Origin of the sequence: Dolichospermum sp. UHCC 0406 (genome assembly GCF_009712025.1) — a bacterium.
Classification (GTDB): domain Bacteria; phylum Cyanobacteriota; class Cyanobacteriia; order Cyanobacteriales; family Nostocaceae; genus Dolichospermum; species Dolichospermum lemmermannii.
This window is the reverse complement of sequence record NZ_VILA01000032.1, coordinates 1-57,671: the sequence shown is the minus strand read 5'-3', so window position 1 is coordinate 57,671 and position 57,671 is coordinate 1. Positions and strand designations below refer to the sequence as shown.

General features: G+C 37.4%; 56 protein-coding genes (1 of these 56 running past the window's edge). 23 read left to right on the top strand and 33 right to left on the bottom strand.

What is annotated here, in order from left to right; all coding sequences use genetic code 11:
* From FJR09_RS23450 to FJR09_RS23435, 4 genes are all read left to right on the top strand, one after another.
* Nucleotides 1–936, top strand: the 3' portion of a protein-coding gene (locus FJR09_RS23450; RefSeq protein WP_168653565.1) for an ArsJ-associated glyceraldehyde-3-phosphate dehydrogenase. It extends 81 nt beyond the left edge of the window; only the last 936 of its 1,017 coding nucleotides appear in the window; its start codon lies off the left edge, out of view; it ends in the stop codon at nt 934–936.
* Between the two features lie 102 nt (nt 937–1,038).
* On the top strand, nt 1,039–2,301 hold the full coding sequence (gene arsJ, locus FJR09_RS23445) for an organoarsenical effux MFS transporter ArsJ (protein ID WP_168653564.1): 1,263 nt from the start codon (nt 1,039–1,041) through the stop codon (nt 2,299–2,301).
* A 225-nt stretch (nt 2,302–2,526) separates the two neighbouring features.
* Nucleotides 2,527–3,603, top strand: a complete 1,077-nt coding sequence (arsB, locus tag FJR09_RS23440) for an ACR3 family arsenite efflux transporter (protein WP_371416431.1) — start codon at nt 2,527–2,529, stop codon at nt 3,601–3,603.
* A 39-nt stretch (nt 3,604–3,642) separates the two neighbouring features.
* The gene (locus FJR09_RS23435; RefSeq protein ID WP_168653563.1) at nt 3,643–4,431 is read left to right on the top strand and encodes a Nif3-like dinuclear metal center hexameric protein; all 789 of its coding nucleotides are present in this window, start codon (nt 3,643–3,645) and stop codon (nt 4,429–4,431) included.
* 475 nt (nt 4,432–4,906) lie between these two features.
* On the opposite strand, the gene FJR09_RS23430 is transcribed toward FJR09_RS23435, so the two are convergent.
* The 11 genes from FJR09_RS23430 to FJR09_RS23375 form a co-directional block, all read right to left on the bottom strand.
* Entirely contained in the window at nt 4,907–6,451 is a 1,545-nt protein-coding gene (locus FJR09_RS23430; protein ID WP_254433202.1) for an MBL fold metallo-hydrolase, read from the bottom strand.
* 351 nt (nt 6,452–6,802) lie between these two features.
* Nucleotides 6,803–7,366 carry a sporulation/spore germination protein gene (locus FJR09_RS23425; protein ID WP_168654206.1) on the bottom strand — a complete coding sequence of 188 codons (564 nt, stop codon included), beginning with the start codon at nt 7,364–7,366 and terminating at the stop codon, nt 6,803–6,805.
* Nucleotides 7,367–7,553: 187 nt separating this feature from the next.
* Nucleotides 7,554–7,760: a hypothetical protein gene (locus FJR09_RS23420; protein WP_254433201.1), complete on the bottom strand. Its 207-nt coding sequence runs from the start codon at nt 7,758–7,760 to the stop codon at nt 7,554–7,556.
* Between the two features lie 53 nt (nt 7,761–7,813).
* On the bottom strand, nt 7,814–8,764 hold the full coding sequence (locus FJR09_RS26310; protein ID WP_168654205.1) for a PIN domain-containing protein: 951 nt from the start codon (nt 8,762–8,764) through the stop codon (nt 7,814–7,816).
* Nucleotides 8,765–8,781: 17 nt separating this feature from the next.
* Complete coding sequence (locus tag FJR09_RS25615) at nt 8,782–9,036, bottom strand: hypothetical protein (protein WP_235081860.1); 255 nt, start codon at nt 9,034–9,036, stop codon at nt 8,782–8,784.
* Nucleotides 9,029–9,610 carry a hypothetical protein gene (locus FJR09_RS23405; RefSeq protein ID WP_168632602.1) on the bottom strand — a complete coding sequence of 194 codons (582 nt, stop codon included), beginning with the start codon at nt 9,608–9,610 and terminating at the stop codon, nt 9,029–9,031. Before FJR09_RS23405 ends, FJR09_RS25615 begins: the two co-directional genes overlap by 8 nt.
* Nucleotides 9,611–9,818: 208 nt before the next feature.
* The gene (ureG, locus tag FJR09_RS23400; protein ID WP_168654204.1) at nt 9,819–10,415 is read right to left on the bottom strand and encodes an urease accessory protein UreG; all 597 of its coding nucleotides are present in this window, start codon (nt 10,413–10,415) and stop codon (nt 9,819–9,821) included.
* A gap of 5 nt (nt 10,416–10,420) precedes the next feature.
* Nucleotides 10,421–11,107 carry an urease accessory protein UreF gene (locus tag FJR09_RS23395; RefSeq protein WP_168652723.1) on the bottom strand — a complete coding sequence of 229 codons (687 nt, stop codon included), beginning with the start codon at nt 11,105–11,107 and terminating at the stop codon, nt 10,421–10,423.
* Nucleotides 11,085–11,525, bottom strand: coding sequence for an urease accessory protein UreE (gene ureE / locus FJR09_RS23390; protein WP_015080950.1), 441 nt, complete (start codon nt 11,523–11,525; stop codon nt 11,085–11,087). Before ureE ends, FJR09_RS23395 begins: the two co-directional genes overlap by 23 nt.
* Nucleotides 11,526–11,639: 114 nt before the next feature.
* Nucleotides 11,640–11,867 (bottom strand): hypothetical protein, encoded by a 228-nt coding sequence (locus FJR09_RS23385; RefSeq protein ID WP_015080949.1) that lies wholly within the window; start codon nt 11,865–11,867, stop codon nt 11,640–11,642.
* A gap of 350 nt (nt 11,868–12,217) precedes the next feature.
* Nucleotides 12,218–14,065: a S8 family peptidase gene (locus tag FJR09_RS23375; protein WP_015080948.1), complete on the bottom strand. Its 1,848-nt coding sequence runs from the start codon at nt 14,063–14,065 to the stop codon at nt 12,218–12,220.
* Nucleotides 14,066–14,525: 460 nt separating this feature from the next.
* On the opposite strand from FJR09_RS23375, the gene FJR09_RS23370 reads away from it, so the two are divergent.
* The 3 genes from FJR09_RS23370 (at nt 14,526) to FJR09_RS23360 (ending at nt 16,138) form a co-directional block, all read left to right on the top strand.
* The gene (locus tag FJR09_RS23370) at nt 14,526–14,954 is read left to right on the top strand and encodes a hypothetical protein (protein WP_015080947.1); all 429 of its coding nucleotides are present in this window, start codon (nt 14,526–14,528) and stop codon (nt 14,952–14,954) included.
* A 46-nt stretch (nt 14,955–15,000) separates the two neighbouring features.
* Nucleotides 15,001–15,297: a hypothetical protein gene (locus FJR09_RS23365; protein ID WP_015080946.1), complete on the top strand. Its 297-nt coding sequence runs from the start codon at nt 15,001–15,003 to the stop codon at nt 15,295–15,297.
* 91 nt (nt 15,298–15,388) lie between these two features.
* On the top strand, nt 15,389–16,138 hold the full coding sequence (locus tag FJR09_RS23360) for a M50 family metallopeptidase (RefSeq protein WP_015080945.1): 750 nt from the start codon (nt 15,389–15,391) through the stop codon (nt 16,136–16,138).
* 12 nt (nt 16,139–16,150) lie between these two features.
* Here the strand turns inward: FJR09_RS23360 and FJR09_RS23355 are convergent, their stop codons facing one another.
* On the bottom strand, nt 16,151–16,948 hold the full coding sequence (locus FJR09_RS23355; protein WP_015080944.1) for a hypothetical protein: 798 nt from the start codon (nt 16,946–16,948) through the stop codon (nt 16,151–16,153).
* Between the two features lie 167 nt (nt 16,949–17,115).
* Between FJR09_RS23355 and FJR09_RS23350 the strand changes: the two genes are divergently transcribed.
* From FJR09_RS23350 to FJR09_RS23315, 8 genes are all read left to right on the top strand, one after another.
* A complete protein-coding gene (locus FJR09_RS23350; protein WP_015080943.1) occupies nt 17,116–18,093 on the top strand; it encodes a DUF362 domain-containing protein in 978 nt (325 codons plus the stop codon).
* 96 nt (nt 18,094–18,189) lie between these two features.
* Nucleotides 18,190–19,548, top strand: coding sequence for a GUN4 domain-containing protein (locus tag FJR09_RS23345; RefSeq protein WP_051155196.1), 1,359 nt, complete (start codon nt 18,190–18,192; stop codon nt 19,546–19,548).
* Nucleotides 19,549–19,909: 361 nt separating this feature from the next.
* On the top strand, nt 19,910–20,512 hold the full coding sequence (locus FJR09_RS23340) for a hypothetical protein (protein ID WP_051155195.1): 603 nt from the start codon (nt 19,910–19,912) through the stop codon (nt 20,510–20,512).
* Between the two features lie 345 nt (nt 20,513–20,857).
* Entirely contained in the window at nt 20,858–21,910 is a 1,053-nt protein-coding gene (locus FJR09_RS23335; protein WP_015080940.1) for a permease, read from the top strand.
* A gap of 210 nt (nt 21,911–22,120) precedes the next feature.
* Nucleotides 22,121–22,885 (top strand): TIGR03943 family protein, encoded by a 765-nt coding sequence (locus FJR09_RS23330; protein WP_015080939.1) that lies wholly within the window; start codon nt 22,121–22,123, stop codon nt 22,883–22,885.
* 71 nt (nt 22,886–22,956) lie between these two features.
* Nucleotides 22,957–24,456 carry an Ig-like domain-containing protein gene (locus FJR09_RS23325; RefSeq protein ID WP_015080938.1) on the top strand — a complete coding sequence of 500 codons (1,500 nt, stop codon included), beginning with the start codon at nt 22,957–22,959 and terminating at the stop codon, nt 24,454–24,456.
* Nucleotides 24,457–24,671: 215 nt separating this feature from the next.
* A complete protein-coding gene (locus FJR09_RS23320) occupies nt 24,672–25,970 on the top strand; it encodes an RNA-guided endonuclease TnpB family protein (protein WP_015080937.1) in 1,299 nt (432 codons plus the stop codon).
* A 39-nt stretch (nt 25,971–26,009) separates the two neighbouring features.
* Nucleotides 26,010–27,431 carry a hypothetical protein gene (locus tag FJR09_RS23315; protein ID WP_168654203.1) on the top strand — a complete coding sequence of 474 codons (1,422 nt, stop codon included), beginning with the start codon at nt 26,010–26,012 and terminating at the stop codon, nt 27,429–27,431.
* Between the two features lie 224 nt (nt 27,432–27,655).
* On the opposite strand, the gene FJR09_RS23310 is transcribed toward FJR09_RS23315, so the two are convergent.
* From FJR09_RS23310 to FJR09_RS23280, 7 genes are all read right to left on the bottom strand, one after another.
* Complete coding sequence (locus tag FJR09_RS23310) at nt 27,656–27,868, bottom strand: hypothetical protein (RefSeq protein ID WP_168653623.1); 213 nt, start codon at nt 27,866–27,868, stop codon at nt 27,656–27,658.
* Nucleotides 27,869–28,177: 309 nt separating this feature from the next.
* A complete protein-coding gene (locus FJR09_RS23305; RefSeq protein WP_168653622.1) occupies nt 28,178–31,813 on the bottom strand; it encodes a serine protease in 3,636 nt (1,211 codons plus the stop codon).
* A 506-nt stretch (nt 31,814–32,319) separates the two neighbouring features.
* Nucleotides 32,320–32,856: a COP23 domain-containing protein gene (locus FJR09_RS23300; protein WP_168653621.1), complete on the bottom strand. Its 537-nt coding sequence runs from the start codon at nt 32,854–32,856 to the stop codon at nt 32,320–32,322.
* A 117-nt stretch (nt 32,857–32,973) separates the two neighbouring features.
* Nucleotides 32,974–33,699, bottom strand: coding sequence for a S1C family serine protease (locus tag FJR09_RS23295; protein ID WP_168653620.1), 726 nt, complete (start codon nt 33,697–33,699; stop codon nt 32,974–32,976).
* 719 nt (nt 33,700–34,418) lie between these two features.
* On the bottom strand, nt 34,419–36,146 hold the full coding sequence (locus tag FJR09_RS23290; RefSeq protein WP_015080933.1) for a succinate dehydrogenase/fumarate reductase flavoprotein subunit: 1,728 nt from the start codon (nt 36,144–36,146) through the stop codon (nt 34,419–34,421).
* 71 nt (nt 36,147–36,217) lie between these two features.
* Complete coding sequence (locus FJR09_RS23285; protein ID WP_015080932.1) at nt 36,218–36,535, bottom strand: hypothetical protein; 318 nt, start codon at nt 36,533–36,535, stop codon at nt 36,218–36,220.
* 318 nt (nt 36,536–36,853) lie between these two features.
* On the bottom strand, nt 36,854–37,129 hold the full coding sequence (locus FJR09_RS23280) for a LuxR C-terminal-related transcriptional regulator (protein ID WP_168654202.1): 276 nt from the start codon (nt 37,127–37,129) through the stop codon (nt 36,854–36,856).
* Nucleotides 37,130–37,444: 315 nt separating this feature from the next.
* On the opposite strand from FJR09_RS23280, the gene FJR09_RS23275 reads away from it, so the two are divergent.
* Together FJR09_RS23275 and FJR09_RS23270 are read left to right on the top strand one after the other, a co-directional pair.
* On the top strand, nt 37,445–38,422 hold the full coding sequence (locus FJR09_RS23275; RefSeq protein ID WP_168654201.1) for a carbohydrate kinase: 978 nt from the start codon (nt 37,445–37,447) through the stop codon (nt 38,420–38,422).
* A 245-nt stretch (nt 38,423–38,667) separates the two neighbouring features.
* Nucleotides 38,668–38,817, top strand: a complete 150-nt coding sequence (locus FJR09_RS23270; RefSeq protein WP_168654200.1) for a nicotinate phosphoribosyltransferase — start codon at nt 38,668–38,670, stop codon at nt 38,815–38,817.
* A 150-nt stretch (nt 38,818–38,967) separates the two neighbouring features.
* Here the strand turns inward: FJR09_RS23270 and FJR09_RS23265 are convergent, their stop codons facing one another.
* Nucleotides 38,968–39,648 carry a tetratricopeptide repeat protein gene (locus FJR09_RS23265; RefSeq protein WP_015080928.1) on the bottom strand — a complete coding sequence of 227 codons (681 nt, stop codon included), beginning with the start codon at nt 39,646–39,648 and terminating at the stop codon, nt 38,968–38,970.
* Nucleotides 39,649–39,906: 258 nt separating this feature from the next.
* Here FJR09_RS23265 and FJR09_RS23260 point away from each other — a divergent pair, with 258 nt between their 5' ends.
* On the top strand, nt 39,907–40,233 hold the full coding sequence (locus FJR09_RS23260) for a YbjQ family protein (protein ID WP_027402424.1): 327 nt from the start codon (nt 39,907–39,909) through the stop codon (nt 40,231–40,233).
* A 236-nt stretch (nt 40,234–40,469) separates the two neighbouring features.
* Nucleotides 40,470–41,105: a hypothetical protein gene (locus tag FJR09_RS23255; RefSeq protein ID WP_015080926.1), complete on the top strand. Its 636-nt coding sequence runs from the start codon at nt 40,470–40,472 to the stop codon at nt 41,103–41,105.
* An 8-nt stretch (nt 41,106–41,113) separates the two neighbouring features.
* On the opposite strand, the gene FJR09_RS23250 is transcribed toward FJR09_RS23255, so the two are convergent.
* From FJR09_RS23250 to sufR, 13 genes are all read right to left on the bottom strand, one after another.
* A complete protein-coding gene (locus FJR09_RS23250) occupies nt 41,114–41,662 on the bottom strand; it encodes a carbonic anhydrase (protein ID WP_168651102.1) in 549 nt (182 codons plus the stop codon).
* Nucleotides 41,663–41,668: 6 nt separating this feature from the next.
* Entirely contained in the window at nt 41,669–43,357 is a 1,689-nt protein-coding gene (locus FJR09_RS23245; protein WP_168632146.1) for a SulP family inorganic anion transporter, read from the bottom strand.
* A 243-nt stretch (nt 43,358–43,600) separates the two neighbouring features.
* Complete coding sequence (locus tag FJR09_RS23240; protein ID WP_053538242.1) at nt 43,601–43,861, bottom strand: hypothetical protein; 261 nt, start codon at nt 43,859–43,861, stop codon at nt 43,601–43,603.
* Between the two features lie 563 nt (nt 43,862–44,424).
* A complete protein-coding gene (locus tag FJR09_RS23235; RefSeq protein WP_168651104.1) occupies nt 44,425–45,072 on the bottom strand; it encodes a Uma2 family endonuclease in 648 nt (215 codons plus the stop codon).
* Nucleotides 45,073–45,143: 71 nt separating this feature from the next.
* Entirely contained in the window at nt 45,144–45,371 is a 228-nt protein-coding gene (locus FJR09_RS23230) for a type II toxin-antitoxin system HicA family toxin (RefSeq protein WP_015080921.1), read from the bottom strand.
* Nucleotides 45,368–45,580, bottom strand: coding sequence for a type II toxin-antitoxin system HicB family antitoxin (locus FJR09_RS23225; protein WP_028082499.1), 213 nt, complete (start codon nt 45,578–45,580; stop codon nt 45,368–45,370). Before FJR09_RS23225 ends, FJR09_RS23230 begins: the two co-directional genes overlap by 4 nt.
* A gap of 148 nt (nt 45,581–45,728) precedes the next feature.
* Nucleotides 45,729–46,127: a type II toxin-antitoxin system PemK/MazF family toxin gene (locus tag FJR09_RS23220; protein WP_015080919.1), complete on the bottom strand. Its 399-nt coding sequence runs from the start codon at nt 46,125–46,127 to the stop codon at nt 45,729–45,731.
* Nucleotides 46,112–46,393 (bottom strand): hypothetical protein, encoded by a 282-nt coding sequence (locus FJR09_RS23215; protein ID WP_015080918.1) that lies wholly within the window; start codon nt 46,391–46,393, stop codon nt 46,112–46,114. Before FJR09_RS23215 ends, FJR09_RS23220 begins: the two co-directional genes overlap by 16 nt.
* A 15-nt stretch (nt 46,394–46,408) precedes the next feature.
* Entirely contained in the window at nt 46,409–47,056 is a 648-nt protein-coding gene (locus FJR09_RS23210; protein WP_015080917.1) for a Uma2 family endonuclease, read from the bottom strand.
* Nucleotides 47,057–47,172: 116 nt separating this feature from the next.
* On the bottom strand, nt 47,173–49,881 hold the full coding sequence (locus tag FJR09_RS23205; RefSeq protein ID WP_015080916.1) for a CHAT domain-containing protein: 2,709 nt from the start codon (nt 49,879–49,881) through the stop codon (nt 47,173–47,175).
* Nucleotides 49,882–49,908: 27 nt separating this feature from the next.
* Nucleotides 49,909–50,376 carry a hypothetical protein gene (locus FJR09_RS23200; protein WP_168651105.1) on the bottom strand — a complete coding sequence of 156 codons (468 nt, stop codon included), beginning with the start codon at nt 50,374–50,376 and terminating at the stop codon, nt 49,909–49,911.
* A gap of 46 nt (nt 50,377–50,422) precedes the next feature.
* A complete protein-coding gene (locus tag FJR09_RS23195; protein ID WP_168651106.1) occupies nt 50,423–51,118 on the bottom strand; it encodes a hypothetical protein in 696 nt (231 codons plus the stop codon).
* Nucleotides 51,119–51,285: 167 nt separating this feature from the next.
* Nucleotides 51,286–51,957 carry an iron-sulfur cluster biosynthesis transcriptional regulator SufR gene (sufR, locus tag FJR09_RS23190; RefSeq protein WP_053538250.1) on the bottom strand — a complete coding sequence of 224 codons (672 nt, stop codon included), beginning with the start codon at nt 51,955–51,957 and terminating at the stop codon, nt 51,286–51,288.
* A 239-nt stretch (nt 51,958–52,196) separates the two neighbouring features.
* Here sufR and sufB point away from each other — a divergent pair, with 239 nt between their 5' ends.
* The 4 genes from sufB (at nt 52,197) to FJR09_RS23170 (ending at nt 57,208) form a co-directional block, all read left to right on the top strand.
* The gene (gene sufB / locus FJR09_RS23185; protein ID WP_015080912.1) at nt 52,197–53,636 is read left to right on the top strand and encodes a Fe-S cluster assembly protein SufB; all 1,440 of its coding nucleotides are present in this window, start codon (nt 52,197–52,199) and stop codon (nt 53,634–53,636) included.
* 51 nt (nt 53,637–53,687) lie between these two features.
* The gene (sufC, locus tag FJR09_RS23180; RefSeq protein WP_015080911.1) at nt 53,688–54,473 is read left to right on the top strand and encodes a Fe-S cluster assembly ATPase SufC; all 786 of its coding nucleotides are present in this window, start codon (nt 53,688–53,690) and stop codon (nt 54,471–54,473) included.
* Complete coding sequence (sufD, locus tag FJR09_RS23175; protein WP_015080910.1) at nt 54,473–55,789, top strand: Fe-S cluster assembly protein SufD; 1,317 nt, start codon at nt 54,473–54,475, stop codon at nt 55,787–55,789. The genes sufC and sufD overlap by 1 nt, the downstream gene beginning before the upstream one ends.
* A 153-nt stretch (nt 55,790–55,942) precedes the next feature.
* Nucleotides 55,943–57,208: a cysteine desulfurase gene (locus FJR09_RS23170; protein WP_015080909.1), complete on the top strand. Its 1,266-nt coding sequence runs from the start codon at nt 55,943–55,945 to the stop codon at nt 57,206–57,208.
* The last annotated feature ends 463 nt before the right edge of the window (nt 57,209–57,671 follow it).

The window sequence follows — 57,671 nt, the reverse complement described above, 5'->3', positions numbered from 1 at the left end:
CAATTTGTCCACATTAATGAAACCAAAGGTGGAACAGAAGCCGCAGCACATTTACTCAAATTTGATTCTGTACATGGGCGTTGGACACCAGAAGTAGAAGCGGTCAAAAACCAAGTTGTTATTGATGGTAAATCTCTCAGTTTTACTGAATATTCTCAACCGGGTGAAGTTCCTTGGGAAGATTTTGGGGTTGATATAGTTTTGGAATGTTCTGGTAAGTTTAGAACCCCCGCTACCCTTGATCCATATTTTAAAAGAGGTGTGCAGAAGGTAATTGTTGCTGCACCTGTTAAACAAGAGGCTTTAAATATTGTCATGGGGGTAAATGATCACCTCTATCAAGCTGATAAACATCATTTATTAACAGCAGCTTCTTGTACTACTAATTGTTTAGCCCCAGTCGTAAAAGTAATTCATGAAGGTTTAGGAATTAAACATGGAGTAATTACCACAATTCACGACAATACTAATACTCAAACTATTGTAGATGCACCTCATAAAGATTTGCGTCGGGCTAGGGCTACAAGTATGTCATTAATTCCCACTAGCACAGGTTCAGCCACAGCTATTGGGTTAATTTATCCAGAATTGAATGGTAAATTAAATGGTTTAGCCGTGCGTGTACCTTTGTTAAATGCTTCTCTCACAGATTGTGTATTTGAAGTTGAACGTTCGACCACAATAGCCGAAGTTAATGATCTATTAAAAACTGCATCTGCACAAAAACCGTTAATAGGAATTTTGGGTTATGAAGAACGTCCTTTAGTTTCTATTGATTATAAAGATGATCCTCGTTCTGCAATTATTGATGCCCTTTCGACAATGGTTATCAACGAAACTCAGGTGAAAATATTGGCTTGGTATGACAATGAATGGGGTTATGTTAACCGCATGACTGAATTAGCACGAAAGGTGGCGTTAAGTTTGCAGAAATAATGGTTTTCTAGGGGTGGGTTTTCAGTCCTACCCCATAAAGATTTTTGCACGCAGAGAGAATGAGGGTTTTTAGTTTGTATTTACAATTTTGAATTTTTAATCATGGCTTCTACTACTGCTTCTAATTCTAATTTCAAGAATTATATTCTGGTGACACTGGCATACTGGGGCTTCACTTTGACTGATGGGGCTTTGCGAATGTTGGTTTTGCTCTATTTTAATAAAATTGGTTATACACCTATTCAAATTGCCTCTCTGTTCCTGTTTTACGAGGTATTTGGAATTGTTACAAACTTTCTCGGCGGTTGGATTGGTTCTCAGTTTGGGTTAAAAGTAACTCTTTATACTGGGATTGGATTACAGGTGTTTTCTTTAATTATGCTGTCTTTTCTGAATCCAGGGTGGGCGCAGTGGCTTTCAGTCCTTTATGTGATGGTTGCACAGGCATTTTCGGGAATTGCTAAGGACTTAACGAAGATGAGTTCTAAAAGCGCCATTCGCTTGGTTGTGCCTCAAGATGCCCAATCTTCTTTGTTTAAGTGGGTAGCTGTACTCACAGGTTCTAAGAATGCTTTGAAAGGTGTTGGTTTCTTTCTTGGTAGCGCCCTTCTCAGTTCTGTGGGTTTTATTCATTCCCTGTGGATTATGGCTGGGGGACTGGCTTTAATTATGTTTTCTGGGTTAATGCTGCCCAAAGCCATGGGTAAAATCAAGAAAAAGGTCAAATTTAGCCAACTTTTCTCTAAAAGCGCAGAAATAAATATTCTCTCGGCGGCGCGATTCTTTTTATTTGGATCTAGAGATGTATGGTTTGTTGTGGCTTTACCAGTGTTTTTACGTGGGACTTTGGGCTGGTCTTTTTATCAAGTGGGGGGATTTTTAGCTTGTTGGGTGATTGGTTATGGGATTATTCAATTTTTAGCACCAACACTCATGCAGCGATTTGGTTCTGGTCGTCCACCTCAATCTCAAACTATTCGATTCTGGACATTTACATTAACGGCTGTTCCCGGTGCGATCGCTCTGGCATTACAATTAGGTTTACCCGCTAATATCGTAATTATTGCTGGACTTCTCGTTTTTGGTGTCGTATTTGCTTTCAATTCCGCTGTCCATTCCTATTTGGTTTTAGCATTTACTGATGATGATAAGGTCGCTTTAAATGTGGGTTTTTACTATATGGCAAACTCCGGTGGTCGTCTTGTGGGTACAGTTTTATCCGGTTTGGTTTATCAAATATTTGGCTTAGTTGGTTGTCTGTGGACATCAATGTTTTTCGTATTCGCAGCAGGTTTAGTTTCTCTGAAGTTACCTAATCCTCAACCTAGTAAATCTATAGCTTGGAAAACTGGAGACGGAGAATAATATTTCCCAGTCTAAAGATATGCTATGTAAACAGGTATATCCTACTGTAGTGAGATGACTCCAGAATTTATTTGAGTTTAAATATGGTAGTGGGCAATTGGTGACAGTTTTTGCCTCTTGCCTAAATACTAATTTGTAATAAATACAGATTTTATAATGACAACAAGATCCCCGACTTCTCTAAGAAGTCGGGGATCTGAAACTAAATTTATAGAGGTTAATTAAGTGGAATATGTAACTAAACAACCAACTATAAAACGCCTTTCTTTTCTGGATCGCTTTTTGACATTGTGGATATTTCTGGCAATGGCAACTGGAGTGGGTTTAGGCTATTTTTTCCCCACTATAGAAGTTTTTATTAATCATTTTCAAGTAGGAACTACTAACATTCCCATTGCTATTGGTTTAATTTTGATGATGTACCCACCCTTAGCAAAGGTAAAATATGAAGAATTAGGAGATGTATTTCGTAATAAAAAAATTCTTGGACTATCGTTATCACTAACTTGGATAATTGCCCCAATAGTTATGTTTACGCTTGCCATGCTTTTCTTACGTGATAAACCTGAATATATGACTGGGTTAATCATGGTGGGAATAGCCCCTTGTATTGCTATGGTAATTGTCTGGAGTGAATTAGCTAAGGGAGATACTGAATATACAGCCGGACTGGTTGCTTTTAATAGTATTTTTCAAATTCTCTTTTACAGCGTTTATGCTTGGTTTTTTCTGGCGATTTTACCGCCTTTATTTGGCTTACAAGGAACTATTGTCAATATCAGTATTGGGGAAATTGCCAACAGCGTTTTTATCTATTTAGGTATTCCTTTTCTGGCTGGATTTATGACTCGCTTTATTTTAGTAAAAGCTAAAGGTAAGCAGTGGTATCATCAGCAGTTCATTCCCAAAATCAGTCCGATTACTTTAATTGCTCTTTTATTTACAATCATGGTAATGTTTAGTTTAAAGGGCAATTTGATTGTGCAGATTCCTCTCGATGTTGTCCGCATTGCCATTCCCCTAATTATCTATTTCCTATTCATGTTTTTGAGTAGTTTTTACCTAGCATGGAAAATTAAAGCTGACTATGCCAAAGCTGCTAGTGTGGCATTTACCGCTGCTGGTAATAATTTTGAATTAGCAATAGCTGTAGCTATTTCTGTATTTGGGATTAAATCTGGTGTGGCTTTTGCTGCTGTGATTGGACCATTGGTAGAAGTGCCAGTCTTAATTAGTTTAGTCAGTGTATCTTTCTGGATCAAGAAACATTTTTTTCGCGCATCTCCACCAATAGGATTATAATTAAATACGTTTGATCTACTATTGATTTATTTAAATTTAATGAAAGTTGCTGATTTAATTACCTGGTTTGAAGAATGGGCAAATCCCGCTTGGTGCGAAAGTTGGGATAATTGCGGTTGGCAGGTTGAACCCGGTGTTTTGTCTACAGAAGCGCGGGTTTTAGTGTGTTTAACTCCGACTTTAGCCGTAATGCAGGAAGCGATCGCTCTCCATGCTAACCTAATATTTGCCCATCATCCCCTCATTTTTCACCCTCCCAAATCTTTCCGCACCGGGGAAGCCTTAACAGAAATGGTGCGGTTAGCTTTTACCCATAATATTGGAATTTATACCGCCCATACTAATTTTGACCAAGTGGCAGATGGAACTGCTGACGTTTTAGCGCAACTTCTGGAACTTCAAGAAGTATCACCTATTGTTCCTACCCAAGCAGGTTTAGGTTATGGGCGTGTAGGAATGCTAAAACCCACTTTGACATTACAAGAGGTAATTAATAATATTCAAACTCAATTAAATCCGCCCCATTTAATTTTCTCCCCAATGGCTGATTTACAACAGCAAATTTCACGGGTAGCTGTTTTAGGTGGTTCTGGTGCAGGTTATATTTCAGCCGTAGTTAAAACTAATGCCCAAGTTTACTTAACGTCTGACTGTAAATTTCATCAATTTCAAGAAAGCCGTGATCGTGGTATTATATTAATTGATGCTGGACATTATGCCACAGAACGCCCAGCGTGCGATCGCTTAGTCCAGAAATTTCAAGCCCTTAACTTAGATTGGGTCAAATTGAGCCAGCAAGATGAAGATTTCCGCCAGTTTTTATCCTAGTTAGATCACCGTAAACTATCCAGACCAATTGACACTCTCAGATCTAAAGACACTGAGATTCTTTAATCAATGAGCCAACTTACAATTGCTGGATTACTCCAACAAAAACAGAGGTCGATTCTCCTAAAGCGTTAATTCCGGTATGCCCTACCGTACTCGATTTTTGTATTTCATTTTTCACCAAATTTAGCTTTCCTAAACTGCAATACTGTTAGGTATGACTACGCACTCAACCAAATTAGTTAAGTTTTTACGTTGTTTAGTTATACTTAAATTGTGGAACTTTTAAAAGTATATCACACCTACTGTTACTAGTCAAGAGCTTGAGCGAATAAATTCGCCCGTGTCGCTTATATCTCAGCACTAAAGTGACTGAGCTTTACGCTTACCGAGTAATCTTGTAATACTTACATCTTGCTTCCGTAACGCCCTGGGGATATTATTCAAAAATTTATACAAAAAAAATTATTCACGGTTAAGAAATTAGAAACAATGTTATCATTTTCATTAATACAGATTTTAACCCTGGCGAAAATCTTTTAGAGATCAGCCACTGGTTTGTCTGTACTTGGCTAGATAGTCTAGTTAAAAGGCAAAAAGCTATGTTATATCGCCACCGGGGATCTGCTGTCACCGTATCGGGAAGAGTGATGGTAATAACAGTTCCCAACTCCGTCACCTCCCCCTCATAATTAATTTCTGGGGCAGCAGGTTGTAAAAATGTTTCCCCAATCGGTAATTCTACTAGAGTCCCTGGGGCTGGTGAATGGACATGATAGCGATTTTGTAACTCTTCTAAACAAGTTAAGTCAGCCAGATAACTTGGAGAACCATGCACAAAAATCACGTGTTGCGGGCGTAAATTATGAATTAGCTGGGTTGTTCCTGGTCCATCACTATGTTGCGCTAACAGATAACTTTCAAATTTTGTCGGTGCTAAATATTCTGGATTAACTGGAATATCAATTTTTTCAGGTAAAAGAATTAACCAATTGCCTGTGTTTGGTTGACAATATTTACGTAAATCTGCGGAAGAATCTGTAAGAACAATACAAGGTGATGTCCCTAAAGTTGCTAGATTTTCTGGCTTTAATCTTCTTACACGGGGTTTTACTCGTTCATCCCAAAATAAAGGTTGGTGACGGGCGAAATTTTGAACTGCGGCGGGAAGATGTGGTAAAAGTTCTAAATAGGCATCACAACCAGCAGCTACAGCACCATCAACCCAAATGTCTACATCTCTACCTGTAAAGTGGTGATGGGAACGTAACAGCATGAGTAATTCTTGACCTAAACCTAAAGCCGGAGTTGGTAAAATTACTGAATAACTCTCATCTGTTCTACCGGCACTAATGGCGCGATGAATCCTTTCTGCTAGTTGATTTTCTTGATTGCGGCGATGGGTATGGCGAGATGTCCCATAACTACCTTCAATTAATAGCACGTCTAAATTTAAACCCCGGAGTTCATCTAGTCGCAACCCTTCGACTAAACGGGAGTTGGATAGGAAAAAATCACCTGTGTAAAGTAATTTATAATCACGGTTGGGGGTGTGGTAAGTGAGGAGAATCGCCACAGCACCGGGTAAATGACCTGCGGGAAATAATTCTACTATGAGATCTTCTCTGATTTCTATGGGCGATCGCAATGGTAATGCCTGACAAAATGAGAGAATTCCTGGTAGTTCTTCATCTGGCCAATTTAGCGGTAATAACTTCGTTGTCACCTCACTAGCATAAATAGGTAATAGGGGAAAAGCTTGATGCAGTGTTAATAAGCCTCTAGCATGATCTGGATGGGCATGACTAACCAGAACTAAATCAGCTAACATACCATGCTGTGCCGATTTAGTCAATTCCTGCGATATAGGAGAAATATTTGTCAAGCCGAAATCTAACATGATCCGATGTGGACCCATTCTGACCAGTAGACACACCCCTTCATCTTGATGCTGAACACTATAGGGAAAGCATTCTAACTCATTAGTGGTTTCGACCGCATCAATTGATATATTATTCATCCTTTGCTCCTCCCCTCCATCAAACTATTGGCTGAGAAAGTTGGCTTTTAGCAATATTCCTCTGCAAAGTTCAAAGAAGTGGGAATCCTAAGTTGTCACTCTTGTTAATGTGCAGAACCATTACCATGATAATTATCGGAATCATAAAAGCCATTTTTCGTACCAAAAAATAAGCACGAAACCGTAAATATAACCGTTAAACCCACTAAAATTAGTTTGATATCCATTGATTTTATCCCCTTAACTTCGGACTTTTTGATCTTAATATCGTGTTTTTGCATTTGGGCAAAATCACTAGAAAATCTTTACCATGCTTGGGTTATTGTAAATATAGCACATTCAACCCCAGCATTACAGGGCAATCTCTTCTCCACGCTCAGTAAAGCGGACATCTTTAATTTTCCACTGAGAATTACTAATTAATGTTTTGCGGACACTACTAAACAATGCAAACTGTTCACAACTAGAAAGAGAAGATACTTGTCTTTTTGAATCTGGTGCGACTCGTAAGTCAACAATCGCAACACCATTTTTTACATTAACGCGATAACCAGATACGCTGAAATCTGCTGTATTTTGTTCTTTGAATATTTTACCTATGGCCTCATTCATGGGTTCTGCTGCGGAAACGTCAGCTTTTTGAGGAATTAGCTCTTGACATTGGGCATCACTTGTGTATACGGTGACGTTTGTAGTTTTACCAGAGATTGCTTTAGTATTGGAATTACTGGTATATGGTTCAACTACGGGGGTTGGAGACTTTTGTACTTTTCTTTGGGGACTGGGGTTAATTTTGCTGGTTGGTGTTGTTTCTGGAGTTGGGTTATTAGCGGTATTGTTAGAATCACAACTGCTAATAACAGTGCAGGATACAACTAAAAATAATGATAAAATAGCTTGTTTGTAATTATACATATAGTAATTCCGTTGGATTTTTACAAGAAAGAGTGGAGGGGGAAGGAAAGAAAAAACCTAAATATCAATGATAACTACTTTTCCTACCATCCTATTTTATGTCACAGTATTTAATTTCTTGACTGATTAAATCAATAACTTCTAAAATATTCATACAAACACTTGAATGAACATTTCCAATTTAACATTACTTCAATGTTAAACGCTTTTGTAAATTCAACCACATTTGATAACAAGCACTCCATTCAACAAAGTCTACGTCATCTCCTAATTGTCCGGTTTTAAATTGGTGATGAAAATCTTCAGATGATAATTGATAATGTTGCTCAAATGCTTGTAAATCTGTCTCTAATTCTTGAATTTGTACTTGAATATTATTTTTTTCCTCAATCATACCTAATGAATCTGTTAATTTAACATCTTTTTCTGATTTAGGTTTAAATTTATTTAAAGTATTTCCGACGTAAGTGTAATTATAAATTGATCAAAATATCTAGTTAATCCATTAACTAAAATATTATAATTTACAGCAGGAAATCCAATATGTTCATTAACAAATTTACTGGTAATTTGAAGAGTTAATTCTTTTGTTTGTTGTAAACCAATAATTAAAGCTTGACGGCATATAGAAAGAGAATTACATTCTTTAAGACACCTATTGATATACTCATTATCTAAAACTAACTTTTCCAGTAAAATTGCATATAAAATATAACGAAGAATAGTGTACATATCTAGTTTTAGGGCAGCAATTTTATTTTCAGAGTTTATCTGATTTTGAATTTCAATCAATTGAATAGGAATAGACTCTAAGAGATAGTTTAACGAACTATTAACTAAGATATCTTTTTTATTAGTAATATACAGAATAATTTCTAGGCGTTTTGTATTTTCTTGAAGACGAAGCAGATAAAATTCAATAGAATTGAAAAAATCATGATTTGCATGATTAGGAAAGAAACTTAACAAAAATGAACTAGGGTTGACTACAGAAAAAAATTCTTTATAAGAATCTGGTAATTTTTGAAGAGAAGATTGAGCATATTCAAATTTCCTAGTAATAATGTAGTCTAATTGAAGAGATTTTGCACAAGCTAACTGTATGGATATTTCAAAATCTTTAAGTTGATAGGAATTAGCTATTGCTAGAATTTTATCATCAACAATACAGACTTTTAGTATAGTTCTAATCTCGGCTATTGCTTGCCAAGCAATTTCAACTCCTCCGTTTTGTTTACCAACATTGAAGATTTTATTAAGGGTTATTGGTGTTACATAACCCTCTATTTTTTTAGATTCGATTAAATTACAAATTTCTACGGAAACTTGTACAAATGGATCTCTATCTAGCAAAATATCTAGAATAATATCATCGTCTAATAAAACTGTTCTAATCACTGGTGCTGCTCTAACTCCTAATTTCCATGTTTAGCAACTTCTGTATCTTTAGAATAAAGTTGTTGATTTTTTTGTTCCCCAGGTTTAAATAGTCCACGCATTCGTTTTACGTGTGGTAAATTTTTCGAGATTTCTTCTTTTACTTCTTCAACTTCAGGAAGTAAATGTGCAACTCCCAGTAGCTTACCTAGACGAGATGTTTTCAAAAAAGCCTGTCTTTGAGCATGAGTCATTATCTCTTTTGATCCTGCCATTATTTCATTACTATTCATATAACTTTGGGTTTCCCCATCTGGTTTCATGTCGTTGACAAAATTCTGCTGCTGCGGTTCGTGAAAATCTGAACACATATAAGTCTTCTCCACTAGGAGTGCTACCTAAAAAACCAAGATATTCCATCTGTACCTTATCCCTATAGTATGCCACAGCTTCATCCAAAGCTTCCAGCGAAACGAATGATTCTACTGATGTTACTGGACAAAACTCGAAAGCAACCTTTATTGCATACCAAATTAACCATTTACCAATAGGTTCAATTAACCTTGAAGTAACATCTCCACGATTGGTAGGGTGTGCTTCTATATTGTTTATTTCCATAAATATGGGAGGAGCGGGTTCAGGATAAAAATATGGATAAAGACTATATTTAACCAATCCCCAAACTTTACCCTTATAAACAAGCTTAACTATGTTTTGGCAGTAAAAACTGGTATTATTCCATATATTCAACCAGTCACAAGTCCAGTCAGTGGGTAGATCATTAATACTTGCTGGAGAAATAAAAGCAATTTCTTCAGTGTTAGATTCAATTAAAACTTTTACCTGATAACTTCCGATAGTAGTCAATTTGTTTTTATTACCTGTTGAAAATTTGAGTATCATAAATTATACATTAAGATAGACAATTATTCAAACATGGTTTGTAAGATAACTTGTGATTACTATATATTAGTTACATCGTATCATTATAATATCAATCACAAGCTAACATCCTGAAAATCCTTTAATCCTGTAAATCCTGATAGCGAAGCGTGGCGTTAGCCATTTCTGACAATTAACAAATAGCTGCATTCACAAACTGAATCACATCTCCTAAACCAGTTTGAGTTTTCAGATTTGTAAAAATAAAAGGCTTATCACCGCGCATTTTTTTTGCGTCTCTTTCCATGACATTCAAATCAGCACCCACATAGGGAGCAAGATCAGTTTTATTAATCACTAATAAATCGGATTTAGTAATACCCGGTCCACCTTTACGGGGAATTTTATCACCAGCAGCCACATCAATGACATAAATGGTTAAATCTACTAATTCAGGACTAAAAGTAGCAGCTAAATTATCTCCACCACTCTCTAAAAAGACTAAATCTAAATTGGTAAATTTTTCTTCTAATTGTTCAATTGCGGCTAAATTCATAGAAGCATCTTCACGGATAGCAGTATGGGGACAACCACCTGTTTCTACACCCAAAATGCGATCGCTTGACAAAGCCTGAGAACGGACTAAAAACTGAGCATCTTCTTGAGTATATATATCATTTGTCACCACAGCTAACTGATATTTTTCCCGTAAATTCTTACATAAAGCATCTACCAAAGCCGTTTTCCCCGAACCTACAGGACCCGCAACCCCTACTCTTAAAGCCGTCATAATTTTTAACTCCTAAACAATCTAGTATATTGGGTTTCGTGCTGCATACTCGCTAAAGACAAACCCCAACTACAACATCCTAAATCATCATCTGCCATTGTCAAAATCTCCCCCACAGTAGTAATTAATAAAGGTTGTAAACCCAGTAATAACTCCTGTCCCGCAGTTTGTCCCAGCGGAATAAGTTTGATACCAGCGGTAATTAAATTATTAGCCCAACTGTGTAAATAAGCTAATAAAGCAGCTTGAATATTTATATCCCAATGAGCGCAAGCTATAGCAAATGCGATCGCATAATTAGCAGGATAACCCACAGCATTCACCACAGGCAAAATTTCCGGTTCTAACTTCCCTAATAATTGCATTAGAGAACGTCCCATTTGCCAACTAGCAGCCCGTAATTCTTCCGTATCTCTCGCAGCAGATAACCATAAATTCCACCGCTTTAAAGCCGACCTATCACCTGATTTAACAGCATGAAAACCCCTCATCATTATCGCCGCATCTAGGCGAATTGAGCCATAAATTAATTCAGATTTTAGCCAATCTTTGAGATTTTCTATATTCGTAATAGTACCATTTTCTATTAACATCTCCAACCCTTCCGAATAGCCATAAGCACCAACGGGTAAAGCTGGACTTGCTAATTGTAAAATTGTCAAAAAATGGCTATGCGTGAGAGTGATTTCCATAAGCCCCTAATTCTGGTTGAAAAGGTAAGATTTCTTCTTTAATTTCTAACCCTAATTGGATTAACATAGCAGCTAAAACTGCATCTGGAGATAAGCGTAAATAAGTCGAAGTTATTTCTACAGGAACATGACGATTTCCTAAATGATATGCAGCCCTTAATAATAAAGGAATTTCTGCTAATACAGTTAAAACAGGTTCAGGTTTAGCAATAATTCTCATATAAATACTTTCGGTTTCATTTGTGAGAATATCGCTATCATGTAATACTGTACCTCTAGCTAACCGCAAAAAAACCTCCTGACCATCTGCTAATATAAATTTATGACGGCTACGAGTTCGTTCTTCCGCAGTTAGTGAAAGAGTGATATTCACTATAGCATCAGCATTAGGTGGTTGACGTTGGGTAAAAGTCAGCATAATTCCCGAAATTAACTTTAATTTGTGAATATTGCAAGAGTTATATCCCCGACTTCTCTAAGAAGTCGGGGATATAATTGTTCATAACTGATTTAGGATAGCTATAGGCGTAAATTATGTCATCACTTCAAAAGAATGAACTTCTAGAATAGAACCAATCATCGCTGCTGTCATTAAATCTTCTCGAACTTTTCCGGTTATTTTGGCTTTTTGTCCTGATTTAAGTAAGTTTTTATCAGCACTTTTTGAGATTTCGTATGTAACACCATCTTCTGTCACAAAAGCCCAAGCACCAAGCCCAATATTCCGACGTTCAATAGTACCTGTAGCTGTAATAGTCATTTGTCAGTTGTTAGTTGTTAGTAGGGGCGAAGCATTTGGAAGATAAATTATCGGTCATTGCCAAAAATAGTTCTGCAAATGCTTCGCCCGTACAGTTGTTAGTTGTTAGTAGGGGCGAAGCATTTGGAAGATAAATTATCGGTCATTGCCAAAAATAGTTCTGCAAATGCTTCGCCCGTACAGTTGTTAGTTGTTAGTAGGGGCGAAGCATTTGGAAGATAAATTATCGGTCATTGCCAAAAATAGTTCTCCAAATGCTTCGCCCGTACAGTTGTCAGTTGTCAGTTGTTAGCAATGGATAATAGGAAAAAATCTTACCCATTACCAATTACCAATTACCAATTACCTAATTAAGCAGTTTGTCCGTCTTTTTTCAATGCTAACCGGGCTAGTCCATAACAAAGTACAGCATTAACAAGAAGGAAAATTCGAGCTAGGTTACTATTTCCTAAACCCCAAACGGCAGGATCATAAACAGCACTAACGGTCAGAAAAGCTGTTATTCCTAAAGTTGCACCAATAGCAAACCATTTCCAACTAGGATGTCCTAAAAATAAGGCTATTAAAACAAAAGGAATTAAAACACTGGCAAAAAGAGGATTTAATGCGTCTGTTCCCTGTAAAGTGTTACCTAGTTCGGGAATGGAACTACCTAAAACCCGGAAAGGCCATTGAGGAAGATCAAAGATATAAAATCCTTTGAGGAAGAATAAGCCAGAACTGCCGAAAGTTAAGCCGCTGAATAAAGACCAACTCCAAGTGAAGGGGAAGTAAACCCGTAAGAACCAAGCTAGAAGATAAGAACCTATTACCATGAATATTTTAGGCACTAAAGCGATCGCTCCGCCATCTATCCAAAAGCCGGGATTAAGATAACCCTGTTCTCGCAACCACCGGAAAAAGTCAGGAACACTAATTATACCGTCGCTGGCTAATTTAACTGCGGCTTCGGCGTTGAGTTGTCCAGCCCCATAATAGTTCAAACCGTCGTCTTGAATGACTCTGGCTGACTGTTGGAGAACTTGCAAAATTTCATCGGGTTCTTTGATTCCCAAGGCTTTGATTAATGCCGCTACACCCGCAACGTGGGGAGAAGCCATACTTGTGCCTTGAAGTCCGAGAAATACGCCTTCACCTTGTTCATTAATAGTTTCTTGGAGAATTGTCCCAGTTTCACTCCCTCCAGGGGCAGAAATATCCACACCCGCACCATAGTTAGAATAGGATGCTCTTTCACCGTCAGGTCTAAAAGCGGAAACGCCAATAACATGATCATAACGGGCAGGGTAGCTTACGCCGTTGGTGTTTTCATTACCTGCGGCAGCAATGATAGTTACACCTTTGTTATGGGCATATTTAACCGCATCTTCCATGAGTTGGCTTTCTCCACCACCACCTAAGCTCATGTTAATGATGTCTGCGCCGTTATCAGCCGCAAATTTGATGGCTTCGGCAATGTCGGCTACTGTTCCTGCACCGTCAGCATTTAATACCTTTAAGGGCATGAGGCTGGCTTCATAGGCAACTCCAGCGACACCATAGGCGTTATTGGTGGCTTGGGCAACTGTACCAGCGACATGAGTTCCGTGTCCGTTGTCGTCTTTGGCTGCCTCTGTGTCGTTGACGAAATCATAGCCTTTGACAAATTTGGTTTCATATAAATCGCGGACTTTGGTAATGCCAGTATCAATTACGGCAACAGTGATACCACTACCTTTACTCCGAGTCCATGCCGCTTCTACGCCGATTTTGTGTAAGTTCCATTGTTTGCTATAATACTGGTCATTTGGACCAATTAAAGACGAACTTGGTTCTTCATTTTGCTGCGGTGCTAACAGTTCTCCTAACCAAGTGGCTTGTCCTTGGGGGACGATTTTGTAAATGTAATTTGGCTCGATAAATTCTGTAACTTTGGCAAAGGAAGATTTTCTTAAATCGTTGAGTCTTTGGCGATCGCCTTTGATAATATACACATGATCCGCTGCTGAATATTTATTATCCAATTGGGGGGTAACATGATATTCTTGAGCGATCGCTTGTAGATCCTTCTCAATCACATTTTCTGCCACATCTTCCCGAAAATCTAGCAAAATTGTCTCAAACTCACCTTTAGCTGCCAGTCCCTGAAAATTCAGAAACCCAAACACAGCAGCAGTCAGTCCAATGAGAAACAAGCACAACAATAGCAGTTTTTTCATTTTTTTCTCTTATATCCCCGTCTTCAAAGAAAGACAGCACGGAGAGGGAATTTTCTTACTACCATAGCTCATATAAGTAGGTTGGCGTTGAAAATTGTCGTCATAGCACTAGGCTTGAGGCAATACTTCGACTTCGCTCAGTAACCAGAGGCAAGAGTAAAGAAGTTTTCAGCGATTTTACATCTCTTTACACAGTTTGGTTTTATTGTGTTCACCTACTTAGTAGGTACATTCAATCAATTCCGGGGTATGATGGCGTGAGTTAAGGGAAATCTGATGATAAATTAGTCAATCTACTAATATTAGATAATACATTAAATTTTGTATCTTTGCTTATGACCTATATTTATATTGGATATTGTAAAATGGTATTTGGGAGATTTTAGAGAAAATTCTATCTTCTTACCTGTTTTCTAATTAAATTAACGACGCTCCTCTCAAAGAGGAATTACGAATTATTATGGAACGTGGTCTTTTATGGTTGCCTCTGTTAGTAGCATTTTTCTGGTTAGCGTGGCAAGGTTCACAGGAATTTAAGAAACTTCAAGCTTATCAAATTTGGGCAGAACAATTTGAACGGGCTAAATATGATATTTATGCAGTGTTAGCTCAAAAAGGTGATGATATCACTTGGGGAAAACCCACAACTAAAGGACCAATTGAATTAGAAACTTTTTCTTTGTTGGATGTTCAAGAAATTCGTTTTTTAGTAAATGGTAATGCCGTAGATATAGAAAATCCCCCCCCCAAAGGTCGAAAAATTGAATTAGAGTTTTTATTAACTACTCCTAAATCAATTTGTGTTCCATTTACAGAAGTTCCCCTCGCAGCAGAATGGGCTAAGTTTTTACAGAGGACATTAAAGAATTTGCAGATGCAAACACCGTAAAGAATTATGAGGGTATATAGCCCCTTTCAGTTATCAGCACATAATTATGAGATCCAGAATTGAAAATAACATTTTATTTATTCACCATGAAGACGTACCAGAATTTAAAAAAGGCGGTTCTGTAGTTAGAAATTCCTACTTTTGGGCTTTACGTTCCATTGCTGGACGTGCTAGACGTTATCATGATTGGGAATACGAATCAGAAGTTTGGTTAGCACTAGAACGAATGCTTTTATCATTTACTGAATCTGGGTATTTAGGTTATAAAGAAACAATGTTAGAGTTTCCCTTATCACAAGGTGAAATTCCTACTGTGTTACGGAATGCAGCCACTTGGGAATAAATTACCATTTCCTCTTATTTGCTATTCCTACTTTCTCAGAGAAGTAAGAATATTCAGCTAATTAGTGTAATTATGGACAGGAGAGTCACTAATGAGAGAACCCAGTAAAAATTTCAAACCTTTATTTACTCAAGAAACACCAACAGAAGTAGAACAAATGGGGCTAACCTGGTTAGTAGCAGCGGCTATAGTCACAGCAATTATGTGGCAGATACCCATAGGTAATTATATTTTGTACCCATTTTCTATCTTAGCAACTTGGTTTCATGAAATGGGTCACGGTTTAATGGCCTTGATGTTGGGGGGACAATTTCAAAAATTAGAAATTTTTGGTAACGGTTCTGGCGTAGCTCATTATACTTTAAGTAACACCTGGGGATACCTGGGGATTGGCTTAGTAGCGGCTGCCGGTCCAATGGGTCCACCTATTGCCGGTGCCAGCTTAATTCTTGCTTCTCGAAGTTTGAAAACAACTTCCTTGAGTTTAAAAATTTTAGGGGGATTTTTACTGCTGTCCACATTAATTTGGGTGCGTTCTTGGTTTGGCTTTGTGGCCATTCCCCTGTTAGGTTTGATGATATTGGGAATTGCCTTAAAAACACCTCTTTGGGTACAAGGGTTTGCAATTCAATTTTTAGGTGTGCAGGCTTGTGTAAGTACCTATCACCAACTTGATTATTTATTTAGTTATACTGCGGGTCCATTAGGACTATCAGATACAGGACAAATGCAGCGATATTTGTTTTTACCTTATTGGTTTTGGGGGCTATTAATGGCGATTGCATCTTTGGTCATCTTAGTCCAAAGTTTGCGCGTTGTCTATTCAACAAATCAGCAATAAATACTATTGATATTATTCAATCTGTTCACAACAAATTAACAGTTTTTCCATAGCTTCAGCTAAAGAAATTAACTCTTGCCAAGAAGAACCACTAACTAAGTTTTGAGCGTGTGCTAAACGGTTGCGTAAACGTTCAGCAGACTTGAGAAACTTTTCCCCAGAGCGTTTTGAATTCAATCCTAATTGCGGAAGTAGTTCTGATTGATTTAATATCAATTCTCGCTTATCGCAAAATTGTAAATAGTCTAATAAATCTGTAGCTTCGTTTCTTTCTCGACTCTCACGCCATAATTTTTGAGCCGCCTCCAGTCTATCAGGTTTAAGAAATTGTTGCCAAGAATCTTGAGGATAATAAAGCCTAACCAATCGTAACAAATTCATTTCTAAAAGGGTGATAAAGCTAAACAGTAGCATTCGCACAGGGGCTTTTTGTAAATCACCGTAAGTAATAATACCACTAACTTGGTTAGAATCTAAGACAAATAATCTGGGTTTTTGTGCTAAGATAGGCAATAATTTCATCAAAGGTGTGGAAATAGCAATTAATTCTTGGGGATGAAATATCTGTTGGTAGTCGCTACATTTTCCAGCCTGACATTGTATTAAATGAGAACGTTCCACATAACCACTAATAATATTTTCTGTCTCTACCCCTACCACATCAAAATCTTGTAACTGCATCCAATGTAATACTTCTTTGACATCAGCATCAACCGACACAGCCTTGAGAGGTTCGGCTACATATTCTATAGTGATACTTTTCTCAAATAGGCCGCGTAAATCTTGCGAGCGTGATTTTAGCTGTTTCATCTACCCTGAGAAATAAAATAAATATTAGCAAAATTAGTATTTCATAAAACTCCCTACCATAACTGTTCTTTAGATTCATCTTTGTCAAAGTAGCAAGAACTTTTCCACTATAGTTTAATTTTTGATACAGTATTAATGCTGAATGTAATATAACGCAATTATTTTCCATGTCAACACAAAAACCATCTGTTAGTCTCATTCGGGCTAAATCCTACGAACAGGAAGCTTTAAAAGAATCCTTAGAAACACTGCTAGAACCTTTAGGGGGCATGGCTGCTTTTGTCAAACCAGGCAACCGCGTTTTACTCAAACCCAACCTGCTCACAGGTTCTCGTCCTACTAAAGAATGTACCACCAGACCAGAATTAGTGCGTGCTGTTGCCGAAATGGTAATTGCTGTGGGTGGAAATCCATTTTTAGGAGATAGTCCCGCTTTTGGTAGTGCTAAAGGTGTGGCCATAGCGAATGGTTTATTACCAATTTTAGAAGAACTAAAATTACCACTTGTGGAATTTCACGGGAAACGTTATCAAACCGTCAACGACAATTTTAATCACTTGCTTTTATCGAAAGAAGCAATGGAAGCAGACGTGATTATTAATCTGCCTAAAGTTAAATCTCATATGCAATTAACTTTAACTTTAGGGGTTAAAAATCTCTTTGGTTGTGTTCCTGGGAAAATGAAAGCTTGGTGGCACATGGAAGCAGGTAAAGATGCTAACAAATTTGGAGAAATGTTAGTAGAAACTGCCAGAGCAATTAATCCAACTTTAACAATTTTAGATGGAATTATTGGTCATGAAGGTAATGGACCAAGTGGGGGAGAACCTCGGAAATTAGAAATTCTAGCAGCTGGGAGTAATGTATTTGCTTTAGATAGAGCAATGCTAGAAATTCTCCAAGTTGCACCCGCACAAGTTCCCACAGTTGCAGCTTCCCAAAGATTGGGAATATGTCCAGAATTAAGTGATATTCACTTTCCGAATTTATCACCCGATTTATTACAAATTACAGATTGGCAATTACCCGAAAAGTTAATGCCCATAGATTTTGCCATGCCCCGTGTGATTAAGTCTACTTTTAGGCATCTTTACATCAGGTTTATCAAAGAACCTATGAGCGCTTATACTGGAGGACGCTTGTAAGGTAAAGTATGGGCAGGGAGTAAATTCCCTGTCTAAACCCATTGATTCTACCAAGTAGGTGTGATACCATCTCACTTAAGTCATTTGTATGTAAATATGAATCTATCTAACCAAATACTGAAAAATAATTCTGCTATTTTCTCGGTTACGGTGTCAATATTTGTATTTTTTGTAGCCTTGATTCCCGTGCAAGCGGGAAAACTTGAGGACACTGCCCAACAAACTACAGTCCAAATTAATAGTGAGGGTAATAACTCTCCCGGAGGTTCAGGTGTAATTATTAATAAAAAAGGAAAAATTTACACCGTTCTAACGGCTAATCATGTTGTCTGTGATGCCATAAAGGGACGCAAAAAAATTACTTGTACTACAGACGTTAGTTACACAATTCGTACTTACACTGGTAAAGATTATCCGATTAAAGATCGTCGGGCATTACAGCAAAATGAGAATGACCCAGATTTGGCTGTGGTTACTTTTGAAGCCCAGGAAAATTATCCTGTCGCTACTTTAGGAAATTCTCAAGAGGTAGAAAGGGAGGCAGATATTAAAGTTACTGGCTTTCCTACTATTTTTGGTAAAGGGGGGACGGAGAGAGAATATTCAGTTACACGAGGAAAGGTGACTACTTTACTTCGCAAAGAGAAGAACGGTTATACCCTAGTATATGATGCCACTACTAAAACTGGTAATAGTGGCGGACCAGTGTTTGATATTTCTGGTAGAGTTATCGGTATTCACGGACAAGGTGATTATGGTGGAGAAGATGGCAGTGATCCGAGCGAGTTACAAACCACCAGAATACAGAAACCAGTCATACCTGTGAAAAAACTAGTACCTGGAAAAAAGGAAACAGGAACATCCCCAGAGGGAAAAACAGGATTTAATGGGGCAATTCCTATTAATACCTATTTTGCTCTCATTGGTGAGAAACCTCCTACTCCTAATCCTAGTAGGGGTGTAATTCCGCCAAAGACAGAACAAGAACCAATAGCCACAATAGGCAATACTGGAAACTTTCCCGCTAGTATGGACAAATTATCACAATTATTATCTCAAGGTGATTGGAAAGGGGCTGACGAGGAAACAAAGTCTCTAATGCTGGAGATTAGCCAAGCTTCTGGATCACTCAATGATAAGGCAATTTCTCGATTGTCCTGCGGAAAATTAAGCTTTATTAATCAAATTTGGCAAACTAAAAGCCAAGGTCGCTTTGGTTTTTCTGCACAAGCACAAAAATGGAAGAGTTTATTTGGTAATAAATTTGAACCAACTAACGAGCATTTTGAAGATTTTGCTACTGATTTAGGTTGGCGTTATCGAGGTAGATATTTATCTAATAATCAGCTTAAATACTCTTTAGATGCGCCTAAAGGATATCTCCCTAGAGCATTTTTAGATGGACCTGTTTGGGGAAATTTCATTGCGTATTTTGATGGTTGTAAGATAAAGTAATTTCATACCTAGATGAATCTGCATACAATTTGAAAAGCATAAAACTATTGCTTATTAATTGCTGCGGGTATATATAGCTATAAATTGAGCCAAGCTTACTAACCTCATAGTTCAATCCGGTTCAATATCAAGAATTGAACTCAACAATCCAAGTTAATATCCTTCGTTAACTGAAGCTTATTGACTAAATACAGCGGTTTCCGCTCTTATGAGGTACAAAGTTGAATCATGAAACTCTTGTAGTGCGGGCATCTTGCCCGCTAGATATGTACCTTATAACACCGGGAAGTGCTGTAACCTACAAATTCTTTACTTTATGGTGAGAAAAATGTCAAAGAGAACTCGCTGCATATCCTATTTGATGAAGATTGTTGTATTGTCCACTCCATTAGTATTCATGCAATCCTTGCCGAGTTGGGGACAATCTGCTCCTGCTGCACCTGAGATTGGGTTTGAAGTTGAGGGACAATCAGAACTTAATCAGATAGTTTTGCCTTTGTTTAAATATGTGGGTGAATGTCCTAGTGCTACAACTTATATAAGTGACACTAAAGCTTGGTTTACATCCTCAAGTGAACCACCAAAAAATGGCAGGAGAGTAATTATCAGAAACATTTCTCGGGGAATGTCTCCTGACAATTTCCCATACACTGATCGAGATTATAGTAAAGGGAGAGGCTCAGAGTCCACCAAAATAAGTATCGGGACTCGGCATAGTGGTAGTGCATTTGTTGTGAAGAGAGATGCCAATGAATTTGAATACGAGATTAGACAAGATAATTCAGTAGTTGAGAGGGGACAATTTTCTTCATTTGTCCGTGGAAGTTCTACTGTGTCAGAAATTCCTAGAGAACAAGTAGAGGTTGATAAAGGATACTGTGCAGAAAAAGGTAGCGGCTTTTTGGGTTTCTTATCTTGTAAAAATTGGGTAGAAAACAAAGTTAAAGAGTGTCCGAAAGACTAATATCTTATTGAACTAATTAGAGATTACGGAATCAACCTAAAACTTGCTTGTAGAGACGTTCCATGGAACGTCTCTATATTTTTGTGCCGATATGTCTAATAACTTATCTAGCCAGTTTAAGTTGTAAATTTAGCAATGGTAGGCAAAAGACAAGCAATTTTTTCATAAATTATTGAGGACTGCTATAATTTCCTCACTATAATGGGATTTAATTTTAGCTGCTTAATCAATGATCCCCGTATCGCTTTAGTATAGGTTGGTGTTAGCCATATTTCTCGCTACCCTATTAAATGAAATGACAACACAAAACTCTAAAACTCAGAACTGCTGTTGAATACAACGCCCATGAATCAACTGAACAATGGTTTTACAATATTTCTCAGTCTACTAGTGGAGGCGATGCCATTTTTACTGCTGGGTGTATTTTTATCCAGTCTATTACTATTATTTGTCGATGAAAGTAAATTGGTGGAGAAAATGCCCAGAAATCCCCTATTGGGGGCTTTATTTGGCAGTATGATCGGCTTTTTGTTTCCAGTTTGTGAGTGCGGTAATGTGCCTGTGGCCAGACGGCTATTGATGCAGGGAGTACCCACACCAGTAGCGATTGGCTTTTTATTAGCAGCGCCAACAATTAACCCCATTGTGATTTGGTCAACTTGGACTGCATTCCGCGATCAACCAGAAATAGTAGTGTTAAGAGTGGTATTTTCCCTAGCCATTGCCACTATTATTGGTTTTATCTTCAGCTTTCAACCGGATTTAGTTCCCTTTCTGCAACCATCAATCGCCCGTTATCTTAAATTTAACCCCCCAGCACCACCGAAAACAAACCGCAGGGGACGACAATCTCAAGTACAACCCCAAACTAATACACCGAGTTTATTGCAATCAGGAACATATATTCTTGGTGGCACAACGGGAGCGTCGAAACGCATAGATGATAGTTACAGTGAAGTCGCTGCAATTTCTAACTTCAGTAAACCCTTATCAGAGAAACTCCGCTCCCTATTAGATAATATTATCCAAGAACTCCGGGAATTGGGCGGAGTCATGGTATTAGGCAGTGCGATCGCCGCCGCTACCCAAGTTTTAGCCCCCCGTGACCTGATTATTAGTCTTGGGGCTGGGCCAATTAGCTCGATTTTAGCCATGCTAGTATTAGCAGCAGTTGTATCAATATGCTCCACAGTTGATGCCTTTTTTGCCCTGTCTTTTGCTTCCACCTTTACTAGCGGGTCATTGTTAGCATTTCTAGTCTTTGGACCGATGATTGATATTAAAGGTATTGGTTTAATGCTCTCAATTTTTAAGCCAAAAGCCTTGATATATCTGTTTTTATTAGCTGGACAATTGACACTTTTATTCACCCTATTTCTGAATCTGCACGTGATCTGAATCAAGATTGGGTCTCTTTTGAGCAAAATTTTCTTTTTTCCCCCTCAAATGTGGGGTGTGAGGTATGGGGTTTAAATCCTGGGAAGGTGGGAATATAGTAATTGGAGATTGAAAAAAAGGTAGTCGGTAATTTTCTAAAATAATTTCTGTTCCCCCTTCCCTCCTCCCTATTCCCTCTTACCTATTCCTTATGATACCTAAATAACTTTAATGCTAAATTCCCAAACTAAAGCCCCAAATAAACTCATCCCTTGGCTAGATGTATTAGCCATTACAGCTTGGGGTATTCTGATGTTGAAATATTGGCTAACGGGCAAACTCTACTTATTGATTCACCCGGATTTCTTTTGGTTAGTAGTTGTCGCCGGCATAGCCTTATTAATCATTGGTTTCTCTAAGGGATTGCAACTGTGGAAACACCGTCACATTCCCCAAATACCTAGTGCTGGGCATATTAATTTGTTTCCCCCTGGTTGGGGCAGTTTCCTGTTACTAACAACGGCAATTTTAGGATTAATGATTACACCTCGTGTCTTTGCGAGTCAAACAGCCCTAGATCGGGGTGTGACTGAATCAACAGGTGCTAGTCGCACTCAACCCCAGGCATTTCGGGCTACAGTTCGCCCAGAAGAGCGATCGCTTGTAGATTGGGTCCGCACATTGAATGTCTATCCCGAACCGGACGCATACACAGGGCAAAAGGCAAAAGTCCAGGGATTTGTGATTCATCAACCTAACGTCAGTGAAGAATATATATTTTTAGCCAGATTTGTTCTCAGTTGTTGTGCCGCAGACGCTTATCCCGTGGGATTACCAGTCCAAATATCTGGATCACGTCAACAGTACCCCCCTGATACATGGTTAGAAATAGAAGGACAAATGACAACACAAACTGTCGGAGAGAAACGCCAACTCACTATCAAAGCCAACTCCCTGAAAAAAATTCCCCAACCTCAAAATCCTTACAGTTATTAGTCAGTGGTCAGTTGTTAGTTGTTAGTTGTCAGTTGTTCCCTAATCTAAAATCCAAAATCTAAAATTGTTAGATGAACAAATCCTATAAACTTATTCAACCCTTAGACGGAATTGCGATCGCCGTCATGCTCCTACTGAGTGTGTTGATTGGGTTAATCATCTGGAAAGGTGATGTAGTCAAACCTATGGTTCGCACCTTTACCTGGGAAAATCAACAAATTGGCGCTGAGGATCTCTCCTTCTCCCTCACCTTTAGTCGGCCAATGGACTCCAAAAGCATCGAGGAGAATTTAAAAATAGATCCACCTCTAGCCGGTAAAACCAGTTGGGCTGGCAGAAGAATGGTGTACACACTCCTTACCCCAGCCCCCTACGGCACAAACTACCAAGTCAAACTAGAAAAAGGTCAAGATAAATATTCCCAAGCGGAAGGAAAAAACCGCGTCATGCAGCCCTTTACAGGTAGCTTTTCTACCCGCAATCGCGTCATCCTTTATATTGGCTCGGCACCAGAAGTCCAAGGGCAGTTGGTACTTTATAATTTAACCCAAGAACAAAAAAAAGTTCTTACCCCCAAAGACTTAATTGTGATGGATTTTGAACCATTCCCCAATGGTGAAAAAATCCTCTTCTCGGCTCGTTCTGCTAAAAATCCTGATTTACTTTCCGCCCAACTTTATACAGTCAGCACAGGTATTTCTAGTCAAATTGGGACAGAAATAGCCGCCGCAGGGAAAGTTGACCTAATTTTAGATAACAAAGAATATCAAAATCTCAAATTTGACCTTTCAGCCGATGGCAAAATTATTGTTATTCAAAGAGGTAAACGAGATAATCCCGGTGATTTTGCTCTCTGGTACTTATCAACCAGCAATGATAATTCCGCCGAAAAACCCACGCCAAAACGGTTACAAGGGCAGCCTGGTGGAGATTTTCTGATTACACCCGATAGCAAAGCCGTAGCAGTTTCCCAAGGACAGGGGACAGCAATTGTATCTTTAGACGGTGATAGCAACAAACCTCTCGATTTTCTGCCTCAATTTGGCTTAGTCCAAGCTTTCTCTAAGGACGGTTCCCAGGCAGCGATGGTCAAATTTAATACTGATTATACGCGAGATTTGTTTTTAGTCACCAACCAAGGTGTACAAAAACAATTATTAAAAACTACAGGCTCAATTCTTAGCTGTCAGTTTGATCCGGCTTCCCCTAGTCTTTACTGTTTAGTTACCCAACTTATTTCTAAAGAACAATACATAGAACAACCTTACTTGGTATCCATTGACTTGAAAACAGGCAAGCAAAAACCATTGTTAATCTTGCCTCCGGCTCAACGTAATGTGCAAACCAGTTTAGCACCTGACGGTTTAGGCTTCTTATTTGACCAAGTAGTTCCCATTGCCAATAACACCACACCATTACCCGCAAACACCTTAAAAACTGATGATGGTGAACCCATTGCTAGTAGTAGTCTCTGGTTAATGCCCATGCTACCTATAGCTGATAATACCAATATTGACATTAAACCAGAACAACTACCTCTCATGGGCTTTCATCCCCATTGGCTACCCTAATTAATTGACAATTGACAATTGACAATTGACAATTATTAATTATAAGGAGAATGCCGAAAACCCTTGAAGGCGTGTCCGACTCAGGAGGACACACCTGTGCTTCAGCCAAGGGATGAAGGCTAGTTGCAGGATTTATCCTGCACTGACATTTTGTATATATTGTATAATAAACGCAGGTCGAAACCAAATCAAGTTGATTGTTCAAGGTTAAATCAATGTTAGTCCTAGAATACAAAGTTAAAGGTAAACAAGATCAATACAACGCCATAGACGATGCAATTCGTACCACCCAATTCATTCGTAACAAAGCGATAAGATATTGGATGGATGCCCCGCAGGAACTCAAAATTGACAAGTTTGCTCTTAACAAGTATTCAACAGAACTACGCTCAGACTTTACCTTTGCTGCTGAATTAAACTCAATGGCAGTACAATCAGCCGCAGAAAGAGGATGGTCTGCTATATCAAGGTTTTACGACAATTGTAAATGTAAAAAGTCTGGAAAGAAAGGATATCCACGTTTTCAAAAAGATTGCCGTTCTGTTGAATATAAAACATCAGGATGGAAATTACACAAAACTAAGCGACGGATTACTTTTACTGATAAAAAAGGGATTGGTGAACTCAAATTATTAGGTAAATGGGATATTCAATCCTACGAACTTAAAGATATTAAACGAGTACGTTTAATCCGTCGTGCAGATGGATATTATGCTCAGTTTTGTATCGGCATTGATGTTGTAGATATTCAACCGAAAACAGGTAATGAAATCGGGTTGGATGTTGGTATTGAGTCGTTTTACACCGATTCTAATGGACATCATGAGCCTAACCTTCAGTTTTTGAGGAAAGCTGAAAAATCTATCAAACATTCTCAAAAACGGATTTACAAAAAAGTCAAAGGTTCTAGCGGTAGGAAAAAAGCTAGAAAACTTTACGCTAAAAAACACTTAAAAGGTAGGGGCGAAGCATTCGCTTATAAAAATTATGCGACCAACCGACAACTCAACAGCGCGAATGCTTCGCCCGTACGGCAACGGAATGAACACGCTAAAAGAATAGCGCGTAACGTATGCAAGTCTAACGACTTAGTGGCCTATGAAGATTTACGTGTTTCAAACATAGTAAAAAATCATTGTTTAGCAAAATCAATTAGTGATGCTAGTTGGTATTTGTTCCGACAATGGATTGAATATTTTGCGGTTAAATTTGACAAGATTGCTATAGCCGTAGCACCTCATTACACTTCTCAAAAGTGTTCTAGCTGTGGCGTAATTGTCAAAAAATCTCTATCAACTCGTACCCATAATTGTAGTTGTGGATCATATCTTCATAGAGATACAAACGCCGCAATTAACATTCTTAATCTTGCAAAAAATAGGGGAGGGCATCCCCAAATTAACGCTACAGGAGTTGAAGCCACTACTCTGCTTGGTGTAAACCTGGAAAAGCCAAGTTTTGACGGTGAATGTAGAATCCCCGTGTCTTTAGACCGGGGAGTGTCAATTGTGTAAATAACTGATAACGGCTACGTATTTGTGGATAATAATAATATGACCGTGACAAATTTACCTATTATAAAGCTAACGCCACGCTATCGGCCAACTATAGATTGTCAATGTGAAACCGTAGTTATGGAAAAATTGGAAGACAGTAACCAACAAGACTGGATTGCAGAACCTAATATTGATCAACAAGCACAGATCAACTTAGAATTTCAGCAATTACTCAAGTTAAATACAGAATTAACTACAGCTAATAATCATCTCTATGCTCAGGTAGAGCAGTTAAAAACCGAATTAGCTGAAGCCGAAAAGATTTTGCAATGGCACAAAACCCGGTCTACTGTGACGGAATCTATGTTTAACCAACAAAATCAAGAACTTTCCGCTGGTCAAGAACAAATTCATTCCCTGTATCAGCAGTTAGAAACTGCTGTCCAAACAGTTCAACAACAAGAAATTTGTATTGAAAATTATCAAGCTAATTTGCAAGTTAGCCAACAGCGGTTAGCGCATTTGGAAAGAGAATGTTCTCTTTTGCAAGCTAACTACAGTCAAGAGTCTCAACAGTTATTACACTCGGAAAATACTTGTCGTGAATTGCGGTCTCGGCTAATGCGTCAACAACGACAGACTATGCAATTTAAATCGGCTTTGGAAAAATGTCTAGATACTCCCATTCCTAGCCATGAAAATTTAGAAGATCATATCCATCATCCCCATGATGTGATTCACAAACAAACGCGATTCTCCAGAAAAGCCCGGTCTTTGTTTCCCAATGCTCAACCTATTCGACCTTGGACAGGGGAGACAGATTCTGTGAATGAGTCTGTAAATAATTCCTGGGTTAAGCCGACAGCAACAACTTCGGAAAATTATCCCCATCATCCAGAACCAGTAATCTCTCAGCCTACACAAGTTGATGAATCAACAACTCCATCAACAACTGAAGATGATTCTGGAGTATTATCCCTAGACCAGCAATTAGAAGGGATAATTCATCGGTTTTTTATTACACCATCATCTGAAGCAACGGAGGAGGGGACCCAGGCAAAAGTAAATATTCATCAAGGTGATATATCTGTTTTAGAAACTTTAGTATCTACTTCGGAAAATTATGCACAACCAGAAATAATAATTAAACAGGATTTGCCGATAGAAATTGATCCTTATGGTACTACTGAAAATTCTGGAAAGGAAGATTTTTCACTATCACTAATAGAGGAATTTCCAATCATTTCCACCGCTCTTAGCCATCAGATCAATACTGTGGAAATGGAAGATTATTGGTTGGATATTTCCCCGACAACGGAATCAAATTTACCCACTAATGATGTTTTGCCAAAGTTATTGGATGAAAATACATCTGACCATAAATCGCCTTCACCATTGATTTATCCCCAACGACCACCCAAGGGACGCAAATCTTTAGCATCTGTAGAACTACCGAATTTTCAACCTAAGCACAAGTAGATGATTAAGACTTTATTTCTGGTCACGCATTTTATAAAATTGTTAATAGGCTGAAATAAATATCAAAATGATATTGTTGACTCTTGGCAGGCTAGAAGCCCACCCCACAATAAGTATAATATTATTGTGGGCTGGGCATCCTGCCTGCCCGTATTATGTTTAATTGTAACTATCAAACTCGTTTTGGCTGGGGTTATTTGTTGAATATTTGAACCGCATAAATCTTAATCACTAAAGGTTGATTGATTTAATGTTTCCATCAAAATTTCTCCAGCCCCGAAGTTATCATAAGGCGTTGCTAGGTGATATGTTTTGAAGGGTTCTAGTGGAGAAATATTTTCAGATGAATCTAAATCTTCTGCAAGAATGCGAATTAATTTGAGTTTTTCTGGTGCTGAGAGTTGTTGAATTGATGGGAGTAAATCGGTTAGTGTCATATTTTTCTCTTGATATATCTGAGGGATAGAGTCAAAATTACTTTATTCTATTTTATCTCAAAGCGATTTCTAGGTTGTGGTTTGTGATCACTCATTTTATCATGGTGGGATTAAAAAAATCTACAACTGTTTCTGTAGATTTACCTTCTCGCGGAATCAATAGACATCTCCGAAAATGAATGTAGAGACGTTCTATAGAACGTCTCTACAAGGGTTTCAAACCACGCACATTTAATTACCGGAGATGCCTAATGCAGAAAACGCCACAATATTCAGTCATATTGATACTAAGGGTGCGGAAGGTGGGTTCTAAATCAAACCTTTTATCCGAGGATTATTCAAAAACTCCTGACTATCTTTTATCAACTTATCACCCCAACCATTTTCTTTCAGAAACTCAATTTTTCCATAACGTTTATCTAATTTTAAAGCCGTTTCTGCCGATTTCAAACCGGCTTCTTGATCACCTTTTCCATACAACGCTACACCTAAAGCTAGATGTGCTTCTGCAACATTGCTATTGATTTTTATCGCAGTTCGCCAATTCTTAATTGCTGTTTCTACTTCTCCCATTTCGTAGTGAACTATGCCTAAATTCGTGTATGCTTCAGGATATTCAGGTTTGAGTTTAATGGCTTGATTCCAATCATTTATTGCTTGTTTGTAGTCTTTTAAGAAATAGTGAGCAATACCCCGAACATAGTAGGCTTCGGTAAAGTCGGATTTTAATTTAATGGCTTGAGTGTAATCATTAATTGCTTGTTTGTAGTCTTTCAATTGAAAGTAAGCATCACCCCTAGCACTATAGTATGTTGCATTTTTAGGGTCAATTTTAATGACTTGATTCCAATCATTAATTGCTTGTTTGTAGTCTTTTAATTGAAAGTAAGCAAAACCCCTACCACCATAGTATGTTGCATTTTTAGGATCAAGTTGAATGGCTTGAGTATAATCAGCTATGGCTTGTTTGTAGTCTTTTAATTGTAAATAAGCAAGACCCCTAAAATCATAGTATATTGCCTTTTTATGGTCAATTTTAATGGCTTGAGTGTAATCATCAATCGCCTGTTTGTATTCTTTCAGGAAAGAGTAAATACCACCACGAATAGCATAATACTCGGCATTTTGAGGGTTAAGTTGAATGGCTTGAGTGTAATCATTAATCGCCAGTTTGTATTCTTTTAATGTCACGTAAGCACCACCTCTATCTGCGTAAGTCGTAGACATTATGGTAGTGTAAGAGATAAGGATGTCTTTATTATCTTTAAATTCAGAGTATCTGAAACCTCCTACAGTGTATGGTGCATTTTTAGGGTCACGACGAATAGTTTCTGTTAAATCAGATATAGCTTGTTTATAGTCTTTTAATTTTGAGTAAAGACCACCCCGCAAGGAGTAGTAGATTGCATCTTTAGGGTCAAGTTGAATGGCTTGAGTTAAATCAGCTATGGCTTGTTTATAGTCTTTTAATATTGAGTAAACACTACCCCGCAAGGAGTAGGATCTTGCATCTTTAGGGTCAAGTTGAATGGCTTGAGTGTAATCATCAATCGCTTGTTTGTAGTCTTTTAATTGAAAGTAAGCAAAACCCCTCACTAAATAGTATGTTGCATCTTTACGGTCAAGTTGAATGGCTTGAGTATAATCAGCTATGGCTTGTTTGTATTCTTTCAATCCTCTGTAAGCACTACCCCTGCTATAGTAGTAGAAAGCATCCTTAGGGTCAAGTTGAATGGCTTGAGTTGAATCAGCTATGCTTTGTTTGTATTCTTCTAATTGTCCGTAATACAAACCCCTTAGATTGTAATAGCCAGCGTCTTTAGGGTCAAGTTGAATGAACTGAGTAAAATCAGCTATGCCTTGTCGATATTTTTTTAACTCTCCATAGGACAAACCACGCCCAGAATAAGCCGATTTAAACAGAGGATCAATTTTAATAGCTTGATTATAAGCCTCAATTGCTTCAGGAAACCGCTTTAAGTAACGAAGCGTTAAACCTCGCAGGTAGTAAAGAGCAAATTGATTAGGACTTAGAGCAATGGCTTTGTCAAAAGATGTCAAGGCTTCGGAATATTTATCTAATCTAAACAGCACTCTACCCCGCTGTTTCCAAGCTTGAGCAAAGTTGGGATTAATTTCCAAAGCTTTATCAAAAGCAGCAATTGATTCTGGGTATTTTTTCTCACTACGAAATATCATCCCCTTGAAATACCAAGCTTGATAAAAATCCGGTTTTTTCGCAATCGCTTTATCAACAGCTTTGATTGCTTCTGCATATTTTTGAGAACGCCATAGTTGATTGGCATAATTTAGCCATGATATTTCATCATCGCTATTTTTAGGAACTTGATTCAATGGTAATAAATATTCACTAATTACATCCTCTTCCGATTTTTTTAGTGTAGCTGGTGCAGTAGTTTCGACTTTTAAATCTGAATCTATTCCTACCTGTTGAACCAAATTTAAAAATGTCCTAATGGGAATACCAGAACTACTACCTAAATTGATTTCACCATCAAAATCGAGTGATGTTTCACCTTCCACTCTGCCATGAATACCAATTAATCTTCCTTGGGTATCTAAAACCGCACCGCCACTCATTCCTCCCTTAGTAATATTACTATAAAGTAGATCATAACCATCACTTAAAACAGTTTGTATTCGCACAGGTATCAGAGAACTTTGATTATTAAAACTTAGATAAGTAGTCAACTTGATTAATTCTTGTTCACTCAAAACTCCCGCTGTTAAAATCCGGTGAGGTTTGTTTTTATTTTGTTGTTTATTACCAGGAAAACCAGAAACAAACACTTTTTGATCTTTAGTATTTAAACTATAATTTGCTAAAGTTGCAACTTGATATTTTTGATTACTGGTAAATTGAACAACGGCTAAATCAACTCCAGGCATTCTTTTCGCATTGCTGACATTTAGAGCATATCTTTGATTATCTGGTGCGACTATTTCTAACTTATCTTTTAATTTTTTTTCATCACGATTCCAGATAACATGATCCGCAGTCAACACATAATAAATATTACCTTTCTGGGCAATAATTACCCCAGAACCGATATCTGTGGGGTTAGCATTAGGAATTAACACCGTAATTTCTTGGGCAATTTGGTCAATATTTTGGATTAAACCTTTTTTCGCTATCAAACCAGAATCATCAACCTTTTTAGGAGATTTAGCAATAACTTCATTGACTACTTTAGCAACACTATAAATCGGTAAACCCCAACTATATTGACGCATTTGCTGACGTTCGGCTGCACTGGGTTTACTATTGTCAATATAAGTATATATTTTATCAGAAATAGGATAGGCATGAACGGCATTAATACCAATAACTTCACCTTGATAATTTAATATGGGTCCGCCACTCATTCCTGGTTGAACTTTATTGCTGTAACCTATGCGATAACCTCTTTGAAAACTCTTATCTGGTAATAGAGAAATTTGTCCTTCTGTGAAAACCAATTTAGCACTATCATTGACAAATCCAGCCGCGACAATTTTTTGTTCTACTGCTATAGGTGCAGAAATTCCTAAAGTAGCTATAGTATATTCTACTGTTGATTGAAACTGGAATAAAGCTGCATCTTGATTTTTTAAAGATGGGGGTTTTTCTTTAATCACAGTAGCAGGATATATTTTTCCATCTGGTGTTTGAATGCGATAAGATGCACCTGGATTCATCACATGATCATTAGTTAAAATAGTGTAATTATTACCATTTTTGGCAATTAAAGTTCCTGAAGCACTGCCATTTTTAGTTAATATTTTCACCGTGATTGATTTGGCTAAAGCTTGTAATTGTGCTGAGGTTAATAGTTTTTTTGTAGGTTCTTGTGCGGTAACTGGTTGAGGAGAAATCAATAACAATTGCTGAGGAATAGTTAATAAAGCAGTTGTGCAGATGAGGGTAAAAAATAGGTGTTTCATGATCTTTTTTTGTTTGAGTAAATTAGGGGATGAATATAAGTAGGTTGGGTTGAGGAACGAAACCCAACACTTCTTGACCACTTCTTTAAGTAGGTTGGGTTGAGGAACGAAACCCAACACTTCTTGACAAATTCCTTAAATTAGTTGGGTTTCACTTCGTTCTACCCAATCTACAATTTTTGAGAATCTGGTGCTTCAATGCGATAAGATTCACCTGGATTGATTACATGATCATTAGTTAAATAAGTAGGTTGGGTTGAGGAACGAAACCTAACACTTCTTGACAACTTCTTTAAATTAGTTGGGTTTCACTTCGTTCTACCCAATCTACAATTTTTGAGAATCTGGTGCTTGAATGCGATAAGATTCACCTGGATTGATTACATGATCATTAGTTAAATAAGTAGGTTGGGTTGAGGAACGAAACCCAACACTTCTTGACAACTTCTTTAAATTAGTTGGGTTTCACTTCGTTCTACCCAACCTACAATTTTTGAGGATCTTCTTTATTGCATTTTATTCGCTGGTGGTGTATTCAGAAATTGGCGAATATCAATGTAATATTTCTCTTCTCCAGAACTTTGTTGAATAGGTCCTGTAGTAGCAGTACCAAACCAGAGTTTGTTTAAGTGTCTGAGAACATTCTGAGACTTGTCTTGAGGTCGTAATGTAAATAATACAGTATCACAACCACCATCACCATCTATTGAACTCACAGAACAAATTACTTTATTACCGTTTTGAAAAGCATTGGTAACGTAATTAAGACTGCCATTATTAAAAGCTGTTTGGAAGTTCTGAGAAACTATTTTACAACGTTGTTGTGGTTTAACTCCTCCTAAAACAGATGTCCAAGTCACCATTGCTTTTTGGAAATTTGGTGTCCAAAGAAAAGTAGTAGGAACAGACTTTCCATTTTCGGAGTAACGACTTGTAGAACAGATAAAGCGAATTTGATTATTAGCGTCTTCTTGAGCAAAAACAGGAGTAGATGCTAATGTGGTGGTTAAGAACAGTGTGGTTAATAATGTTAATTTCATCATTTCTTAAATCTCCTAATTTGGGAAAGGGACATTTAATTTCTGTGGGGTGGGCATCCTGCCTGTTCAGATAGACAAACTAGCTAGAAGCCTATACCAATCTAAATTCTCAACAGACTATTAGCGCCGTAAACGGGAAATATTTCCCTGACGAATTGCCGTTAAGAAAGGTTGTATTTTATTTACCAGGATGGCAATACTAATACCACTATTGCTGCCATTTCTATCAAGTTGAATAGCAGTATTTACGCCAATAACTTGGGCTTGGGAATTGAGAAGTGGACCACCAGAATTACCGGGATTAATTCTAGCATCATGTTTAATTATACCATCTTGCTCGTCAATATTGCTCAAAACACCGGCAGTAAAATTATTTAGATTGCCATAGCCAAAGGGACTACCAATAGCATATACAGACTGTCCCACTTGGGCTGATTTTGCTAAAGATAATGTGGGTAAGTTCTTCTGGTTACGAATTTTAATGGCTGCTAAATCTATTCCATTTTTAGCAAAGCCAATCACGTTAGCAGGAAGTCGTTTCCCGTCTTCTAAAACTACAGTAACGGTTGCGGGTGCATCTTGCAAAACGTGAGCATTAGTAATAATTAACCCGTCAGAACTAACAATAAAGCCACTGCCGCTTGATTTACCTGTGTTGATATAAACTACGGCTGGACTGGCTTTTTGATTCACTCGAATGCGTGTTTGTTCTTCCGAGTTTTGGGCTATGACAGGGTTGGAATGATGATTTGGTTGGGGAAATGCCAAGCCATTTGGTGATGCTAGAGCCTGTACGGATAAAACAGCAAGCCCTGTAACTGCTATCAGATATGGTTTTCTGTTCATTGGTGAACTTGGTATAGACTAAGGTAGCTATGACATTGTATTTAGAAGATTATCCAGGATAAATGACAAAATTCAACTGTTGTTACCATTTTTGTAACAGCCTCTTTGATGATGATTGAGAATTGATTATAACAAAACCCTTGCGGGACAAGGGTTCTGAACAATTATCTCTATATTTTCAATGAAATGCCCACACAATAAGAGGTTGTTTGAAAAGTATTAGATGAAACCAACAATCTCCGAAACCTAACCCCCCTTCCCCCCTTCCCTACAAGGGAATGGGGGTTTCAAAGCCTCTCCCCGCGTCGGGGAGAGGTTTGGAGAGGGGTTTATTGATACATTAAAAACTTTTCAAACATCCTCTAAGAGGTTGTTTGAAAAGTTTTAGGTTGTGATTTTAGGCACTTACAGATCCCCCCTAACCCCCCTTAGCAAGGGGGGAACTAGAGTCAAAGTCCCCCTTTTTAAGGGGGATTTAGGGGGATCTGAAAATATTTGATACACCATGAGGGACTTTTCAAACATCCTCTAAGGCCGCCATTGATTTTGAACCAGGTTTTCCATAAAAAGAACCGAATAACCGCATATTTTAGAAAATTAAATATTACAGCGGTTTCCGCTCTTATGAGGTACAAAGTTGAATCATGAAACTCTTGTAGTGCGGGCATCTTGCCCGCTGGATATGTACCTCATAACACCGGAAAGTGCTGTATCTTTAATTAATATTTTCGCTCTTTTGGTGCAAACATTGTGATTGTCACGGGACGATATTGAATGTCAATTCCTGTGGGTGAATAATAAGCCATTGTGTGTTGTAAAAACTTATTATCGTCCCTTTCGGCAAAGTCTTCTCTAAAGTGTGCGCCGCGACTTTCTTGACGGTTGAGGGCAGAAGTTAAAATTGTTTGTCCAACTACCATTAAACTTTGCAATTCTAAGGCTTCAACTAATTCTGTATTCCAGCTTTTTCCTTTGTCATCTAAATATATTTGTGAATATTTTTGTTGTAGTTGGGCGATTTTTTCCAATCCCTGACGCATGACTTCGTCGGTGCGGAAAACGCCACAATTTTCAGTCATATTATCTTGAAAAGCTTGACGGATTTGATTAATTCTGTACTGTCCTGGTTGGTCTATTAAGAGTTGTATTTGTTGTTTGGCTTCGTTGATGTAGCGTGTTTCATCTATGGATGGTAATTGCCGATTTTGGACATAATTAGCGATCGCTGCTCCAGTCCTTTTACCATAAACTACACATTCTAATAAGGAGTTACTACCGAGACGATTTGCACCGTGAACCGACACGCAAGCAGTTTCCCCAGCCGCAAAAAAGCCTTCGACAAAACTATCATTATTACTTCTAACTTGTCCGTCAGTGTTGACAGGAATACCACCCATACAATAATGATTGGTAGGACGCACGGGCATCGGTTGAGTGACAGCATCTACACCAAGCAAACGATGGGCTTCTTCCCAGCAAAAGGGAACACGACTCATGATTTTTTCCTTACCTAAATGGCGTAAATCCAGATAGACAAAGGGACCACCCGCGCTACCATCAGTATTTACACCACGACCAGCCCGGATTTCATAGGTAATTGCCCGTGAGGTAATATCACGAGGGGCTAATTCCATGCGACTGGGGGCATAATTGGACATAAAGCGATCGCCATCGGCATTAATTAAATATGCCCCTTCACCGCGCACAGCCTCGGAAATCAGCACGCCCACAGGATACAAACCGGTAGGATGAAATTGGACAAACTCCATATCTGCCAAAGGCAAACCAGCCAAAGCGGTCATTGCCAAACCGTCACCAGTGGAAGCATAATCATTAGAAGTCGTGTTATAAACGCGACCATAGCCCCCGGTGGCAAACATCACAGCCTTTGCTCGTAATACCTCAATATGTCCATCCAAGAGGTGAAACATCACCACACCCTTAGCCTGACCATCCTCCAAAATCAGGCGCATTACATACCATTCTTCGTAAATTTGCACACCATAACGGCGCAAATTATTCACCAACTCATGTAAAATTGCATGACCGGTTTTATCAGCCGCATAACAAGTGCGGTTGTGAGAATGACCACCAAAAGCCCGTTGAGCAATGCGACCATCAGGTAAACGAGAAAATAACACCCCCAGATGTTCTAAATCAATCACCACATCTGGGGCCTCTTGGGTCAAAATTGCGACTGCATCTTGATCTGCTAAATAATCAGAACCCTTAACAGTATCAAAAGCGTGTGCTTCCCAAGAATCGGTATCATCCACATTTTTTAAAGATGCCGCCATTCCACCTTGAGCAGCCACAGAATGAGAGCGAATCGGGTGAGTTTTGGCAACTACCGCTACCTTTAAACTAGGGTCAGTCCTGGCGATTTCCAGCGCAGCCCGACATCCAGCTAAACCGCCACCAACAATAATTACATCATGTTCGAGCATTATTAACCACCAATTATAAAAAAATTCCCCATCTACAAGACAGGGTAATAGAGAAATTGATAAAATTCCTTTTAGCTAGTTGCTTGGACTGGGTTTTGTTGGGGAATATTATTTGAGATTGATTCTGTCTTTGTTTTTGGCTCTACAGCATTGAGTTCAATATTATTTAATAAAGTCGTCACAAAGGCAAAAAGTAAAAAAGGTAGAGATAAGAGAACAACAAGACCTACTGTAGCTAAAGCGTATACTGGTCTTTTTGCACCCATCAGTGCTAAAGCTGAAGCCAAGCTAATGGTAATCGTAATTAACCAAATAATAATTTGACCGTAAATATCACCAAAAGTTAAGGTACAGACAAAGCGATAGTTTTGAATATTATTTTTGTTCATTTTAAAACTGGCCTCAATTTTGTCCTATAGCTTCTACCTTAAATCTATGTTTGCCTCAAAAACAATTTCTCAATATTTTTCCAAGGTTTGTAATATTACTTTACAAAAAACTAATTTTTCAGTCACATCTTCTGCAAAATTGTCAATCTATATATTTGATCAAATTTGCAGGATAATTGATTTACGCCTCTAAATACCTGTGTTTTTATCTTACTTTTTAAAGATGCAGAGTAGTACACAACAGCGTAAATCAACCACCCATCATCTCAATCAGCAATCTACAAAATAGCAAAAAAGCTAGATTAATTAGCTGCTTGACTAAGACATACTTTCATCATTCCTCATGGGAAACGAACAGCAATTAACATTATCTAAACAGACTTTACCCCATTCTAAAGCCCAACGCACCAAAGCCACACGGTTATCAGTTTTTGTCTTGGTGAGAATATTACTGATGTGGTTATCAACTGTCCGTTTACTAATTTCCAGTTTGACCGCAATTTCTTGGTTAGTTAAGCCTGTGGCCACTAAGTCGATGATTTGCAGTTCTCTGTCTGACAGACTAACACGGGTCCCAGGCTCACTAGTAGCCATGACTTACTATTTCTCCCTTAGTATATGTACTCAAATCTTATTCCTCATTCTAGAAGATTCTTTCCGAGGTAGATAGTTTTAAATGTTACTAATAATACTAATATCAAGATTTTCTTTTAATTTTAGGTTTGTAGTCACAGATGCTACAGATCAAAGGTATTCATTTTAACTTTACACGTAACTTATCTGCGTTTATCTGCGTTTATCTGCGTTTATCTGCGTTAAATAATTCTGGAAACCTGATGATCTGGAGCTTCATTTTCAATTAGTGTCAAACTAAATTTAGATCATGCCCCATCGAAAATCAAAAATGCAATGAGTAATCCCTCTATTTTATGTCTTGGTGAAGTCTTGTTTGATTGTTTAGCTGATCAATTGGGACTTGAGTTAGATGCAGTGAAATCATGGACTCCCTACCCCGGAGGAGCGCCTGCTAATGTGGCTTGTGCTTTGGTGAAGTTGGGGACATCAGCCGGATTTATTGGTGCTGTGGGTGAGGATGAAGCAGGGAATACACTGGTAAAATTATTAGAAGATGTTGGTGTAGATATAATGGGTGTACAACGTCATTCTACAGCACCAACTAGACAAGTATACGTGGTTAGAGATTTGGGGGGCGATCGCACTTTTGCAGGTTTTGGTAAATATGATACTTCCGAATTTGCTGATACCCGTCTAGAATCTGCAAAATTGCCACCCGCGCTTTTTAATGAAGCTGATTTTTTGGTAGTGGGAACTTTAGAACTAGCCTATCCTGACAGTGAAAAAGCTGTTTTGCGGGCTTTAGACTTAGCAGAACAATATGACCTAAAAATTATTCTCGATGTCAATTGGCGACCAGTATTTTGGCAAGATGAAAATACAGCTAAGAGCAAAATTCTGGCATTATTAAAGCGATTTGATTTTCTCAAACTAACCAAAGAGGAAGCTCATTGGCTATTTGATACCACTGATCCAGGAGCAATTACTTATAGACTCAATTCCTTGGAAGGGGTTTTAGTCACAGATGGTGAAAATGGTTGTGCCTATTGTTTAGGGGAAAATGAAGGTAAAATCCCGGCGTTTTCCATGTCTGTAGTAGATACCACTGGTGCAGGAGATAGTTTCTTGGCTGGGTTTATTCATCAATTACAACAAGTTGGGATTCACAGCCTTAAAGACGGAGATACAGCAAACAGGATTGTCACCTATGCCAGTGCTGTGGGAGCATTAACTACTATTAAACCAGGTGCGATCGCATCCCAACCCACTGCGGCGGAAGTTGAGGCTTTTCTTGCTTCCCATAGACTTTAAATAGTAGCACATTCAACGGGAATATCAGCTAAAATTGCTTGATATTCCCGGTTGGAAACCGGACGAGAATCATCATCCCATCAACTAAAAAAGTTATAACAATCTAGATTATAAATTATTGCAAAGTTATCTCAAAAAACATTGTGTTTAATATAGATATATGAAGAATATGAGTAAATAGATAATAACAGCATTAGAATGCAGATATCGCCAATTAAAAGACTGAAAAAAAAGGGCTTAATATTATGGCTATCTCCAAAATGTTTATTGATATGGCTCAGTTTATTTCTGAAGCCTTCATGCGGATTTTCACCCCTGCTAATGATGCCTATCCTGTGACTGGGGTACAGCCTTTTACAGGTAGTATATATAAAAAAGGTAAAGCAGCTTGGTAAGTATTGACTTGAGAAAAGTCATACCATTTCTTTGGGTGGCATTCCCAAGGTTTTAACAAGGAACTGGCAAATAACGAGTTCTAGATTTGGTGAATAAAAAGATCCCCGACTTCTTGAAGAAGTCGGGGATCTGAATCCTATGAGGTGCTTTTAACCGCCTATTTCTTGCAACATTGTTTGTATTCTGGCAGCGCCTTCTGGATCATTCCCCCGCTGATATAAATCTAATGCTTTCCTGAGAACTTTATTTGCTTGTGGAGTTTGCCGTTTTTGTTTGAACATAGAACCGATTAACTCATAGGTGCGGGGATTATTTTTATCTAAATTAACTGCTTGTTCATAAGCCCACAGGGCTGATTGATAATCACCTAAGCTAGTTTGAGCAACTCCTAATCCTAAATAGGCGTTGACATTATTGCGATTTAACTGGATAGCCCGACGGTAAGCTTCTTTTGCACCTTTGTTATCTCTCGTACTGCTTTTAAGATAACCCACAGCATAGTAAAAATCACTATTATTAGGATTAATGGCAATAGCTCGACGATAAGCATCTAAGGCTGAGGTAAAATTGCCTTGTTGAGTATATAAGTAGCCAATACCAGCATGAATTCTCTCATTTTTGGGATCTAATTTTGCTGCTTGTTGATAAACAGCGATCGCTCCATTATAATCTTTAGAATCTACCAGCCTTTTCCCCTCATCTATCAAGTTTTTTAACTCTGGATTATTCGCCTGTGTCACTAAGACATCAGCTTTCGCTACTACAGGTGTACTAATAAATAAACATCCTAATAATAAAGTAGTTAACAGAAGTGATGTTTTTTTGTACATAGTAAATTTTCCTAAATTCTCTTAAACCGTTTTTATTCCTACATTAAAACAAAAATATTAATCTTTGTAATCTGTATTTATTCACATTTATACAATATTAATAATTTCTTGAATCACTTGATACCTTCGGAATTATAGCAATAAATTAATCTTTTCGCCAATCGGTACTGATAAATTACACAAAATTACAGGTATAATGAAGTATGAACGGATATTTCTCCCTAAATTTGGCCATAATTACCTATTTTACCTAAATTTATGCTTTTAACTACTACTGATGTTATTCAAGGTGCTGTAATTCAATCATACTTAGGTATTGTTACAGCCGAAGTTGTCTATGGTAGCAACTTCCTGCGGGATTTTTTAGCGAGTATTCGAGATATTGTCGGTGGCCGCACTGGCAGCTATGAGCGTCTCTTTGAAGAGGGACAACGGAAAGCAATGGAAGAATTAGAACAAAGAGCGCAACGTTTAGGCGCAGATGCGGTTGTCGGTATTGCCGTTGATACAGGCACAATTAATGTTGATCAATCTGGTGTTTTATTAGTCATTACAGCCACAGGAACAGCCGTAAAAATTCGTTAATATTTTCCTGATTTTGTAATTTTCAAACAATCACTCATTCAGCCAATTTATAACTAAAGAAATAGCAAATAACTCTTGCTATTGATAGAGATTGAGAATTATAATTAGCGATTTAATTTTAAACATGGGGATAAAAAAGACGTAAGCAGAAAAGAATTCAAAACCGGGGATTTTTTTCTGTAAAGATATCCAATCTGTAAGTAACTTTGCTGTAATAGCAAGAGAGAAAAATAGCTATGGCATACATAAATCGGGTAGGCGAGGAAATTAATTCTTCCGAGTCTTTGTTAGCTGGTAGAGTAACTGAATATCGGGACAGAGTGCGCTGGGGTCCAATAGTTTCCGGTGTGTTAGTGGCTTTAGCAACTCAATTAGTCTTGAGTTCATTTTTTAGCGCCCTTGGTGCGGGGAGAATTGCTGATTCTTTAAACCCAAGAACAATTGCCCCTACTATTATTAGTAATGTCGGAATTTGGTCAACAATTGCTTTATTACTATCTCTATTTATCGGTGCTTGGATAACGACTCGTGCTTGTGGACCAATGCACAGAGATACAGCCATACTCAACGGGGCAATTCTCTGGGCAACAACTCTAGCACTTAGCTCTTTTCTCTTAGCAAATGGAGTCTGGGGGGCTTTTGGTGTAGTGGCTTATAATACAGCACAAGTTATTAATCAACTACAGCAACAAGGAAATGTTATAGCACCAAATGTACCGATCTTAACTGCTGAACAAACTCGTGATGTTGCTGCTGCAACTTCGAGAACTTTGTGGTTTTATGTTTTTGGTTCTTTATTAGGTTTACTTACTTCTTTATTGGGAGCAGTTGCAGGGGCGCGAACTCCTCGAATTAATAATTACAATTCTTGATTTAAAAATCACAATTTCGGTAAAATTTGTGTAAATTCCCCTTGATTGAGAGTTGCAAAATACATTTCAATTTCAATATCAGAATAGCGACTGCGAATTGATGAATACGCTTGATTTAAATAATCTGTATGTACTTGCAACTCTCGTTCTGGATCTTTACTTAAATTAGGATCAATCATCATTGCATAAGCCCCACAATCTTGATGATCAATAATAATAACTTTGTTGATATGATGGAGTTTGTAGGAGATATCTAACTGATCCCAAAATGCTTCAGCATCAGATGGGTGGGGGAATCCTGTTAAAGCTAATGAAGCACCTGCTAAAGCTGTTAAATCATACTTATCAGTTAAATTTTTATTCCTTAAAAAAGACTGTTCTGCTGTTAAAAACCGAAAGTCAATACAACTGAGAACTAACGCTTTTGTTTGATGAACTTCGGCCTTAGCTGATTGCGCTGATTGCAGGACAGTAAAGGCTATTACTCCCGGAAGGAAAGATCTCAGAAAATGACGACGACTAGAACAACAAAGACACTGATTGATATTTTTATTCATATTTGATTAGTCATTTAATTCCAGCAATTCTTTTGATTTTAAATCAGTTGCGCCCGGTTGCAAACATCCGACAATCTGGGGAGAAATAGAACAAATAGCATCTGTGGTTGTTTCAAAACAATTTGATAAACCAATAGTTTCTAATAATCCTGAACGTTCTAGCAGTTGTTTAACTTCCGGTTGTAAACCTGTGAGAATTAAACGGCAATTATGGCGTTCTAAGTCGTGGTAAATATCCTCTAACGCTACTAACCCAGTGGTATCCATATTTGGCACAAACCGCAACCGCAGAATTAAGTATTTTACCTCTGGTTCATCTCGAATAAAGGTAGCAAATCTCTCCGCAGCCCCAAAAAATACCGGACCATCTACTCGATAAACAGCAATTTCTTTCCCTAATTCTAGCGAAGTTCCGGGGGGGAATACTTCGGTTTCGGGAATCTTGACTAAACTCAAATCACTCATGCGTTTGATGAACAAAGCGCCGGCAGCAATTAATCCTACCTCGACAGCGAGAACTAAGTCAAACAAGATTGTTACCAACCAAGTCAGAATCATCACCGCAAAGTCAGAATAGGTAGCCCGCATTAATAAACCAATGGCTTCCCATTCAATCATTCGCACACTAACTACCATCAGGATTCCCGCTAATGCCGCTAGGGGAATCTGTGCCGCTAGGGGTGCTAAAGTTAGCACAATCATGGCTAATGCAGCGCCGTGAATTACTCCAGATAGTCGGGTTTTTCCACCAGAACGAACATTAACAGCAGTTCGCGCAATTGCCCCCGTGGCAGGAATACCAGCAAAAAATGGGACAATGATATTTGCTAACCCTTGACCAATTAATTCGCGATCGCTATTATGTTTCTCACTGACCGTCATCCCATCAGCCACCACCGCTGATAATAAAGATTCAATACTTCCCAATGCGGCTAAAGCCAAAGCTGGATTAATTAGTTCTCGAATGACACTAAAATCATTCCAATGGGGAATCCCTTGGGGCATGGGTAAAGATTGGGGAATTGCCCCAATTGTGGGAATATTCAGATGGAAATAAGTAGCTATTCCCGTCGCTAACACCAACCCCACTAAAGAACCGGGTATAGTATTATTAATCTTCGGCCACAAAACTGTAGTGACAATTACCACAATTGCCAGTCCCACTGCTGCCCAATTTAAAGCTTCTACATGAGTTAAACTTTGCCAAACTCCCGGCAAAAAATGTTCACTTCGGGGTAGTTTTAAACCAAAGAAATTATTTAATTGACCACAAAAAATAATAACAGCAATCCCATTAGTAAAACCTGCTGTCACTGGGTAGGGAATAAACTTCACTAGCTGTCCGAGTTTGGCCACACCCAAAGCAATTTGGATTATACCAGCCATGACCCCAGCAATCCAAACTTTCTCAATCCCGTATTTAGCAACAATTCCCACCAAAACCACGGCCATTGCCCCCGTTGGTCCGGTAATCTGGACTGGAGAACCGCCAAAAATGGCCGCCACAATTCCCGCCACAATAGCAGTATAGAGTCCCGCTTTTGGTTCGACTCCACTGGCTACAGCAAAAGCTAAAGCCAAAGGTAATGCTACTACTGCTGCTGTTAATCCTCCCGTCAAATCGCCACGGAAACTACTCAACCAACGACCTAAACGGGAAAGTTTTGATTCTTGCAGGGTATCAGAGATTGCCATATTATTATTTTCAACTCTTATACAGAATTAGTTGATACACGCAGTAATAGTTATTTACTTGTTAGTAAGGTTTAATTTTGCTCTCTAAAACATCGCTGTCTACCAAACACGCGATTTCTTATGGTATTTATTACAAGATAGTTCTTCCTTATCGAAACCATCATAGCAAATTTTAAATCAATTGTCAACCCCCAATACTTTATATTGGCGTTGAACAGTGAAAAGATTACTGCAAGACACAACTTACCACTTCAAAAACGCTTCCTCAATCCCTTTCTCTCTTCTAATTTTGGCATCAATCTCAAACCAGGTAATAATTTGCTTTGTCGTCAATTCCTCAATAGAAACATCATATTCCTTGGCAATATGTTGTAAAATCCGCAAAGAAGAAATTGTCAATCTACTTAAAAACTTTTCAGGAGAAGATAACAAAGCCGCGTCAACTTGAGCGGATTCTTCTGAAGATAAAAATTGGGTTGATGATTGATTAGGTGAGATATCCATAAAAATTCAAAATTCTGTTTAATCGAGAAGTTGCCTTTTTACCATTAAATCATATTATTGTACCCCCTGAGCAATAAAAGCCGAGCAATAAGTATACTCAAAACGATTGGGACATGGAATGAAAGTAAAATCACGAAAACCCTAGATTGGTAGGGGTTTAGCAATGCTTAATGGTGTCAACTTAACGTAAAACCCATAACCCGACTAGGAATGAATTCCCAGTCTCATAGCAGAAGTCATCTGAAGATGACTAAAAGAACTAGAAAATTTTTGAACTTGTTTAGTTTACTTTAGTAAACTTTAGCTATTAGCCCTGATAGCGTAGCGTGGCGTAAGCCATAATTCATTTTAGGGTGGGTCTGTCAGCCAAACAAATAAGCCGTGTTGGGTATAACTCAACCTTAAAAAACATAATAAGTAGGTTAGCATTGAAAATCGTCGTTATGGCAAGGCAAGAGGCAAAAGGCAAGAGTGAAGAGGGTTTGGGGGATTTTACTTTTCTTTACATAGATTGGTTTTATTGTGTTCACCTACTTACCAAGATTTCCGACTTCTTAATTTAATCAGGAAATTTGTGTTTTTAACCAACTCCGAAAATTCTTAATCATTGACACCTCACCCACTTGTAAACTAGAAGCTAAAAACTGAGGAACTTCTGTATTTAAAGGTAAATTCGCAAAGGTTGGTGAACCATTGCAAGGAATATATTTATCCTCAGATAAACTATAAATTTGCATCACAGGTTCATCATAACGCCAAACTTCAGGAACACCTAAAGCTAAATAAATCGGTAATTTATCAATAGAAGAACTAGCATAATCAACTTCTATCACTAAATCAGGTGGGGGATCTTGAGTTAAATCTAAACTTGTTTTATTTCTCATGATTGGTTCATTTTGAATATAGAAACTAGAATCAGGTTCTACACCTCTAGCTAAATCTTCTCTTTTACAAGTTAATGAACCAGTGCTTTTGACATTGAGATTTAACTCTTCAACTAAAACAATAATTAGATTTTGTAACAAACGGTTATTATGTTCATGGGGCATTAATGGAGTCATAATTTCTAAGATTCCCTGATTATAAGTAAATCTGTTATAGCGATCATCACCTGTTTCTAATAAAATTCGTTCAAATGTCTGCCAAGAAATATGATGGAGAATGACGCTATTGGTGTGAGTGTCGCTGTGAGTAGGTGCTAGAGTTACCATAAAAATTCACCTCGCAGTTTTAATTATTCTATTATATCACTTTAGGGAATATGGAAAATTCTCCCTAAGAACTAATTTAAAAGTTCTATCAGTTCATCTTTAGTCAAATCTGCATCTCGAATTATTTTTACTAATAAACCTTTTCCGATAGTTTTACCACTATGAGAAGGAATAGAAACAACTCGATTATCTTCATGTTTCATTCTGACATGACTTCCCTTTTGTCTGACTATATAAAAACCTACTTTTTCTAATGCAGCAATCAGTTCTTCTCCTGTAATTGTTGGTAATTTAGTCATGATAATACTACTTTTTGCACACCAATAAATTCAGTTATTGATTCCTCTTCTAGTTCTTCTAAACACATTTCAATAACTTCTTTAATATTTTTCATAAGTTCATCAATAGTTTCCCCTTGACTATAACAGGCTTTAAGTTGAGGAACTTCACCAATATACATACCATCTTCATCTCTTTCAATTACTACATAAAATTCTTTGTTTTTCATGGTTTTATTTGTCATGGCGATAGTTTACTAATAAAGTTAGCAATATTCGACTTTTATTGTAACATAAACGAAAAATCCCCGACTTCCCAATTTAATCTTTGGTAAATCATGTTAATTTATCAAAGAAGTCTGGAATCTGGGTATTTCATCATTTTGGTTTTTTGCTTCTTTCCCAAGCTTTTGATGCTGGTAGTGGTGATGATGGCTTTTCTATAATTTCAATAATTGTACTAATCACTTGATGAAGTTTATCATCTTTGAGTTTTCCAATGTACCGAATTACGTTACTTTTATCAACCGTTGCAATAATATTAGGGCGAATATAACAAGGGCTTAAATTTAATTTACCTACTCTAAAATCTTCATCTTCTAATTTAATTTCATAATCTCGTCCTGGTTTACTGGTAATAGGACAAATTATAATATTATTATTGTCTGATTCTGCTATCACTAAAGCTGGTCGTTTTTTTGTGGTAGATGTATCAGAAAAAGGAAAAGGAACAGATATCACATCACCTTTAATTAAATGTTCTATAGATCCTTCCATGCTTCGTCTTCCTCTGGATTAAGCCAAACTTTATTTAATGATGATTCACTCATTTCTAAAAATTCTTTGACCAATATTTTATTATCATCTATATCAACAGCTTGTAAATTTTTAACTACGGCTAATGGTAATCCAGTTAGTTTGACGATAAAATCTAAATCAATACCTTCTCGTAACATATTTATAGCAACTTGGGTTAAACCTTGCAGTAAACCTTTTTCCCATGCTTCTTGTAATGTTTGCGCTGGAATTGATAGGTTGTTCATATTTTTTATATTTAATCAGGAAATTTGTGTTTTTAACCAACTCCGAAAATTCTTAATCATTGACACCTCACCCACTTGTAAACTAGAAGCTAAAAACTGAGGAACTTCTGTATTTAAAGGTAAATTCGCAAAGGTTGGTGAACTATTGCAAGGAATATATTTATCCTCAGATAAACTATAAATTTGCATCACAGGTTCTTCATAACGCCAAACTTCAGGAACACCTAAAGCTAAATAAATCGGTAATTTATCAATAGAAGAACTAGCATAATCAACTTCTATTACTAAATCAGGTGGGGGATCTTGAGTTAAATCTAAACTTGTTTTATTTCTCATGATTGGTTCATTTTGAATATAGAAACTAGAATCAGGTTCTACACCTCTAGCTAAATCTTCTCTTTTACAAGTTAATGAACCTGTACTTTTGACATTGAGATTTAATTCTTCAACTAAAGTATCAATTAGCTTTTCTAATAAGCGTTTATTATGTTCATGGGGCATTAATGGAGTCATAATTTCTAAGATTCCCTGATTATAAGTAAACCTGTTATGGCGATCATCACCTGTTTCTAATAAAATTCGTTCAAATGTCTGCCAGGAAATATTATGGAGAATGACGCTATTGGTGTGAGTGTCGCTGTGAGTAGGTGCTAGAGTTACCATAGAAATTCACCTCGCAGTTTTAATTGTTCTATTATATCACTATCATCAATTTCAATTAGAGGAAATGATTGATAAAAAGGAGTTGATAACAAAAGTTGTCAATTTTTAACTTGATATTATTGTAATCCCTGAGCAATAAAAGCCGACCAATAACGGGGATGTGCAAAGGGAAATTCTCCTTTTGATTTTTGGATGTTATTAATTGTATTTAGTATTTTTAGAGATTTTTTATGTTGTAAATCGCACTCCAAATATTCTTCTGAATCTTGTGGATATTGTTTTTTCTGATTTCTAGCTTGTTGACGCTGGTTTTCTGCTGCTTGGGATATTTCTTCTAAGTCTGCTTTTCTTAACTCCCGTAATTTAATTTGTGCTTCTTTTAGTGCTGCTGGACAATTTTTACCTTCTTGTCTTTGTTGATAGTAAAAAATAGACAATAACGCAGTTGCTAAATCATCAACCATCCACAAAGAACTAATTATATTTGTCGCACCAGCACATAAAAAACCAGTAGAAAGTGTCAATAAATTATCAGTTATATTGGGTTGACCTAAATTAGTTTCACAACAAGAAAGAAACACATCTACAAGATTAGGGAAACGCCAACTAGGAGACATTAATTGACCTAAAGTAATACTATCACCACCGCCTAAGTTTAAATGAGATTCTAAAGGATTATATAAACAAGATACAGCATGGTGACAGCAGTGGAGAGTTTGCACATTTTCAGCTAATTTTCGGAAATTTTGAACCGTAGCTTGACTACTACCTATTAATCTTTTGTTTGCTGGAATATTATACATTTTAGCAATTTCTTCCTCTTCCCATCTGGAAAAAGGTAGAGGATCATTATCTACGGTATCTGCCACTGTACCATATTGGAAATATTGAACATCTAAATTTAGGCGTTTCTTTTTTTGGTTTTGATGACAAAAATCTAAAATTTGACAACTGGGAGTATAACGAATTAAAAATCTATCTACTAAATATTTTTTATTTTCTCCTGTAGGTAAAGCAGCAAAAGGTATTTGATGTAATAACAAATGAGGTTCTATAATTAATTCTTTTATGTTTTGAAGATATTGATGGATTATTTTTGATAATTGTAATCTCTCTGAAAGTTCATAAAGAAAATATTCCATGTTATATTCCCAGTCTTTAAACTTCTTTTCTACATATTCTTGATACGGTGATGACCAATGGTGTTTAATCCAGTTTTGTAATCTTTCTAATCCTTCACCTATACAGGTATGGAGATAAATTGAGTCTTGGGTAATGATAAAAATATGGGTATCAGAGTTGGTAGTGTAGAAACTGAGAATAGCGGTTTTGGGATGATCAATTAATTTCTGAATCTTTGATAATCTCAGAGGTTTAACTTGAATTTCACCTGCTAAAATGGGATCTTCTCCTCTGAGTTGTTCCCAAATTTTTTGTTTTGCAGTTTCTAATAATTCTATTTTTTTATCGTATACCTGCCAAATAGCGCGGGTTGTACGGCGGTTATTTTCTGATTTATAATTTTGGCGTTCTATGTGAATTTTTTGTTTTAATTCTTCGTATTTTTGTAATAATTCTTGGACTTTTGGAGGTATATTTTCACCTTGGGAGAGGTTGAAACTTGCCATTAAGTCTACTAGACGTTGAGAACGGGAGCGTTGACAATATTCAAAGGCTTTATCTATTTGGTTTGTATTGATGTAGGCTTGTACTATGTTTTGATAAATTTCAATATATTTTTCTAAAAATTCTTCCCTATTCTGTTCAGAGTTTGACCAAGTTCTAATTTTTTCAACTGCTTCAATCGCATATTTGTAAGCCTCAATAGCCGTTTCCCAAAATTGATATTGAAAAGCTAAATATCCAAGTTTATCAGCTACATCTTTTAATTTACTAGGTAATCCTTGAGATTTAAAAATATCGAAAGATATTTTATAACAGTTGATTGCAGCATCAATTTTTCCTAAAATTTCATAAGTAATGGCTAGATTATACTGAACTTGAGCATATTCAATAGGAAGATTTTTAGGATTATATACTTTTAATGCTTCTTGATAAGCTGTTAATGCTAAATTGTAATTTTCTGGATTTTTTTCTCCCTTAATTCTGTTTCTTTCATCATATATAATACCTAAATTCATTTGACATTTTGCCCATTCTTCAAAACATTGGTTTTGTTTAAATATATCTAAAACATCATTATTATAAGCTGCAATTGCTAATTCTAAGTATTCTGTTTTTTCAGTGATATTCTGAGTTAATATTTCAGAATAAGCTCTGCCTAGAATAGCTTGAGTAAAAGCCCAGTTTAATCCGTATTTGTATTTTTTTGAATTAAATATTTCTGATGCGAATTTACAATAATGAATAGCAATTTCTATATTTTCTTGCTGTTCAGAAAAAGAAATGCTATCAAATTTATCCATGTAAAGACTAGCTAAATTCAAATTATTTATAGCCCAATCTTCTCGATCTATATGACTATTAAAAACAATTTCAATTACTTCGCAACAAAGAATCGCAAGATTTAAATTATTAGATTGGTTTCCATCTCTCAAGTGTCTAATATTTTTACTTAAATTAGCAATACTTAAAGCTCTTTTATAAGCTTTATCTGGTTCTAACTGTGACAGAGTTTCAGTTGCCCAATCTCTGAAAATAGATATAAAATTTTTATCTAGTTTATCTACATTATCTTCTAGAATTTTTATTGTTGTATCAGCCTTATTCTCTCGAATTGTCCATAATATTTTATGCAGAAATTCTAAATAATCTCTGCGTTTTAATTTACCTTTTTTTTGCTTCTTTCCAAATCCCTTAGCCATATTTATTGCACCTTGATTAAATAAAAATTATCCCAAAATCTCTGTCAACTTCTCCATCAAATCTTCCGCTAACTCCAACAACTCAACCTCATTAATAGAACTATTACCAGAAGCGCGACAACTTCCAGAAACCACAACATCACCAACTAAAAAATCCTTAGCAGCAAAAATCCGATCTTTATCCGTTAATTGACTCAAACAATATTCTAAACCACCAATAATTTCATCAATAGACTTATCCTGTAAACGTTCCTTTACCTTTACTGCAACCACATCATTACTTTCTAAGAAAGTAGTAAGTTTCTCAATATAACCGGGTTCATCGTCATCATCCCCCCAAGTTTCTAACCAATCACCATCTATATCTTCAAAATATAAATCAGCCGCTTCCAACCCATATTTCATAATATCATCTTGTAATTGCTGTGCAGCTTTTACAGATTCTAAGAAACTTGCTAATCTTTGTTGACGGTCAGATAATTTTTCGGCTACCATAATTAATTACCTCTGGTAAAAATATATCAATTTCAAAAATATAAAACTATAAAATCAATTGCTGATAACTACCTGAATTTAGATGATCACTATTATCTAATGATGTATTCACTATCTGATTAACAAAATACTGATTTTTAGGGTTATAACTTAAAAATAAACCTCTTTCTATTTCCCAGAAAATTAGTCTATCTTTCCAATCAGTAACTTTATCTAACAAAAATTCTTCGGCTAGGCTAGTAATTTGTACACAAAGCGGTTGATTCTGACTACCACTAACAATTATATCAGTCGCCATTGACAAATCAGCAATATATCTTTTGACAATTGTACCACCATCTTGCTTAATAATTCTAGAGATAGAGTCTATTAGCAGTGCATCTTCCTGAGTAAAATTTCCCGCCATTAGCTCTTTTCTCCAGATATAAAATCTGTTGTCTTCTTTACTCAACCACCTGGGAAATAGATCACCATACCAATACTTCAGCGTCGGTGGTAGTGCATCCAAAGCAGATTGTTTTTCTACCTCAGAAGCTAAAGATTGAAATTTGATCCAAGCATCTGCATCTCCGATAATTTCCAGAAGAAACAAAATAACAAAACGTTTAGACATCAGTGTACCAGGTTTCACATCTTTAATCCAGTTGTTAATCTGGTTTAACCTAATTGCTAAACTGCGATCTATAGTTGATGCTTCCTTAATTAATGATTTTAGTTTTTCCTTAATCTGTTGTGGATGCAAAATATATACCTGAAAAATAATAAAATTTTTTATTTAGTTTATATATTTTTAATGGTTTTGTAAAGTAACAATTTATTTAGTTAACCAGAGTACGTTTTAACGTACTTAAACTATTAGCCCGGAAATTGATTTCCGGGTGGGTATAGAAGCACACAATTAACCCCCACCTAACTTTTTTCCACCAAATAACCACAACGATGTTCACCATGAATCAACCAGTGAGTCCGTTCCACAGTACAATCTGGAAGAATAGCCGCAAACATTTCCAATTCATGACCACAAACGCTGGGAAAAGATTCCGCAACATCAGAAATAGCGCAGGTATGTTCCACAAAAATAAATCTTTCCGCACCACTAGCATCTGATTCCACAGCGTGAAACTCCGCCATAAAACCTTCAGCCTTTCGCAATTCTATCAAATTTGCGACCCGTTCCTGCAAAGAACCATTACCCACCCGTTCATGATATTCTTGAGCTTTGCGTTCCCACTGTTTTCGTAAAATAGATTTTACTTGGTCACGTCCCACAGTTTCCGCTAAAGTGTCCAAGAGAGAAACCGCAAACTCGCCATAACCATCACCTAAGCGGTTAGCACTTTTTTGCAAATGTGATCTTCCCACCCGACTCAAATGATAAACGTGCTGGGGTCTGCCCATACTCGGTTGTTCTGATACCGAATATAGAACTAACTCCTCCATCTCTAAATCCTTTAAATGACGACGAATCGCTTGGGGACTCACATCCAAAAAGTTCGCCAACTCAACAGCCGTTGCTTGTGAGTGTTTCAATAGATACTCTAGGATATCCTGCTTAGTTGAGGTCTGCTGGGTAGTCGCCATCTTCTCTACTAGACGCTTCGCAAACGTCCCAAAATAAAAAACTTTTTTTTCTGAAAATTTAACTTAAACAACATTGTTGTTGTTAATCTATCGTACAATGAAAATAGATTAAACAACAGCCGAATTGTTTTAGTCGTTAAACCTATTCTAGCAGTCCTGTTAGGAATTGGTAACAGAAAACGGGAATTAGCTTTTTTGCGGCCCGTCGCCCGTCCTTTAAAGAGAACAGAAGAGAACCGATGAGCGCATCCGTCACCACCTTAGTCAACCAACCTTACAAGTACGGCTTTGTTACCGATATTGAAGCCGATACTATTCCTCGTGGGTTAAGCGAAGATGTTGTCCGCCTAATTTCCGCCAAAAAGAATGAGCCGGAATTTATGCTGGAATATCGTCTCCGAGCATATCATCAATGGCTGAAAATGACAGAACCAACTTGGTCTCATGTCCAATATCCGCCTATTAATTATCAGGATATTATTTATTATTCCGCACCGAAACAAAAGAAAGCTAAACTCAACAGTTTAGACGAAGTTGATCCGACTTTATTGGAAACCTTTGCAAAATTAGGTATTCCTTTAAATGAACAAAAGCGATTAAGTAACGTTGCTGTTGATGCGATTTTTGATAGTGTTTCTGTTGCGACTACATATAAAGAAAAACTTGCCAAAGATGGCGTAATTTTCTGTTCTTTTTCGGAAGCTTTACAAGAACACCCAGAATTAATTAAAAAATATTTGGGTAGCGTTGTTCCCATTGCTGATAATTATTTCGCAGCTTTGAATGCGGCTGTGTTTAGTGATGGTTCTTTCGTTTATATTCCCAAAGGCTTAAAATGTCCAATGGAATTGTCTACCTATTTCCGCATTAATACCGGAGATACAGGACAATTTGAACGGACTTTAATTGTCGCCGAAGCAGGAAGTTATGTTTCTTATTTAGAAGGTTGTACAGCGCCAATGTACGACAGCAACCAATTACACGCGGCGGTTGTTGAATTGGTAGCTTTAGATAATGCGGAAATTAAATATTCTACTGTGCAGAACTGGTACGCTGGTGATGTCAATGGTAAAGGCGGAATTTACAACTTTGTAACTAAACGTGGTTTGTGTCAAGGTGTCAATTCTAAGATTTCTTGGACTCAAGTAGAAACAGGTTCTGCGATTACTTGGAAGTATCCCAGTTGTGTTTTGATTGGTGATAATTCTGTGGGTGAATTTTACTCGGTTGCATTAACAAATAATATGCAGCAAGCTGATACTGGAAGTAAGATGATTCACGTTGGGAAAAACACCCGCAGCACTATTATTTCTAAAGGAATTTCTGCTGGTAAATCTAGTAATAGTTACCGGGGTTTGGTGAAGATTAATCCCACTGCGAAAGGTGCAAGAAATTATTCTCAATGTGATTCGATGTTAATTGGGGATAATGCTCAAGCTAATACTTTTCCTTATATTCAAGTTCAGAATAATACGGGAAAGGTGGAACATGAGGCTTCTACTTCTAAAATTGGTGAAGATCAATTGTTCTTTTTTGCTCAACGGGGTATTTCTTCGGAAGATGCTATTTCGATGATGATTAGCGGTTTCTGTAAGGATGTTTTTAATCAGCTTCCTATGGAGTTTGCTGTTGAGGCTGATAAGTTGTTGAGTCTGAAACTAGAGGGTAGTGTGGGTTAAGAAAACGAACCACAGAGGCACAGAGTACGCAGAGAAAGAGAGGAAGAGAAGATGATTGTTGAGAATAGTGATTTGATTTTGTCGGTTAAGGATTTGACGGCTGATGTTGATGGAACTCCGATTTTAAAGGGGTTGAATTTGCAGGTTCGCGCTGGGGAAGTTCACGCGATTATGGGTCCGAATGGTTCTGGGAAGAGTACGTTTTCTAAGGTTTTGGCGGGACATCCAGCTTATACTGTGACTGGTGGTGAGGTGGTTTTTCAAGGACAAAATCTTTTGGAAATGGAAGCTGCGGAAAGAGCTAGGGGTGGTGTGTTTTTAGCTTTTCAATATCCTCTGGAAATTCCTGGTGTGAGTAATTTGGATTTTCTGCGGGTGGCTTATAATTCTCGTCGCAAATCTCAAGGTTTGGAAGAGGTTGACGCTTTCGATTTTGATGATTTGGTTGAGGAAAAGTTAGAAATTGTGAAGATGAATTCTTCTTTTCTGAATCGCAGTGTGAATGAGGGTTTTTCTGGTGGGGAAAAGAAGCGGAATGAAATTCTGCAAATGGCGATTTTAGAACCAAAGTTGGCGATTTTAGATGAAACTGATTCTGGTTTGGATATTGATGCTTTGAAAATTGTTGCTAATGGAGTTAATCAGTTAACCAATGCTGAAAATGCCACAATTATGATTACTCACTATCAGCGTCTTCTCGATTATATTGTTCCTGATTTTGTTCACGTTATGGCACAAGGACAAATTATCAGAAGTGGTGGTAAGGAGTTGGCGTTAGAGTTAGAATCTCGTGGTTATGATTGGGTTCTCGAAGAAGCTTTGGGAGTGGGTGTGTAATGTCTATTCCAGTTTCTCTTACTTCTATTCCTAATTCTCTATTAGATAGAGATCCTTTTTTAACTGGTTTGTTAAATCAGGTAACTGTATCGGAAAAGGATGATTGCTTAAAACAACTTCGTGACGGTGCTGCTAAATGGGTTCGTCATTCTGTTATTCCCAATACCCGCGAGGAAGAATGGCGGTTTACTGATTTATCATCTTTGAAACAGGTAGATTTTAAGTTAGGGATGTTTCAGAAAACATCTTTAGGATCTGATATTTTACCTGAAGTTTCTCAGCGGTTAGTGTTTGTTAATGGTGTTTACTCACCTGATTTATCTAATACTGAAAATTTACCTGCTGGGTTAATTGTTGGTAATTTGAATGTTTTATCCAGTGAGATTGTAGGGGAATATTTAGCTCAAGCGGAAGGTGCGAAGGAAGTTTTTACGGCTTTAAATACTGCGGCTTTAAATGATGTCGCTGTGGTATGGGTTGGTAAAAATGTGGTGCTGGAAACACCAATTCATCTATTATTTATTTCTGTTTCTGGTGAGTCTGCGACTATTTCCCAACCTCGCGTTTTAGTAGTAGCTGAAAGTAACTCTCAAGTAACTTTAATTGAAGAGTATATTGCATCTTCACAAAATGAGGGTGTTTACTTCACTAATAGTGTTACGGAAATTTGGGTAAATGAAAATGCTCAGGTGAGTCATAATAGAATTGCGCGAGAAGGTGCTGCGGCTTTTCATGTTGGGAAAACTGCTGTTACTCAGGCGCGATATAGTCGTTATAGTTGTAATGCTGTGACGGTTGGGGGGAAAATCTCTCGTCACAATTTGGAGATTTTGCAAACTGGTGAACAAACGGAAACGACGCTGAATGGTTTAACTGTGATTGCTGATAATCAGGTGGCTGATACTCACAGTGCTTTGTCTTTAAATCATCCTCATGGTGTGAGTAAACAGTTACATAAGTGCATTATAGGCGATCGCGCTCATGGTGTCTTCAATGGTAAAATATTTGTTCCTAAACTGGCGCAATTAACTAACGCATCTCAATTAAATCGCAATTTGCTATTATCATCTAAGTCCAGAATTGACACCAAACCTCAATTGGAAATCACTGCTGATAATGTTAAATGCGCTCATGGTGCTACGGTCAGTCAGTTGGAAGATGATCAAATATTCTACCTGGAAAGTCGCGGCATTGATGAAAATAATGCTCGAAAATTATTAGTTAATGGTTTCGCAATGGAAGTTATTAACTTTATTCCTGTTGCTTCTTTGCGTGAGAGTTTGTTGAAAACTGTTACCAGTCTCACGAATAAATAAATGCCTTGCACTTTAGTACAAGGCTAATAGCTTAAGTTCATTAAAACGAACTAAATTTCTGAATAATTAATAGTCGGTTTTAACCGACTTCTGCTATTAGCCAGGGAATTTATTCCTTGGCGGTTTAAAATTCTCCTGAACTCTTTATTAAAAATGGTCATCACTTCTACCAAATCTCTCGCTGATAAAGTTCGTTCTGACTTCCCCATTTTACATCAGGAAGTCCACGGTAAACCCCTGGTTTATCTCGATAATGCAGCTACTTCTCAAAAGCCTTTATTCGTATTAAATGCTTGGCGTGATTATTACGAACAATATAATTCAAATGTCCATCGTGGCGCACATTTTCTCAGCGGAAAAGCTACTGATGCTTATGAGGGTGCGCGTGATAAAATCGCTAAATTTATTAATGCCAAATCACGCCAAGAAATTGTGTACACCCGCAACGCAACTGAGGCTATTAACCTAGTCGCTTACAGTTGGGGAATGAACAATTTACAGCCAGGAGATGAAATTATTCTCTCGGTCATGGAACACCATAGTAATATCGTTCCCTGGCAATTTGTCGCTCAAAAAACGGGTGCAATATTGAAGTTTGTGGAGTTGACGACCGAAGAAACTTTTGATTTAGAGCAGTTTAAAAACCTGATTTCTGAAAAAACAAAACTGGTGTCTATTCTGCATATTTCTAATACTTTGGGTTGCATAAATCCAGCTAAAGAAATAGCCGAAATTGCTCATAAATACGGTGCGAAGTTCTTACTTGATGCTTGTCAAAGTGTCCCCCATACTCCTATTGATGTTCAAGAACTAGACTGTGATTGGTTGGTAGCTTCTGGACATAAGATGTGCGCTCCCACTGGCATTGGCTTTTTGTATGGTAAGTTGGAATTACTAGAAGCAATGCCGCCATTTTTCGGTGGTGGTGAGATGATTGCAGAGGTATTTTTAGACCATTCCACCTATGCAGAATTACCCCATAAATTTGAAGCTGGTACTCCGGCTATTGGGGAAGCGATCGCCCTTGGTGCAGCGATAGATTATCTTACTAATATTGGTATGGATAAAATCCATGCTTATGAAGCGGAATTAACGGCTTATTTATTCGCGCAATTAGGGCAAATACCCCAAATTAGAATCCACGGACCGAAACCCAATGCTGAAGGGGAAGGGAGAGCCGCATTAGCAGCTTTTACGGCAGAAGGTGTTCACGCTAATGATTTAGCAACTTTGTTAGATCAAGAAGGTGTGGCAATTCGTTCTGGACATCATTGTACTCAACCATTACACCGTCATCTAGGTTTAGCAGGAACTGCACGGGCCAGTTTATCTTTTTACAATACCCGTGAGGAAATTGATGTTTTCATCAAAGCTTTGAAGGAGACTTTGGACTTTTTTGCTGGAGTGTTTGCTGAGTAAATGTAGGGTGGGTATTTCCCACCTTTTTTAATTAATAATAAAGGCCAGCAGTTGGATTTGAACCTACGACCTTCCGATTACAAGGCAGAATTTATTTATCTAAAACCCAGTGTTAGTAATGGTTTTGACTACATCTAAAATAATTGATCTAATTTTGATCTACCCTATTAATGCTGTAATAATTTTTAACAAAGTGTTCATATTTGTAATGCCCACTAATCCTACACAACTCGTTTTAACAATATGGACACTATTTACACCCAATTTCAGATTGATTAAGTAAGTGAACACAATAAAACCAATCTGTGTAAAGAAAAGTAAAATCGCCTAAAGCTTCTTCCCGGATTTCTCACAAGCGAAAAAAAATATTCATAAAAAGCGAAAAAAAGGAAGTTTATTTGATACATAAATAGCAAAGATGAAAAAAGGAAATCTTCTAAGTATATATTTGAGAAACTCAGTT

Excerpts from the sequence above, each read along its gene's own strand:
- arsJ (WP_168653564.1), top strand. The coding sequence starts at position 1,039 with ATGGCTTCTACTACTGCTTCTAATTCTAATTTCAAGAATTATATTCTG.
- FJR09_RS23435 (WP_168653563.1), top strand. The coding sequence starts at position 3,643 with ATGAAAGTTGCTGATTTAATTACCTGGTTTGAAGAATGGGCAAATCCC.
- FJR09_RS23430 (WP_254433202.1), bottom strand. The coding sequence starts at position 6,451 with ATGAATAATATATCAATTGATGCGGTCGAAACCACTAATGAGTTAGAA.
- FJR09_RS23425 (WP_168654206.1), bottom strand. The coding sequence starts at position 7,366 with ATGTATAATTACAAACAAGCTATTTTATCATTATTTTTAGTTGTATCC.
- FJR09_RS23420 (WP_254433201.1), bottom strand. The coding sequence starts at position 7,760 with ATGATTGAGGAAAAAAATAATATTCAAGTACAAATTCAAGAATTAGAG.
- FJR09_RS25615 (WP_235081860.1), bottom strand. The coding sequence starts at position 9,036 with ATGAATAGTAATGAAATAATGGCAGGATCAAAAGAGATAATGACTCAT.
- ureG (WP_168654204.1), bottom strand. The coding sequence starts at position 10,415 with ATGACGGCTTTAAGAGTAGGGGTTGCGGGTCCTGTAGGTTCGGGGAAA.
- FJR09_RS23395 (WP_168652723.1), bottom strand. The coding sequence starts at position 11,107 with ATGGAAATCACTCTCACGCATAGCCATTTTTTGACAATTTTACAATTA.
- ureE (WP_015080950.1), bottom strand. The coding sequence starts at position 11,525 with ATGCTGACTTTTACCCAACGTCAACCACCTAATGCTGATGCTATAGTG.
- FJR09_RS23385 (WP_015080949.1), bottom strand. The coding sequence starts at position 11,867 with ATGACTATTACAGCTACAGGTACTATTGAACGTCGGAATATTGGGCTT.
- FJR09_RS23375 (WP_015080948.1), bottom strand. The coding sequence starts at position 14,065 with ATGAAAAAACTGCTATTGTTGTGCTTGTTTCTCATTGGACTGACTGCT.
- FJR09_RS23370 (WP_015080947.1), top strand. The coding sequence starts at position 14,526 with ATGGAACGTGGTCTTTTATGGTTGCCTCTGTTAGTAGCATTTTTCTGG.
- FJR09_RS23365 (WP_015080946.1), top strand. The coding sequence starts at position 15,001 with ATGAGATCCAGAATTGAAAATAACATTTTATTTATTCACCATGAAGAC.
- FJR09_RS23360 (WP_015080945.1), top strand. The coding sequence starts at position 15,389 with ATGAGAGAACCCAGTAAAAATTTCAAACCTTTATTTACTCAAGAAACA.
- FJR09_RS23355 (WP_015080944.1), bottom strand. The coding sequence starts at position 16,948 with ATGAAACAGCTAAAATCACGCTCGCAAGATTTACGCGGCCTATTTGAG.
- FJR09_RS23350 (WP_015080943.1), top strand. The coding sequence starts at position 17,116 with ATGTCAACACAAAAACCATCTGTTAGTCTCATTCGGGCTAAATCCTAC.
- FJR09_RS23345 (WP_051155196.1), top strand. The coding sequence starts at position 18,190 with ATGAATCTATCTAACCAAATACTGAAAAATAATTCTGCTATTTTCTCG.
- FJR09_RS23340 (WP_051155195.1), top strand. The coding sequence starts at position 19,910 with ATGAAGATTGTTGTATTGTCCACTCCATTAGTATTCATGCAATCCTTG.
- FJR09_RS23335 (WP_015080940.1), top strand. The coding sequence starts at position 20,858 with ATGAATCAACTGAACAATGGTTTTACAATATTTCTCAGTCTACTAGTG.
- FJR09_RS23330 (WP_015080939.1), top strand. The coding sequence starts at position 22,121 with ATGCTAAATTCCCAAACTAAAGCCCCAAATAAACTCATCCCTTGGCTA.
- FJR09_RS23325 (WP_015080938.1), top strand. The coding sequence starts at position 22,957 with ATGAACAAATCCTATAAACTTATTCAACCCTTAGACGGAATTGCGATC.
- FJR09_RS23320 (WP_015080937.1), top strand. The coding sequence starts at position 24,672 with ATGTTAGTCCTAGAATACAAAGTTAAAGGTAAACAAGATCAATACAAC.
- FJR09_RS23315 (WP_168654203.1), top strand. The coding sequence starts at position 26,010 with ATGACCGTGACAAATTTACCTATTATAAAGCTAACGCCACGCTATCGG.
- FJR09_RS23310 (WP_168653623.1), bottom strand. The coding sequence starts at position 27,868 with ATGACACTAACCGATTTACTCCCATCAATTCAACAACTCTCAGCACCA.
- FJR09_RS23305 (WP_168653622.1), bottom strand. The coding sequence starts at position 31,813 with ATGAAACACCTATTTTTTACCCTCATCTGCACAACTGCTTTATTAACT.
- FJR09_RS23300 (WP_168653621.1), bottom strand. The coding sequence starts at position 32,856 with ATGATGAAATTAACATTATTAACCACACTGTTCTTAACCACCACATTA.
- FJR09_RS23295 (WP_168653620.1), bottom strand. The coding sequence starts at position 33,699 with ATGAACAGAAAACCATATCTGATAGCAGTTACAGGGCTTGCTGTTTTA.
- FJR09_RS23290 (WP_015080933.1), bottom strand. The coding sequence starts at position 36,146 with ATGCTCGAACATGATGTAATTATTGTTGGTGGCGGTTTAGCTGGATGT.
- FJR09_RS23285 (WP_015080932.1), bottom strand. The coding sequence starts at position 36,535 with ATGAACAAAAATAATATTCAAAACTATCGCTTTGTCTGTACCTTAACT.
- FJR09_RS23280 (WP_168654202.1), bottom strand. The coding sequence starts at position 37,129 with ATGGCTACTAGTGAGCCTGGGACCCGTGTTAGTCTGTCAGACAGAGAA.
- FJR09_RS23275 (WP_168654201.1), top strand. The coding sequence starts at position 37,445 with ATGAGTAATCCCTCTATTTTATGTCTTGGTGAAGTCTTGTTTGATTGT.
- FJR09_RS23270 (WP_168654200.1), top strand. The coding sequence starts at position 38,668 with ATGGCTATCTCCAAAATGTTTATTGATATGGCTCAGTTTATTTCTGAA.
- FJR09_RS23265 (WP_015080928.1), bottom strand. The coding sequence starts at position 39,648 with ATGTACAAAAAAACATCACTTCTGTTAACTACTTTATTATTAGGATGT.
- FJR09_RS23260 (WP_027402424.1), top strand. The coding sequence starts at position 39,907 with ATGCTTTTAACTACTACTGATGTTATTCAAGGTGCTGTAATTCAATCA.
- FJR09_RS23255 (WP_015080926.1), top strand. The coding sequence starts at position 40,470 with ATGGCATACATAAATCGGGTAGGCGAGGAAATTAATTCTTCCGAGTCT.
- FJR09_RS23250 (WP_168651102.1), bottom strand. The coding sequence starts at position 41,662 with ATGAATAAAAATATCAATCAGTGTCTTTGTTGTTCTAGTCGTCGTCAT.
- FJR09_RS23245 (WP_168632146.1), bottom strand. The coding sequence starts at position 43,357 with ATGGCAATCTCTGATACCCTGCAAGAATCAAAACTTTCCCGTTTAGGT.
- FJR09_RS23240 (WP_053538242.1), bottom strand. The coding sequence starts at position 43,861 with ATGGATATCTCACCTAATCAATCATCAACCCAATTTTTATCTTCAGAA.
- FJR09_RS23235 (WP_168651104.1), bottom strand. The coding sequence starts at position 45,072 with ATGGTAACTCTAGCACCTACTCACAGCGACACTCACACCAATAGCGTC.
- FJR09_RS23230 (WP_015080921.1), bottom strand. The coding sequence starts at position 45,371 with ATGACTAAATTACCAACAATTACAGGAGAAGAACTGATTGCTGCATTA.
- FJR09_RS23225 (WP_028082499.1), bottom strand. The coding sequence starts at position 45,580 with ATGAAAAACAAAGAATTTTATGTAGTAATTGAAAGAGATGAAGATGGT.
- FJR09_RS23220 (WP_015080919.1), bottom strand. The coding sequence starts at position 46,127 with ATGGAAGGATCTATAGAACATTTAATTAAAGGTGATGTGATATCTGTT.
- FJR09_RS23215 (WP_015080918.1), bottom strand. The coding sequence starts at position 46,393 with ATGAACAACCTATCAATTCCAGCGCAAACATTACAAGAAGCATGGGAA.
- FJR09_RS23210 (WP_015080917.1), bottom strand. The coding sequence starts at position 47,056 with ATGGTAACTCTAGCACCTACTCACAGCGACACTCACACCAATAGCGTC.
- FJR09_RS23205 (WP_015080916.1), bottom strand. The coding sequence starts at position 49,881 with ATGGCTAAGGGATTTGGAAAGAAGCAAAAAAAAGGTAAATTAAAACGC.
- FJR09_RS23200 (WP_168651105.1), bottom strand. The coding sequence starts at position 50,376 with ATGGTAGCCGAAAAATTATCTGACCGTCAACAAAGATTAGCAAGTTTC.
- sufR (WP_053538250.1), bottom strand. The coding sequence starts at position 51,957 with ATGGCGACTACCCAGCAGACCTCAACTAAGCAGGATATCCTAGAGTAT.
- sufB (WP_015080912.1), top strand. The coding sequence starts at position 52,197 with ATGAGCGCATCCGTCACCACCTTAGTCAACCAACCTTACAAGTACGGC.
- sufC (WP_015080911.1), top strand. The coding sequence starts at position 53,688 with ATGATTGTTGAGAATAGTGATTTGATTTTGTCGGTTAAGGATTTGACG.
- sufD (WP_015080910.1), top strand. The coding sequence starts at position 54,473 with ATGTCTATTCCAGTTTCTCTTACTTCTATTCCTAATTCTCTATTAGAT.
- FJR09_RS23170 (WP_015080909.1), top strand. The coding sequence starts at position 55,943 with ATGGTCATCACTTCTACCAAATCTCTCGCTGATAAAGTTCGTTCTGAC.